Origin of the sequence: Roseibium sediminis (assembly GCF_008711325.1) — a bacterium.
In the GTDB taxonomy this organism is placed as follows: domain Bacteria; phylum Pseudomonadota; class Alphaproteobacteria; order Rhizobiales; family Stappiaceae; genus Roseibium; species Roseibium sediminis.
On the sequence record NZ_VXDB01000006.1, the window covers coordinates 171,641 to 225,705 of the forward strand.

Below are 54,065 nucleotides of genomic sequence, written 5' to 3' on the forward strand. Positions count from 1 at the left end.
TGAAGCAGACTTCGCCGACCGCTTCGCCTGTTGCGCCAAGGCCGTAACCTTCGATGATACGGCCATCGGCCAGCACAAGAAGGGCGGTCGCCGGTTGCGTGGACCATGCGTCTGCAGTCGTCATGTCTTGTATCCAGGTGTTGTTGGTGCCATCATGCGCTGCAGATAAGGGCAACTTAAACGGAAGAAAGCCGCGCCGAGCTGTCTGCATTAAGCGCGGGACTCTATGGGAAGTATGCAAAATCGTCAACACGGTTCCCTTTAAAAAAATGCTTTCAATTTCAATGACTTGTCTGTAGTGAGCTTTCGGCGCGTTTTTTGCGCGCCCAACTTGGTGCTCCGAATTCGATCGGGCAGGAAATGAGTATGCGCGAAAAAATCACTGCGGCCCTCAAGGCTGCACAGGATGATGAAGACAAACGCCGGATGGCCACGCTGCGCTTGGTGCAGATGGCGATCAAGGACCGGGATGCTGCTGCTCGCGAGAACGGGCGGGACGGTGTTTCCGAAGACGATGTTCTTGAGATCCTGCAGAAAATGGTTCGCCAGCGTGACCAGTCTGCTGCCGAGTTCGAAGAGGCGGGCCAGCTGGACCGTGCAGAACAGGAGCGGTTGGAGCGCAGCATCATCAGCGAGTTCCTGCCGACGCAGATCGATGATGCCGAGATGCGCGCGATTTGCGAGGCCACGCTGCGGGACATCGACGCTCATGGTCTTCGGGATATCGGGCGCTGCATGTCTACGCTCAAGGAAAGATACCCGGGGCAGATGGATTTCGTTCAGGCGTCCTGTCTGGTGAAGGACCTTCTGAAGTCTTCCGCACCTGAGGCTCGGGCCGCAGCAAAGTCCTGACACGAGGCCGATTTCCACAGCCTTTGGGGTTCTGCAAAGAGCCTTGCCCCGGCCCACTTAGCGGCTCGGGAGGGGTGTGTTATTGATGGAAGATCGCAGGGACCGTCTGCTGCCTGCTGAATCCAAACCCTTATGTGGACGCTCTCCACAAGGTTCATGCCGTAATGCGTTTTGATAACCGCCTTCTCGATGAAATCCGTGCCCGGCTCAGTCTGTCCGATATTGTCGGTCGCCGGGTGACGTGGGATCGGCGCAAGACGCAGCCGGGTAAGGGCGATTATTGGGCCTGCTGCCCGTTCCATCAGGAAAAAAGCCCGAGTTTTCACGTCGATGATCGCCGCAACCGCTACAAGTGTTTCGGGTGCGGAGCGTCAGGGGATCATTTTCGATTTCTCACCGATACGGAAGGCCTGAGTTTTCCCGAGGCAGTCGAGCGGCTTGCTAATCAGGCAGGGGTTGCCCTACCTGCTCCCGATCCTCAGGCAGCGCGCCGGGAAAAGAAACGGGCCGGTCTTGCCGAGGTGTGCGAGATGGCGGCCCGGTTCTTCCAGATGGAGTTCTCGGCTCCGCGCGGCGAACAGGCTCGCTCCTATGCGCTTCGGCGTGGCTTTGCTCCCGCGACGCTTGCCGAGTTTCGCTTCGGATATGCTCCTGACAGCCGGGATGCGCTGAAGCGGTACCTTGCGACCCAGGATGTTCCGGAAGAGGTGATGGTAGAAGCCGGCCTCCTCATCAAGCCGGACAATGGCCGCCCGTCCTATGATCGTTTCCGCGGCCGGTTGATGATCCCCATTCAGGACGAGAGGGGGAGGGTTGTTGCCTTTGGCGGGCGAACGCTTGATCCCGATGGCCAGCCGAAATACCTGAACTCCCCCGAGACGCCGCTCTTTCACAAGGGTGTCATGCTCTTCAATGCCCACAGGGCCCGTGAACCGGCCTTTCAGGCTGGGCGTGCGGTTGTGGTGGAAGGGTATCTTGATGCCATAGCCCTGGCTCAGGCAGGGATCACTCACGTGGTTGCAACGCTCGGAACTGCGTTTACGGAAGAACAGGTGCTGCGTCTGTGGAAGTTTGCCGCAGAGCCGGTTGTCTGTTTTGACGGCGATTCTGCGGGCATATCGGCGGCGCACCGGGCGATCGATCGCATCTTCCCGGTTCTCAAGAGCGGTTATTCCTTCCAGTTCTGCTTCCTGCCCGATGGCATGGATCCCGATGACCTCATTCAAAAACAGGGTGTTGCCGGGTTCGAGACACAGGTCGCACAGGCCCAGTCGCTCTTCGATGTGGTCTGGGATCGGGAGGTGTCCGTCGCGCAACTGGATACGCCGGAACGCAAGGCAGCACTGGAAAAGCGGTTCGATGATCTGATCGAGACGATCCGTGATCCAAGGGTCAAGCGGCGTTACCAGCTGGATCTGAAATTTCGGCTGTCGAACCTTTTCTTTGAACAAGCCCGTCAGGGGCGGTCTGGTGGCACCAAGGGTGGTGGCGGACGTTTTGACAAGCCTGCAGCGACCGGACGGGCTCCCTCTCCTGATACACCGCTCTACGGCACGGAACGGCTGGTTTGCGGCCTTGGCGTCAAGTATCCGCAATTTCTGGACCGGCATCTGGAGCGGGTTTCTGCGCTGGAGTTCTCCGAACCGCTCCACCAACGCTTCAACGATGCCATCTGTGCTCTTGTCAGCGATCTTGAACATACGCCGGTCTCCGGCCTTGTGGCGGGACTGGACGAGCCGCTGCGGCAATTGATGAGCGAAGTCGTGGGACTGGGGCAGGTGTCCGATGACGCCCCTGCGTCGCGCCATGGAGCATTCTCTGCCCTTGCCCAGAGGTTTCCGCTTTTAAAGACCCATCCGCCGGAAGATTTCGTTGAGGCCGCTTATCTGCACTTCCTTGATGTTCTTGAGCTCAAGAAGCTGGAGCGCGAACTTGAGCGCGAAATGGAAGCGGCAGAAACGGAACTGGACGAAGCCTCCTGGCAGCGCATGCAAGCGGTGACACAGGATCTGTCGCGGCGGCGGGAGGAATGCGCCCGCGAGGAAGCGGAATTGGCAGAGCGTGCCAAGAAAATCCGCGCAGCTCCGGTTGGCGCGGCACCTGCGCCGGCATCGCCGCAATCGCCCGAGATGCGGACCGGGTGAGGGTTTGTGGCCCCGATTCCTGATAAAAATTAACAAATCTGGTTGACCCGGTGCGAATCACACTTGCGAATCCCAAACGTCGAGCTAAATAGACACTTGCAGCACAAACGCGCCGCGACGACATGATGATCGGCGGCAACAGTCTTTCTGGCTGCTAGAATCCGGATGCAAGCGGGCGAGCGCTAAGATGCGCGGGCGCGATTGGGACACGTGTGCAGGAATTCGCCATGGAATTGGCGAAAGCGATGGCACGGTTAATTTGGACTTAAGGGACACAGCTTAAAACCCGAATCAGGAATCAATTTCCGATGCATGGCGACGCGGGCAACCGTTGTGCGCCGAAGCGGGTCGGGTGGAAGCAATTTGGGGCGCGCCACGGCTGCACATGGGCAGTCGTGATTTTGGAGCACAATATGGTAGCTAAGGCGACACAAGCAGACGACAATCAGGACAATGCCACGGACGGTCCGGACGGCCCTCTTCTTGATCTGTCGGATGCCGCCGTCAAAAAGATGATCAAGGCCGCGAAAAAGCGCGGCTATGTGACCTATGACGAGCTGAACGAGGTTCTGCCTTCCGAACAGGTGTCTTCAGAGCAGATCGAAGATATCATGTCCATGCTGTCGGACATGGGCATCAATGTTATCGAGGCCGACGAGGCTGACGAGGCAAGCCCGGACGAAGTGGACGGCGGAGAACTTGCAACCACCGGCTCCACGGCTGTTGCGAAGACCACCGCAAAGGAACCGACCGACCGGACTGATGACCCGGTCCGCATGTACCTGCGCGAAATGGGCTCTGTCGAGCTTCTGTCCCGCGAAGGCGAAATCGCGATTGCGAAGCGGATCGAGGCTGGCCGGGAAGCGATGATCGCGGGCCTTTGCGAAAGTCCGCTGACCTTTCAGGCCATCATCATCTGGCGCGACGAACTCAATGAGGGCAAGGTCCTTCTGCGCGATATTATCGATCTGGAAGCGACCTATGCCGGGCCCGATGCCAAGGCTGGGCCGACCGGTGCAAACGATGATGATCCGGATGCAGACGAGAACGTGTCTGCCCGCCCGTCCGATTCCTCCTCTGAAGAAGAGCAGGAAGGCGAAGAGGGCGACGGTGACGGCGAGGACGACGATGAGTTTGAGTCCAACGTCTCCCTGTCCGCAATGGAAGCGGAACTGAAGCCGCAGGTTCTCGAAACCTTTGACAACATCGCCGAGAACTACAAGAAGCTTCGCCGCCTGCAGGACCAGCATGTTGAAAACAAGCTGGCCAACAAGACCCTGTCTCCGAGCCAGGAGCGCCGGTACAAGAAGCTCAAGGAAGACATCGTTGTCGACGTCAAGAGCCTGTCGCTGAACCAGAACCGTATCGATGCCCTGGTTGCCCAGCTCTATGACATCAACAAGCGCCTGATGGGCTATGAAGGTCGTCTTCTGCGTCTGGCCGACAGCTACAATGTCGACCGTACCGACTTCCTCAAGCAGTATCAGGGCGCGGAACTCGACCCGAACTGGCTGCGCAAGGTTGCAAACCTGTCGTCTCGCGGCTGGAAGAACTTTATCGCCAAGGAAAAGGAAACCGTCCGCGAGCTGCGTCAGGAAATCCAGACGCTGGCTACCGAAACGGGCCTTGAGATCACCGAATTCCGCCGCATCGTTGCCATGGTGCAAAAGGGTGAGCGCGAAGCGCGTATCGCCAAGAAGGAAATGGTCGAGGCAAACCTGCGCCTCGTGATCTCGATTGCGAAGAAATACACCAACCGCGGCCTGCAGTTCCTCGACCTCATTCAGGAAGGCAACATCGGCCTGATGAAGGCGGTGGACAAGTTCGAATACCGCCGTGGTTACAAGTTCTCCACCTACGCGACTTGGTGGATCCGGCAGGCGATCACCCGTTCGATCGCCGACCAGGCCCGCACGATCCGTATTCCGGTGCACATGATCGAGACGATCAACAAGATCGTTCGCACGTCGCGCCAGATGTTGCACGAGATCGGCCGTGAGCCGACCCCGGAAGAGCTGGCTGAAAAGCTGCAGATGCCGCTGGAAAAAGTCCGCAAGGTTCTCAAGATCGCCAAGGAGCCGATCTCGCTCGAAACCCCGATTGGCGACGAGGAAGATTCGCACCTCGGCGACTTCATCGAGGACAAGAACGCGGTTCTGCCGATCGATGCAGCCATCCAGTCGAACCTGCGCGAGACCACCACACGGGTTCTTGCCTCGCTGACACCACGTGAAGAACGTGTTCTGCGTATGCGCTTCGGCATTGGCATGAACACTGACCACACGCTGGAAGAAGTTGGTCAGCAGTTCAGCGTTACCCGCGAGCGTATCCGCCAGATCGAGGCCAAGGCGCTGCGCAAGCTGAAACACCCGAGCCGCTCCCGCAAGCTGCGCTCGTTCCTCGACAGCTAAGAGCTGCTGAGCAGTCCAAAAAGAAAACCCGGCCATTGTGCCGGGTTTTTGTTTTGGCTGCCATTTGGCCGTAATTTTCGGTATGGATGGCCCGATGGAACGGGAACAGCCCAAGGACGAGCGTGGATTTATAGGCGGCGGGTTGGTTGTCTCGCTGCTGCTGCACGTCTTTGTTGCCGTCGTCCTGATTGAGGGCGTGAGCCTCAACTTTCCGGAACCGGAGGTGAAGGCGATTGAGGTCGCGATCCTTCAGGAACCTGTAGAGGAAGAGCTTCAAAAGGCGGAAGAAAGCCTTCCGGAGGAAAAGCCTGTGGTCGAACCTCCAGAGCCAGAGCCAGAGCCAGAGCCAGAGCCAGAGCCAGAGCCAGAGCCAGAAGCTTCCACGCCACCTGAACCCGAGGCGGCACAAGAAGAGCCCGCCCCGCAGGAGCCTGCTGCCCAGCCGTTGGCAGTTCATACGCCTGTGACAGAGTTTGCCGAGGAAGACACCGGCCCGACTTCCGAGGAAAAGGAGCAGGAGGCCGAACAACCGGCAGAGAGTGAGGCCGATGCTCCGGAGGTTGCCGAGGAGGTTGCCGAGGTTCAACCTGCAGAGGAGATGCCGGCGGACGAGCCGGTAACTGAACCGGAAAGCGAAGAGATCGCTGAAGTTGTCGATCAGACAGGCCTGCCGGACGAAAAATTGCCGGAAGATGGTGAGGTCGCCTCGGATGAGACGATTGAAGCCCCATCGGAAACGGAGCTGACGCAAGAGCAGGAAACCGACACGGGCGTTGTTGGTCCGATTGTGACCAACGCCTTGCCTCCGAAAAAGCCCACGGCGCGCCGCGGCGTGTCTGCAACCGCACAGGCAGGACCTGCGCGAGCGCTTCAACAGGCGCGGCAACTCTATTCGGGTGATTTGCGAGACGACCCGCGCACGCGGCTTGCCATGAACCGCATGACCAAGGGCGAGCGTTTGGTGCTGCTTTGCCGATCGGAGCTTCAAGAACAACTGGCGGCGGCCAATCCGCCGCGTCCACCTGACATCCTTCCCTCGCCCCGACCCCGGGACGCCACGACGCTCGAGATTGCTCAGGTTGCCTTTCGCTCGCGAGGTCTTTGGTACGATGTCGCCTTCAAATGCTCGACCAATGCGCTTGTGACCCGGGTCACGTCATTCAGCCTGAAGGTTGGAGACCCCGTGCCCCGATCCGAATGGGTGGCACGGGGCTTTCCGAGTTTCTGAGCTTGTTTCACAGCGTAGACAACGCCATCGGTCAACCTGGGTTTTGAACAAATTGTCGCATCTTTTGAATGCTTGACTATTGTCAACCAATTATCCGGTGACGTGTTTAGCTTTCATCGGGCGATGACTCAGATGACTTCACTCCAAAGAGGCAGCGGGCCCAAGGAGAACTCCTCCCGCCTCGGTTTTCCGTTGCCTCTATTTTTTCTTCAGCCCGTTCTTGCGCGAATTGTTTCCCAAGTCGCAAGGGATGAACCGTCCTTGTTTAACCGCCTCGGGGCACACAAGAAAAGCTGTTTCGTCATCGACCCGGTGAACATGCCTTTTGTCCTTGAATTGAAACCCGACCCGGACAACTTGTCATTTCGGGCGCTTTCGCGGCGGGACGTTGCTGCGTGCGATGCGAAGATTTCCGGAAAATTCATGGACCTTCTTCAGCTGATTGACTGCGATCAGGACGGGGATGCGATGTTCTTTTCCAGAGGACTGGAAATCGCCGGAGATACCGAGGCAGTTGTCAGCTTGCGGAATGCGCTGGATGACGTTGACGGTTCACTGGCGGAGAAGGTTGCCAACATGTTTGGTCCTGCCGGACGTCTTGCACTTTCCGGTCTGCGGCGATTGGGCGGCTACTCGCATGCCCCAATAGGATGAGATCTATATGAGACCTGAACTTGTGTGCCCTGCAGGAACTCCAGCTGCCTTGCGCGCGGCGGTTGATGCTGGCGCTGATGCCATTTACTGCGGTTTTCAAAATGCGACCAATGCTCGGAACTTTCCGGGATTGAATTTCACGGTCGAGGAGATGGAGCAATCTGTTTTCTATGCGCACGAACGGGGCACAAAGGTACTTCTGGCGATAAACACGTTCCCGCCAGCTGGAAAATTTGATCTTTGGAAAGAGGCGGTTGACGCCGGAGGGCGAATTGGTGTCGATGCGTTCATTGTAGCTGATATCGGCGTTGCCACTTATGCGGCAAAGACGTTTCCGGATATTCGACTTCACCTTTCGGTTCAGGCCGCCGCATCGAGTTCTGATGCGATCCGCTATTACTGCAAAGAGTTTGGCGTCAAGAGAGTAGTGCTTCCGCGCATCCTTACGATCCCCGAAATCAAGGTTCTTGCCGGAGAAATTCCTTGTGAAATTGAAACTTTTGTTTTTGGCAATCATGGATTGATGGTGGAAGGGCGTTGCAGCCTGACCAACTACGTCACAGGGCTGTCGACCAATATGGACGGCGTCTGTTCGCCCGCTTCTGAGGTGAAGTACGAGAGGGACGCAACGGGGAACCTCTCAAGCAAATTGGGCGAGTTCACTATTGATTGTTTCTCATGCAATGACAAAGCGGGATATCCCACCATCTGCAAGGGGCGATACCTGACAGATTGCCGGGATGGTGCTTATTACGCTTTCGAAGAACCGATCAGTCTGAATCTTGCGCAAATGCTTCCCGACATGATCGAAGCCGGAATTCATGCTTTCAAGATCGAGGGGCGGCAGCGGTCCCGCGCTTATGTGAAGTCGGTTGTGACTGCCTTCCGCAAGGTTGTTGATGCAGTTTTGGAAGGTGGAGTGCCCGACACTGCCGATCTGGTTTCGCTTACAGAAGGACAGAAGCAGACCGAAGGCGCGTTCAAGACTAAGAAATGGCGGTAGAAGATGACTTGTAATCTGACTTTGGGCCCCATTCTTTTTCATTGGCCTGCAGAGAATAAACTGGATTTCTATTCGCGTATTGCTGATGAAGCGCCTATCGATACCGTCTATTTAGGCGAGGTAATCTGTTCCAAACGAGCTCCCTTTTTTGAACAACACTACTCGGCTGTTGTGGAACGGTTGGAGCGAGGTGGAAAGAAGGTCGTTTTCTCTTCGTTGTGCGAGGTGGTCCTGAAAAGAGAACGCAAGGCTATCGAGGAGTTTTGTAGTTTCGGTAGCCATGAAATCGAAATCAACAACAGCTCTGCGCTCTTGCACATTGATGGTCGCCCGCATCGGATTGGACCGATGATGAATATCTATAACGAAGAGACCATGGCGCACCTCGCCTCCAGGGGTGCAAGCCATTTCGTGTTACCTGTGGAGTTGCCTCGTGCATCGACGGAGATACTCGTTGCCAGAGGCAGGGAACTTGGTACTGGAATTGAGATACAGGTTTTCGGAAGGGCATCGCTTGCCGTTTCTGCTCGTTGTTATCACGCAAGGGCTCACGGACGGACAAAGGATAATTGCCAGTTTGTTTGTGAAGAAGATCTGGATGGCATGCCGCTCAGGACACTAGAGGGAAAACCATTCCTCGCAATAAATGGCATCCAGACTCTGTCCCAGACCTACCTGAACTACATAACTGAATTTCAGGAGCTGATAACGGCAGGTATAACGGATTTCAGGTTGTCTCCTCATACTTGCGATATGGTTTTGGTGGCCGAGAACTTTAAAGCAGTCCTTGATGGTCGAAAGGACCCTGCTGAAGCTGATGCCGCGCTCACTCTAATGATGGGCGATAGTGCATTTTCAAACGGTTTCTGGTACGGGCGGCCAGGTCATCTCCGTGTTTAACCACGTATGATCTGCGTCGTTGGCACGCTATCCTTCTGATTTGACGGATGTAGTTCAACACTGTGTGAGATAATGTCTGGTCTATCAGGAAGACTTTTCTCCTTCGACAAGCCGGCGTCGAAAGACAAACATGGCTGCAAGAGGCAGAAGCAAGAGGACCGCGAACAGGTAGAAGATCATTGCGCCGGCCGCTTCAATTGCCTGCTTTGTGATCAACTGGCCGTTGGCTGGATCAATCAGGCCGATCGCGATGGCGGCCAGCCCGACCAATCCGCCACCAATTGCGACACCAGCGGAACTGATGGACGGGAGGATCGCGGAAACCAGATCCTGATCCCGCTGTTCAGCAGAATACATGAGGGCGCGATTGAGGATCTGGTTGCTGAGGCCGTAGCCCGCTCCGGACAGGACACCTGACGCGATAAAGAGCTGCAGCGAATGCGTCTCGACGCTGATGCCGGTCAGGAACATTCCAAGAGTGACCAGAACCGGGCCGATTACGAGATAGGCGAGTTCCGTCGAGCGGTTCTTGGCTTTTGCAGACATCCAGGCGAAGATGGTCCAGGAAAAGGCGAGGCTCGCCGCAACATAGCTGGCCTGTGTCACTGAGAGATCCCAATAGACCTGCCCGAAAGTGGTGACAAACATGCCGCGAACTGCTGCCGTCGTGGACATGACAAAGATGATGATGGTGCCAAGGCCGATCAGTGTTTGCGGACGGAAGGCGTCGGCGGGGAAAAGACGCTGGGACGCGGAACTGTCGCTTCTCAACAACCAGACGGCCGCCGCGAGACCCGACAAAAGCACAAACGATATACCGAGCACACTTCGCATTTCGCCGAGTGCGGTTAAAAGCAGAATGGTCAGGATGAGAAGTGCCATTCGCTTGTAGAGCGATGACTTGCCCGCTCCATCCGTCTCCGCTTGAGGCTTGCGACCAGCAGGGATCGACAGCAGGATCAAGGCAAAGAGCAAGGCTGTCAGCGGAATGTTGATCAGGAATGCTGCTCGCCATGTCCACAGTTCGCTTAGGAAGCCTGCGGAAATCGGCCCGATCCCGGCGGCGAGGGCCCATATGCCGGCGAGCATGGCGAAGACTTTCGGCGCAACGTTCTGGGGAAACAGATCCGGGATGAGGGCGTAACAGAGCGCGATGATCATACCTTCGCCAAAACCCTGGAGGGCCCGGCCAAGGATGAGGCCTTCGAATACGGGGCTTAACCCTGCAACGATGGAGCCGGTCGCCAGGATCGCCGTCGCCACCAGAAACGGCATTCGAGAGCCGTGGCGTTGCTTGATGGCTCCTGTAAGGCAGCCTGCCAGGATTGCCATCATCTCGAAGGATGAAAACACCCAGAAAGCGCGGTCCTGCCCGCCAAGTTCCCTGAGGATGTCAGGCAAAACGGCTGTCGTTACAAAGCCATTGATGGCATGGGATCCCACACCAAGCGCCAGAGCGAGAAGACCCGCTGTCGGTGTTCCCTGAAAGAGCGAATTCTCCTGTCCAACCAAAGAGGTGGGTGAGGGAGGCGCGGAAGCGGACATGGCGAATACCTTATAAAGAAATAATTGACTTTCTTTATGATGCGTCTAATTTGAAAAGTAAAACATTATTTTATTTATGCGCGTTTTCTGTGGACCCACGCTTCTTGGTTGAGCGCAGATCGGTCGGCGGTGTATCGTCTGCCAAGATTATCGGGGTGTGGAGACGCAAATGCGTTCGTTTTTATCTGGTTCAATTTTATCAGTTTGTCTGGTCGCGGCTGGTCAGGGTCTTTCCGGCGCTGCTTATGCAGAGGATGGTGCAGCGGGCAAGTGGACTTTTCTGGTCGCTCCCTACCTTCTTGCACCGACAATTTCCGGTGATGCGAAGATCGGGCGCCTGCCGACGACAACTCTGAATGTTTCTCCGGGCACGATCTTTGAAAACCTGCATCTGGGTGCCATGGGGCATTTCGAGGCACTTTATGACGACCGGTTCGGCATTGCGGTTGACGTTGCCTATATGAACCTTGGTTCGGGCAGGACCTTTCCCGCCGTTGGCGGATCCGTGAAAGCCAATGTCAAACAGACCGTCAGTGAGGTGTTTGCCGGATATCGGGTCTGGAAGCAGGACAAGAACTGGGTCGAAGCCTATGTCGGTGGACGCTGGTGGATCAACGAACTGGGAGTTCGGGCCGCTCTGCCTGCAAATGCCTTTTCCCATACGATCACTGAGAGCTGGGTTGATCCGGTCATCGGTGTCCGGGGGCAGGCATTCCTGTCGGACGACTGGTCGCTCTATGGCAGCGCCAATATCGGCGGGTTTGGCGTCGCGTCCGACTTTACCTGGGGCCTGCAGGCCGGGGTTGGCTATCATTTCAGCGAAAGCGTCTCCGCACAGCTGCAATACAAGGCGACAGCCGTGGATTACGACAACGGCAAATCCGGTGCAGATGCCTTTTCCTACAACACGATCACACATGGACCGATGGCGGGTCTGGTCTTCCGGTTTTAGGAAAGAAAAAACCAACCAATGTGTTGATTGCGAAAGAGCTGTGAACCTTGTTGCAATGTGCTGGGTGTGGCGTCAGTCTTCACCCGGCTGGTTTTGACATGAGGAGGAAACATGACGACTGATCCGCGAGCCCTATTGGAAGCCTACTACACTGCCTTCAATGCCGGAGAGACCGGCAAGATGGTCGGGCTTGTTACCGACGATGTCGTGCATGATGTCAATCAGGGGGAGCGCAGGACTGGCAAGGAGGATTTCTGGGCCTTCAATCTGCTCATGAGCAAGTCCTACAAGGAACGCCTGAGCGATATCTACCTGATGATTTCGCGCGATGGCACACGCGGCGCTGCCGAGTTTATCGTACATGGAACCTATCTTGAGACCGCTGAAGGCCTTCCGAAGGCCACTGGCCAGACCTACACGCTTCCTGCCGGTACATTTTTCGAGTTTCGGGACGGCAAGATTTCCCGCATCACCACCTACTACAATTTGAATGACTGGATTGCGCAGGTCTCTGCCTAGTCAGGCACGGGCCAGATCTGGTTTCCTTAAAATTTCATGCAAATTAAATGCACTTTTTGGTTGTGCATTCTGAGGGGCGCAGGAGATGATCCTGTTGCCCCTTTTGCATGTGGTTGAAGACGCTCCTGCTTTTCGGGTTAACGTCTTGTTAATACGAAAAGATTGCTGACAATTGATGCAATCTTCAGGTTGTTGCGGCGATCGGCGTGAACCCTCACGATATTCGGCATACGGGTCGCCTGAAACCGGATGCGACCGGAACTCCTGAAAATCTGTCTGCATGTGAGGATGCTTTAATGCCCCAGACGCGAATGCGAGCTCTCGTCAACACGTTCTTCGCGGCCTTCAACGCAGGTGACACTTCGAAGCTGTCCCAGTTGGTCACCGAAGATATTGTCATTGAAGTCAATCAGGACGGACCAAGGTCTGGTCGCGAGGCTTTTCTGGCGGTCGCCTCTCTTCTGCGCCTGACCTATAACGAGCGCGTATGCAGCCTGAGAGTGCTTGTTGCGGAAGACGGGCAGCGCGCTGCCGCGGAATACACGGTTTCCAGCCAACTGGGCATGCCGCCTTTCGGAACGGACCGGCAGGTTCTGGATGGGGCTACATATCAACTTCGCGCCGGGAGCTTCTTTGAGTTCAGGGGCGAGAGGATTTGCCGTATCACGACCTACTACAATCAGCCCGATCGCGTTTTGGAAGAGACTGACGTGCGCTCGGCTGCGTAAGACTGCGTAGGTCTCTGATATGGCAGTGAACAGGCCTTGCCATCTACGCAGCGCCAAAGCATGTTTGCGCACCTGAATAGGGGGAGCCGCCAGCACCTATCATCATGTGCGGCAGCATGCCCAATCTGCTTTGATCCGCCAAACAGACAGATGGCCCCATAGGCCGGTTTGGCGCCGGTGAGGTCGGAAATATGAGTGTTATTGTCGTTGGAGCCGGTGTATCCGGCTTCTCCACTGCATGGGCCCTGACGAAGCGTGGTGTGAGTGTCACACTTCTGGAACAAGGGCCAATTCCAAATCCGCTTTCAGCATCCGGCGATCAGCACCGGATCATTCGCCGGGCCTATGGCGGGCAGGGCGGATATCAGCGCCGGATTGGCGATGCCTATGCTGCCTGGGATGAAATATGGGCGGATCTCGGCCAAAAGCACCTCGTCGATACCGGCTTCCTCCTTCTCTCCCAGATCCCGGGGGATGAGGGAGAGACGTATCTGACCGGTCTCAAGGAAGGTGGATATCCGGTTGACGAAATGACGCCTGCCGAAACCGCTGCCCGCTTCCCATTTGTTGACCCGGCCACGATCCGCTATGGCGCATTCAGTGCCGAGGGCGGCGTTCTTCTTTGCCAGAAGATTGCAGGCGGTATTCGTGACTGGCTGGTGAACGCGGGTGCACATGTTCGCGAGAATGCGAAAGTGACCTCAATTGATGCTGCAGGCGGATCGGTCACTCTGGAAAGCGGCGAAACCCTGAGTGCTGATCATGTTGTTGTGGCCGCGGGTGCCTGGGCGCCGGATCTTCTGCCGGGCCTCACTCGGGAACTCACCACCTACCGGACAGCTGTGGTTTATCTGGAGCCGCCTGCGGATTTGAAATCCGCGTGGGAAAACGGCCCCACCATATTGGATGTTGGCGGAACGGTGGATGGCTATGTGCTGCCGCCGGTTCCCGGAACCGGGCTGAAATTCGGTGCGGGGGTCCACAAGTACAAGAGCGGACCAAATGACGGGCGCGTGGCCAAAGATGGCGAAGGCGAGGTGATCCGAAATCTCTTCTCGCCACCTTTTGCCCGCATCGAGGAGTACAAGGTCACCGATGTAGTGACCTGTGCCTACACCTTCACCAGCGACGAGCATTTCTTCATGAAAACCGAGGACCGTTTGTCCGTGGTTTCTGCCTGTTCCGGGCATGGTTACAAGTTCGGCGCAGTCGTTGGGCAAAAAGTCGCCGAAGGGGTTATCTCCGGCGACTTTGATACAGCGCGTGTCTGGCTGGAAGCCCGGGACTGATCCCGGACCATAATAAACCTGCTCAGGCGGATGCCTTGCTGCTCAGCATCCGCTTGAGGACGTTGTCCTTCTGCACGAAGTGGTGCCAAAGCGCTCCGGTAACGTGCAGGGCAACGAGCACGACGATGACCTTCTCTATCAGGTGATGTGGACCTCCCGCTTCCTTCACGCCAAAGAACCACATCGCAATGCCGCTCATAGGGGTGATGAAGAGAACGGCATACAGCAGGACGTGAACGGCCTTTGCCGCAAGATCCTGCAGTTTTGGGGCAGGAACCGGGGCAGGAGCACCCTGAATGAGCCTGAGGGCGATGCGCAGGACAGCAAGCGCAAGTACAGTGATGCCAAGCCAGATATGAGCGTTCCCTAGGATAGTGTCGAGCGTACCGGGACTCTGGCCGTCACGCAGTGCGTCGCCATACTCCTCGATGCCATCGGCAAAGGTGATCTGGAAAAGAATGATAACAGCGACTGCCCAATGAAGGACTATCTGTGCTTTGCTGTAGGTTTCCGGAGTTTGGCGTCCCATGAGTAACCTTCGAAATATTGGTGCCGTAGAAGTATGCTCCCGCGCAATGGAGGGCAGGTCTGTGGCCTCGAAGGTACATCCGGATCGTGACAAATGCCCATATACAAATTTGTAAGAAAATGTACAGGAAGCCGCGAGCTTCCTGTACGTATCATCAGGCGCGCGAGCGGCCTTCTTCCACTGCATCCAGAATGAACCTCGGCAGCGCAAAGGCAGCCGCGTGGACATCCGACGTATAATAGCGGGTCTGGAAGTCCGCCTTTTCGAAGCGTTCTTTCAACACGTCGACAGGCACTTTGCGCAAGTCGGCATTGTCTGATGCCCAGCCAAGGGCCATGTGTCCGCCGAAATAGGTCGGGATGGCCGCGACATAAGCCGCGCTGTCCTTGTAGATGCGGGAGAACCGCTCCAGGCTTGTCACCAGTTCCCCGCGTTGCAGGAACGGCACGCCATTTTGCGTTACCAGAACCCCTCCCGGTGTCAGGCAGCGGTGAACATTGCGGTAGAACTCCTCGGAGAACAGCACAGCCCCCGGCCCGTGCGGGTCGGTGCTGTCGACGATGACGACATCGAACCGGCGGTCGGTTTCCGCCATGAACTTCATGCCGTCTGCAATGATCAGCTCAAACCGATTGTCCTCCAGAACCCCGGCGTTGAAATCGGCAAAGTGTTCCTTGGAAAATTCGACGACCGAGCCGTCAATTTCGACCTGAGCCAGCGTTTCAACTGTCTTGTGTTTCAGGACTTCTTCGGCAAGACCGCAGTCTCCGCCGCCGACAATTAGCACGTTGCGAGCCGCTCCATGAGCGAACAGCGGTACATGCGACATCATCTCGTGGTAGATGAATTCGTCGGCAGTCGTCACTTGCGTCACGCCGTCCAGCATCAGGACCTTTCCGAAAACCGGATTAGTAAAGAGCACCAGATCCTGGTGCTCCGTCTTTTCCTGATAGAGAATCTGGTCGCAGCGATAGCTGACCTGAACTCCGGGATAGAGAACTTCGTTGAAGGTTAGCCCATCATTCATTCGACTTCTCGACCACGCAGCAGTTCGGAGACTTCGGATCGGCCCGGCTTGAACGCTTCGTTCAGAACGTCGACGCATTTTTCAGGCTTGGCATCGCCGCACATGAAGACATCGAATGCAGCATAGCCAACTTCCGGCCACGTATGGACCGAGATATGGCTTTCTGCCAGAACGGCAACACCACTGACGCCGGTCGGTTCGAACGGGTGCAGATGGATGTGCAAAAGCGTGGCGCCTGCCTCGTCGATGCAGCGCCGCAGGGTCTGTTCCATGAACAAGAGATCATCCAGACGCTCGGCGTCATAAAGATCAATGATCAGGTGCGCACCAGCGCAGCGAACCCCTTCACGTTCAATGAAGTGGTCCAGTCGGTCGTCAGCATGAGGTGCCTTCGACGCGGCGGATGTATGGTCTTCCTTCTGGGTGGTGCTTCTTGGCTCGGCAACACGAATGGTGTCTTCTTCAACACGAGCCTCCAAGTCCATCCCCAGTTGGAAGAGGGCGGTTTTTGGCATTACGCTCTCCCCAACCAGCAGATGAAACCCGGACAAATTCCGGAGCGCCTGCTATACCTACAAATTGCTAGATTCACAACAGGCGCGAGAAATAGTTTAAGTTAGCCAACAAATTAAATTCGGTATGGGAGTTTTTTGTGAGCGTAAAAATAAAGGTTTTAACGGGTTCCGAATTGGTGGAAAACCTGCCGAAACTGGCGCGCTTGCGGATTTCAGTGTTCAGGGACTGGCCCTACCTTTACGAAGGGTCCCTTGATTATGAAGAAAAGTATTTGGCACGTTATGCAAAAACAGAAGGCGCAGTAATAATCGGTGCATTTGACGGTGCAGAACTAGTTGGCGCTGCGACCGGAGAGCCTCTCGACAAGGAAGTGATCCAGTTTCGCAAGCCTTTCGAGGACCGCGGCTTTTCACCGACAGACATCTTCTATCTGGCGGAATCCGTTTTGGAACCGGAATTTCGTGGTCAGGGCGTTGGTCACCAGTTTTTTGAAGAGCGGGAAGCCCATGCCCGGCGTCTGGGATATTCGCTCGCAGCGTTTTGCGCCGTTATTCGCCCGGCGGACCATCCTGCTCGCCCGGTTGATTATCGCTCGCTCGATCCCTTCTGGAGCAAGCGCGGTTACCGGTCGATTGATGGCCTGATCGTTCATTTCCCCTGGCAGGATCTGGGGTCGGACGAGGAAACCGAGAAACCGATGCAGGTCTGGATGCGTTCGCTTTAGACCATGCCACATGCGTCCGGAGGCATGATGCACCCGGACGCAGGACGTTCACGGCTCGTCGCGGTTATTCGGAAACGAGTTCCCAGCGGATGTTGACCGAAGCCTCGATGGTGTTTTCGCCCACTTCCACGGGGACCGCATCGGCTGCCATGCGGGCTTCCATCATCATCATGCCGCGTGGCTGGGGACGGTAGCCGCCGTTTTCGGAGATATCGAGAACGTTGCCCAGCTTCGCTCCAGCGGCTTCGGCCAGAAGCTCTGCACGGGCTCTGGCGTCGGCAACAGCCTTCTTGCGCGCTTCGTTCAATTTTTCTTCCGGGTCGCTGATCTGGAAGGAAATGCCACCAATCTGGTTGGCACCGCTCTCAACGACCGTGTTGAGGAGTTCCCCGAGCTTTGCAAGGTCGCGCACATTGATCGTGACACCGTTGCGCACGTCATAGCCGATGATCTTGGGGGCCTTGTTCTGACCCTGCTTGGAGTTGTCATAACGCGGGTAGATCGAAAATCCGGAGGTCTGGATGTCCTTGGCCTCGATCCCGGCAGACTTGATCTCGTCGATGACGGCTTTCATCGCCTTGGAATTGGCGGCAAGGGCCTCGGGCGCTGTCGAGCCGGGGGAGACGACTTGCGTGGTGATCACGGCCATGTCCGGTGCGACGCTGACCTGCGCCTGCCCCGTGATGGTGATGCTGGGAATAAAGTCGTCGCCGGCGCGGGCGAGAGACGGCGAGAGGGCCGCAAGGGTAAGTCCGACTGCAGTGACAAACGGGAGGGCCCGGCGCTTCAAGCCTGCAACTGGATTTGGGGAAACGGATTGGTACTTTGCAATGGTCATAGATTTCACCTGAATTGTGAACCGGAGCGGTTCATGATGACTGGCAAGGTCTACCCTGAATACGGCAAGGCAATGACAGGCCGGTTCAGGCGCCGTTCATGTCCTTGACAGCTGTGGAAGATGTTGAATCATCAACGATATTCCCGTCTGCAGACAAAAGGACTGCAATTGGCCGCGAGGCGGGGAAACGAGCGCAGATGATCATTGTGACCACAGTAAGGGGCACGCAAAGCACCATTCCCACGACGCCCCAGATCGCGCCCCAAAGCGCCAGCGACAACATGATGACGATGCCCGAGATGTTGAGGCTGGAGCCCATCAATCTGGGTTCAATCAGGTTGCCGATGGAAAACTGGATGATGCCCAGTCCGACGGAAATCACGAAAAACGGTGTCAGCGTATCAAAATAGACAAGCGCAAGCAGGCTGGGGAAGATCACGCCGATCATCGAGCCGATTGTCGGAATGTAGTTCAACACGAAGGCAATGAACCCGAATAGCGCTGCATAGGGCAGTCCCATGACGATCAGGACCGCGCTGGTCAGTGCGCCTGTCGCGATGCTGACAGCGGTCTTGATGCCGAAATAGTGGCGAATGCGGTTGTTGATTTCCGCGCGAACCCGGAAGGCCGCTTCAGCCTTCTCGCTGTTTGAAAACAGCCGCGCAAACTTGGTGTCGAATGTGGACTGCTCAAGGATCAGGAACAGCGTGTAGATGAACACAAGTGAGGCGGAACCGGCGATCTGGGTGATGAAGCCTGCACCGGCAGTGACCATCCGCTGTACGCCTCCCTCTGGCATGAGGTCGCGAAACTCGATCGGGTCGTTCAGTTTCAAAAGGGTTGCGACCTGATTGAAGAGGCTCTCAAGGCGCGCCTGATAAATGGTTCCGTCGCGCGCAAGGTCTGCAAGATTGGCAGCGACCATGTCGAAGACCACGGTTCCTGCAGAGAATATCAGGACAAGCGAAAGACCAAGGGACAGCCAGCCGGGAAGAACGGGGCGTCCGTCCCTTGAGGGCGCGCGGGCGAGAAAGGCCGACAGGGCGTTGATCAGGTACCAGACGACAAGGGCGATCACGAACGGCAGCAGGAGCGAGCGCCCGACGACCAGCAGCCAACCGACCAGGCAAACGAGAATGAGGCTGAGGGTTACCGGCAGAAGGGAGGAGCGCATGAAAAAGGCCTTGATCACAAACAGCTGTCCTATCGGTAACCGGTCTTGGCACCGGGTTCCAGTCTCTGGCCGATTACTTGCGCGGAATTCTCCGCGTGGCACACCTGAGATGTGGACGAGAAGCACGCAGGATCGGCTGAAGCGTTCTGCGGAACGCAAACCGTCTTGCCCCGCCGTTTTTCCGTCTGTATACGGTGGCTATCGCAGCCGCCGTTTCATGTTTCGAATCGACGCTGGCTGCCGTGGGCCTGTAGCTCAATTGGTTAGAGCCGTCCGCTCATAACGGATTGGTTGGGGGTTCGAGTCCCTCCGGGCCCACCATTCTTTTTTTCGAACTTAAATCCCTTCTTAAATTCAATGGCTTGTGGGGCAGGGTGTCCCACGTTTAGGGTGCCGGGAACGCCGTGGGACACTTTACCAATCCATGTTGCTCAGCGAGTTCATGGCATCCGCGGCCAAACGCCAACGCTCAACGCCCTTTGTGTAGACCTCAGATGTCTTTGCTTGGGTGTGTCCGTGGATAGACATAATTTGATATTGGCTTGCCCCTTCTTGGGCCAACAAATTGCCGGTGGCCTTCCTAATCCCGTGACTTGATAGGTGGTGAAGTCCGGCATTGTCGCACCATTTTCTGAATCGGTTTCGCAAACCCTCAGGAGATTGAAAGGGCTTGCCGTACTCAGTCAGCAGGTAGGTAGGGCCTTGGATTTTCATGGAACGAGTTGCGGTCAAAAGAGGTGGCAACATTGGGATTTCGACATAGGCTGATCCCTTCTTCGTCGGTTGCCAGCCAAGCCCCTTTATTCCGTTTCTTTCAAACTCATTGCTTCGTCCAAGAAGAATTGCATCACTGATCCGGCAGGCCGTGAACATGAATAGGGTAAGGCACAGATGCGCCATTGTTCCCGGTTCATGATGCTCACGGTATTTTTTAAGATCAGCAACGGTCCACGGCTTTGCGCCACCTTTCCCCTTGTTGATCTTTCCGACTCCGATTGCCGGATTGACCTGCGCATGGTTCCGCTCAATTGCCCAGGCGTATAATGAGCGAACCGCCTTTATGAAGTTGTCGGCGGAACCCGGCGTGTCGGCCATGTCGTCACGAATTTGTAACAACTGGTCTTGGGGCATTGCCAAGGAATATTCTTCATAGGGCTTGAGCAATTTGAACTTGGACCGGCGTTGAACAAGTGTGGCTTGTGAATAAAGTCCTTTGCCAACCTGATCCTCTAGCCACTCCGTATAGGAGGAAATCAACCAACCAAGTGAACCTTTGATCTTGGTGTCGATCGGCTTTGCCTCCGGGGGAATTTCAATTCCTCTTCGTGCGGCCTTGTAATGCTCGGAAAAGTCCTTGTGGTCCGGGCCAATGTGAAGCGTGACGCGCCTTGTTGGTTTTCCCTCGACGCGGACACGAAAGCGGTAGTTCCCCGAAGGGAGCTTTTCTTTGATTAGCCCTGGGTAATTGACTTTCAATTCTTGGTCCCCGGCCACTGTTTGGGGCCTAATCCTGTGTTTGTTTCCGGTCCACTGTCAATTCTGGTGAATACCAAGCGCACTTCGCTCGGGCTCATGATGCATTCGCGCACGGTCAGGCCTTCGCCTTTGGCGGCCTTTATGGCGCGGCGCATATCCGCTTCGGTAACTGCTGCGCGTTTTGCCATCAACTTGCCTCCCTGATTTCATCTTCTGATACCGGAACACGGAAGTTCTCGGCGTTGCGTTCGTCCGTGGGGTGAAGCTCTGGTACAGGATGGGGGCGGGCCGTGTAGCCCTTTGCACCTGCCTTGACCAACAAGGCGATGGCATTGGCGCGGCGCTGGCCGGTCATGAAAGCCACATCGTCAAAGATGATTTCAAAAGCCTTGATGATCTCCTGCAGGCCGATTTTGAAGCCGTTTCCGAGGCGGTACAAAACCCGGTAATCCTCGACACATTCCCTCAAGCTTTGTTCCTCGATCGGCGTCAGGATGTTGCCTTCAATCGCGTTCTGCAGGGCTGAGATTTTGTGATAGGGGCGCATTCGCTATCTGACCTTCTGTGCCTCAGAAATGATCTTCCTGCCCACCTCGATGTTCCCTGAATTAGCGTAGAGCTGTGTTGCCACTTCCAGCGGGTCGATGCCGACGCCTTGCCAAAAGGCTTGCTCGTTTCCGCCATGCTGCAGCCGGTGTTCTTCTGGTGTCATGGGAACTGTCCAGGCATCATCGGGCTTGCGGCCCATTGGTGTGCGGCGCTTGCGGTGCTTCGGATCGCCATAGCGGACATGGCAGGCTTCACAGCCATAGGCACCAGACACAAGGCTTGGCAGTTTGCGGATATAGGCAAGGTGCGCTTCGTCTGTGATGCGGGCCTGTTTTTTTGAGCTCGGATCTACAGAAAACGCCGTGTCTTGGTGTGGGTTCAAAAAGCGGTAGGTCATCAGGCCGCTCTCCTGCTTTCCGCAAGCTTTGCCGCTGCCTCATAGTCCCAACGTTGCAGGCGAAACCCTCCCTTGGTGTCGTTCTCGTAAAGCATCCAGTCTGCCCATGCCTTGAGAGGGGCAGGCTTGAAACACACGGTCTCGCCGCGCTTGATGACGACCAACGTTTCCGGGTCATGCCCGACTTCCTGCAGCTTGCGAGCCAATGGCCGGATACTGCTCCCCTTGGTCTTGGTGATGCTGTGTTCGCCACATGTTGCGGTCTGCTGTGCGCCGTTGCCGGTCAAGGTGATGGTCAGGGTCATGCCGCTTGCTCCATTCCCTCAATCAATCCCTTGGTGCAAAGGGTCTCGTAGAGAACGCGGCAAGCGTCTGCCCTAGCGTGCGGGTCTGCCGGATCAATCCCGCTCTCTGGTGCAATTGCTGTGAGCGCTTCTTGCATCGTTGGCGGAACATAAGCGCCGTTCTCGTCCTGCTTGCCGATGATGATGCTGCAATGATCAACAAGGCTGGTGAGCGTGAGCAGCGGGCGAATGTGTTCTGCAGGATTGCCGCCATGACGCAGCAACGCGGAACGAATAACGTTCAAGTCAAAGTCCAGATCCCAAGCGACCACGCGGGAAGACAAGCTTAGGGCGTTGGTCAGCCATGCCAGCGCGATCCGTTCCGGTAATCCGCGGCTGTTTGCAATCCGGCTGGTGATGCCGTGAGACTTTTCCGCCGTTGCCGAAACGCTGCTTTCTTCCTGGCGGATATAGCTCCGGTACTCCGCAAAGGTTCCGTTTGCATCCCATTGAACAATTCCAAGGGCGACCGGGCGGGGGTGCTGCGGGTCATCCATCGACAACCCGCGATTTACACCCGTTGCCGCCACATTGAGGGCAAGGGTGATCATGCCGCACCTCCAAGCTCTTGAATGCGGTTCTGGCGCAAGGTCTTCGCTTCGCCCTTCAATTCCTTGGAGAGGGCGTTGATTGCCGCGCTGTAAGCGGTGTTGAGATTGTTGACCTCTTCAACCGTCTGGCACTTCACCAGCGCGGCCTTGTAAGCGGCCAGCGGGTCGGCATGCTCCTGCAGATGTTGTTCTGCCAGTGTGCCTTCAATCTGCTGGCTTTCATCCCATTGCCTTTGCGCCTCTTCCTGCTGCAAAGGGGTGTCACCAGAAGGCGCGGCGTCAAAACCTGACCCTTCATGCCCCTGTTCCGCTTCTGGCTGTTCTGCCGTTGCCTGTGCGGTGGTGGTGTGAACGTGGTCGAGGTCGAAACCTTCGGCCTGTTCCGGCGCGATTGTCTGCTCGGCGCGTTTGGCGGCCATGCGATCGGCAAGGGGAACGGCTTGCGGCGTGATATCCGTCATGCGCTCGTATTCGTCGGGCTCCATGATGCCGGAAAAGCCAAAGGCATAACGGGCGCACTGGATAGCCGACTTGTGCCGTAGCATACGTGCCGGCCATTTCTTCCAAGGCTCGGTGGGCCGGAAACATTCGGCCATGTACTCGGTGACGGAAATCGGGCGGTTGCGGTCCTTGCGATAAATCCGGCACGTAACAGAGGACAGTTTGCCGTCTCCGTCGAACTGGTCTTCGAACTCCATCCCGTCAAATTCGGGGTGGGAGTTGATCAGCTTCATCCAGCCATCAATGGATACGATCGGCGTAATGCCACCACGATCAGGAAACGCATAGATTTCCTTTGTCAGGGGGTTCAGATCGTATTCCTTGGCGACCATCAGGAACGCGGCAAACTGCTCGTTAGAGCAATCCCCCTTGATCACGGAAGCCTTGATTGCGCCTATGAAAGCAGCGGGTTCCATGTCGTACCGGGCGGCCATGGAGTTGACCAAAGACGGCCTTTGAATTGTTGCTACCTGGTTCATTCGGTCCCCCTGATTGCTTTGTTTAGTGCGATGCGAAGTTCACGAAGCTGACCAACTCCCATAGGGGCATTCTCTGTGTTGTCGCCCATGGCCGCCGCATATCCTCGATGCCAGCAAAGAAGGTCTGACAAGGCCCAACTCAATTCATCAGCTTCGGACTTCAACAAGCGGAGTTCGACTACAGGGTCGCCTACCTCTGCAAAGTCTGGATCGGTAAGGGGCCTGCTCATGCAGCTTGCTCCAATTGGGGTGTTTTCAGATCGGCCTCGATCACTTCCCGCGCATAGTCGTTGATGCGCACGGGGCGGCCTTCATAGGGTCTTGCCCCCGGCCAGATGCCGGACTTCCTGCAGGTGTGGATGGTGTCGAGGCCGTGACGGATCAGGGCTTCACCAAGGTCAAGGTCATCTTCTGAAAGCTCGATAACCTGAGTGTCTGGCGTGTCGCCGGTGCAAACGTAGACATTGGCGAAGGTCTCGAAGGGCAATCCAAGTTCACGGCAGGCCATGCGGACGCCCGCGCCCTGGATGAAATACCCGTTGTCCTTCAACTGCCTTTGGATGAAGCGTTCATCCATGGAAGAGGTCGTTTTCAGGTCTGCCCAAAAGCCATCTAGGGCCTCATTGTCAGGGCGTGACTTGAACCACAGGCCGGTTGCCGCGTCCTTGATAAACAGGGAACGTTCAACGGAACCATTCAGGATGCCTTGCTGAACAAGCGGGTGCCCTGCTGCATCCTCGGCAATGCGGCGGATCTTCTCGATTTGATCATTGGTGACAATGACCTTGCCGCCTTGATCCTGCACCCAAGCCTTGCAGTAGTTCGCGTTGTTGTTCCACGATTTCACTTCACCGCTCTTTGCATCCGGGTATGTTTCCGGTTGAACTGCGAAGCCATCCGAAAACACCTCGTCGCCCAAAAGAAGGGCATGCACAGCCTTGCCGAGGTTTAACGCCGTGGTGGTCTTCGGCTCGATCCGGTTCGGGTTTTGCGCCCACTGATGCCAAAATGCCTTTGGGCTTCCACCAAGGGACGGGAACAGGTTTTTCAAGGATGACTTTGACACGCTCGGGGCGTCCAGTAGGTCAAGCTTGTTGTGGTAGAGCTCAAGCGGGATGCCGGTATAGACACCCGGTTCCGTGATGGTTCCACCGTCCCATTGAATAGCTTGGGTCATGGGTTCAATTCCTACTTTGCCTGTTGCGCGTCTCCACACGGGAGAAGCGGAAAAGACGGCCAGCGAACCGGCCAAGTTGAGGGAGGTAACGGGTGCCCGGTGGAGCGGAGGAGAAACCCCACCGGGCTTGCGCGGCTTGGGAGGAGGAAAGCCGCTTAACTCAGTGCTTGAAGGCGTTCACAACAATGGTGACGAAGAGGCCAACAAGCGCGGACGCAACGGCGCGGAAACCAAATTGAAGAACGGCGCCTTCTGCCCTGTCTTCCGGGTAATCCTTGCGCTCGGGCACATACGGGTAGCGCATGGTCATTGGGCCGGTCCTATTTCAAAATCCACAAGGCCATGGAGACGGGCCAACTTCATTGCTTCCCGCTCTCCACTGACGGGCCAAAAAGTGCCCGTCTTGATGCAGGTGAGGAAAAGCGGGGCGGTCATGCAGCCACCTCTTCATTGTGCAGATGGGTCAGGATTTCATCGCGGCGCTGCTCAACGGCGGCCATGATCTCGGCATGGAACAAATCGGTTGCCGGAACCTCGCGCCAGTAGATGCGGGAAGCCTTGCCGTCTTCAACGCGGATCTGCAGGCGGTCACTGCGGAGAACGTCACGTTCCCCAAACTTGTTATCGGCGGAAACGGTCGCGATGTAGAGATAAACGCCGTTCAGGTCGAAGTCTTCGCGGCCCGTCAGAGTGGCATCAACACCAAGATCAAGCTCTCCGATGTGGTGAGAAGCGCATTCAAGTTCCAAGGTAAATTCAAACATTGCCGTTCCTCCAAAACGCTGGCGAAAGATCTGGTCAAACCGTCTTCGTTTCGCTCTCGATGATTGAAAAATACCGATGTGGTATATTTTAGTCAAGACCAAAATGGTATTGACGTCAAAAAAAATACCGATATGGTTTGCAGTGCTCGCCTGTTGGTGAGCGCTGACAGGGCTGCGTATCCCGAAAGGGACCGCCTGCCGGTCTTCTGGTAGCTTCGGGTTCTAGCCCGCCTTCTGGGGGATTTGGTTCGTAGGGTGCAGTGGTGGCCGTTCCTGTCGGTGAGCCGAAGGCCTGGGACTGCTAGAGAGTTCTCTCGTGCTCACTCACGGGGGAGGGGCATGCAACGGCAAAGGGTATCCGATCCCCTGCATGTGATGGCTACCTGAGCCAATAAAAACGGATCATGACCCGCTCGGGCAATGCCTCGTCATATGGGGTAGCGGTGATGCGTATTGGAAACCTCGTGAAAGTCCCTCTTGGGAGAGAGCCAATAGCAGTATCCTTTGGGTTCTTGTGGCCCTTAAGGGGATACTGCGTTTGTTTCCTGATCTTGAACCCTTTGGGAGAGTATTAAATGACTTATCTGGTTCTTTTGATAATGAGATCAAATATACTTCTGCACTGATGGTGCAAATCTTGTTTTGCGTGGATAGAATGTATCTCAATATCTAATGTTGTTTTGGGGCGTATGCGAGAAAGTATATTGTTTGCTCTGCTTAGTCGGTTGAATTCATATTCATCAATATCTAGGTTTATTAGTCTATCCAGATTATTTATCTCAGTTTGAAAGTAATCATCAATAGCGGAGTTGTTGAGTTGGGCTGCGGACAGTGAAATCAAGCGAAGCCGATCCAGTGTTATTGTGCGAAAATAGTTTAAGTTTCCGTTGTAAGAAGAGGGGTCGTGTTCAATATTGATCCTATTGAAGTTATCGTTGTGCTGGATGACATTATCACGAATGCACCAAAATAAATTATTTCTCTCTATGTCAGTAAGTGGTTTAAACGAGAAATCAATTGCTAGTTCGATAGGTAAATCCCGATTATTTAATCTTCCCGTTGCCATCAGATCAGCAACATTCTTTAAACACTTAACATATTCTGTATAAACTGGACTGCCATCGAAGCATGTTGGTGGTGCGGGTTCTGTGGATTGATCGTATTGATGTGCATACTTACGGATAGTGAAAATGGCTATCTTTTCTGCTGCGAATACGTCCTCAAGTTCTTCTGTGCACACTACGCGGTTAAATCCACGTTTCTTGCAGATCTCTAGGCTTCTTTGAATCGCTCCTTCTCGAAGGCGAACATAAGCCTCGGCTACTTCGTTTTGGGTGGGGCCGATTGCTGAGGAAATAGTAGGAATGAAAATCAAAAAGATTGCCGCAAGTACTTGTCTCATAACATATTAATCACGCATATCACTTTTGCTATTACCCGAACTTCGGTGGTGTCGTTATCGTGATCGTTGTAGATCACGGGTTCCTGAAACCGAGGATCTGTTGATTCTGGTCGGAGTTCAATGGAGCCGTTCTTGCGTACCGCGCGCTTCGCCGTTCGCTCGATCGTCAGGCCGCCATCGCGGGAGCGCTCGACAATAACGATATCGTTGTTTTTCAGATCAATACCGGCCTGCATGTAGTCGACGCAAAGAACCAAGTCACCATCCTGGGCGATCTTGTTCATGCTCTCGCCCTTGATCCGCAAAAGATATTGATAGGGAAGAGGAAAGCGCTTGTCCCCGCCGACAATCATCGATTGTTCCGGCTCCGCACCTTCGAAAAGATCGGCCTCAAGCCAATGGCCCGCGGCAACTTCGCCTTGAATGAGTAACGGTTGGGGGCTGCTTAGGCTCGAAAATACATTGATCTCGGTGTCACCTGCAGCGTTGGTCTTGTGCCCTTGGTTGTCTGTGCCTGACTGATCATCTGGAAAAAGCAAATGAGCAGGTTCAATGCCAAGGTGGGGGGCAAGGCGTTTGGCCCAATCAGGCGTAAGCTGGCGTTCGCCGGTTTCCAGGCGACGAATTTGCGGTTGGGAAGTCCCAATCAGATCCGCAAGGCCTGCTTGTGTCAGGCCTTTTGCCAAGCGTTTTTCCTTTAAGATGCTCATACCACATTGGTAATACGCTCTCAGATCGATATCCAAATCCAATATGGTATTTTTATCTTGCATAATTATACCTATTTGGTATTTTCTTGATATGAAACTCTCTGACTATCTGGCGACCGAAGGACAGTCGCACGCGCAGTTTGGTGAACGCGTTGGCGTTTCTCAGGCTGCCATCAACCGATATGCCAACGGCGAGCGCATCCCTCGGGCGGAAATCATGGCCAAGATCGAAGAGGTGACCGGTGGTCAGGTCACCGCGGTAGATCACTACGCAGCTAAGTCAGAAGCCGCTGCAACCAAGGCCACTTCACATTCCCAAGCCGCCTAGAACGGCAAGGCATCGTCACGGGCCTCAACGGTCCGGGGCTCGGGGCCGGTTGGTTTCAAATCCTGGCTCCAAACCAATTTGATCCGGCGCTTTCTCAAACGCTCTCCAAGGCTATCAGCGCGCCGGGTGCCACAGGCCACCAGCTTGAGAACGTGGGTTTCGGTTTGGGGTGTCTGTCTGTTGCTCATGAATTTGAAATGAGCGTTGCGTTTTCGCGTTTCACGGTTGAACCACTGGAAAGCTTGCAACCATGTCAATGAATTACCTGCCGCGTGATGAATATGACCGGCTTTCGATTGCCTCCAAGGATCTGGTGAAGAAGGTTGGCGGCGAGGCGAGGGCGCTTGAAATCACCGGCTACAAGCAGGCCACGCAGATCAGCCGTTGCACCACGATTGACGGTCTGGACCGTCGCTTTTTCCCGATCAAGGCGGTTGCCGAACTTGAGGCCGATGTTGTCGAGAGTGGGGCCATTCCTCCGGTCACTGCGGTTTTGGCTGCAATGGCCGGTTTTGATCTGGTGCGCCGGGAACGGTGCAAAGGCGATGTGTGTGCGCTTTCCTCGCTTGGTTTGATGATGAAGGCGGTTGGAGAGGCAACGGCCTCTGTGACCGACGCCTATGCGGATGGAAAGCTGACCGCAAAGGAAAAGGCCGATAGCCTCGCTCGCCTGCTGGCTTTGGCCGATCAGGTTTCCCGCACGATTGCGATCTTGCGCGGTGAACAAGTCTCCCCTGAAAACGAAGAGGATATCTGACCCATGGAACCGGGACACAACACCCGCGCCAATGACGCGGTTTTGGCATTTCGTCTGACCTCCCTGCAGAAGGCGCAAGAGGACAAGGCCAGTCAGGACGGTAAATACAGTTCGGCCATTGCCAAGCTTTCCGCCAAGGGCTTCAACACCGACGCGGCAAAGGAAGCCCTGAAAATCCATAAGGCAGGCAATGCGGCTGAAAAGGTCGCCTACCTGCAGGATCTTGCCAACTTCCTCCGCATTCTCGGAACGCCGCTTGAAAGCGATCAACCGGACCTCTTTGCAAAGCAGTCGAACAAGATGACGCCGGAAGAACGCGCCCGCGAGGATGGTTTTGGCGCGGGTATCCTCGGCCTTGGTCAGGACAAGAACCCGCACAGCGTTGAAACGGCCAATGGTCAGGCATGGCTCAAGGCTTGGCATGATGGCTGTCAGGAACGCCAGAAGGTCGCCCAGGCGGAAGCCGTCGAAGCTGAGACCGAAGAGGCGGAAACCTCCCAAGACAATGAAGAGCAAATCGATATCGAGGATGCGGCCTGACGCTGCGCCTTGATGCCGGGTCAGTGCGGCGGCTGATCCGGCTTCACCCTTCCAGAACAACAAGCGGGGTCAGTCATGCGTGGCAAGCCGGGTAAGTTGATCGATCTTACAGGAAAGAGATTTGAACGCCTCACGGTGATCGATCGAGACATTAGCAGGAACAAAGGATCTTCCTTTTGGAACTGCATCTGTGATTGCGGTGAAAAACGCTCTGTTTCATCCCAAAAACTGCGTAGTGGACATACGAAGTCGTGCGGATGCTTGAAAGATGAGAAAGCAAAGATACGGCTGACTGTGCATGGGCTGACCGTATCTAACAAGCGCCGCGACGAACTGAATATCTACTGCAAGATGAAGAAGCGTTGCTATGACGTTTCCGACCCTGCTTACGATAGGTACGGCGGGCGCGGGATTGCCGTTTGTTCTCGCTGGTTAAACGGGGAACGCGGAGAGACCGGATTTGCCTGCTTTATGGCCGATATGGGGCCGCGCCCCTCCCGTTCCTACAGCATTGATCGAAAAGACAATGGAGGCCCATATTGTCCAGAAAACTGCCATTGGGCTACCGCTGAACAGCAAGCACGGAATACACGGACCTATCGCCGCGTTTCATACGGTGGTCGGACTATGGGTATTCACGATGCCTGCAGGGTAGCGGGTATCCCCTACGCCAATGTTCGCTCCCGCCTCAGTAAGGGATGGACTGTCGAGAGGGCTCTTTCGCAGCCTCTTGGCGTGAGGAGGGGAGCATGAGGGTAGCTGGCTTGGACATCGCAACGCGTTCCGGGTGGTGCATAGCCACGGGAAGCACCTACCAAACCGGCCTGTTTGATGCCTCCAAGGTGGGCAAGCGCAAGGTCTCTTGTGACGCCGAGCGCAACCATAATTTTCGGCAATGGCTTCGAACCCTGCTGATCACGAATGAGGTTCAGCATGTGGCGATAGAACGCCGCGCCGTCTCGAACATGAAGAAGAAGGTCAGGGACGAACTGACCGGGAACATGGTTGAGCGTGTGGTGACCAATGACGCCACGGCGGCAACACTGGCCTACCTCAATAACTGCGCTCAGGAAGTATGCTTTGCGCTGAATATCCGGTTTGAAATCGTGGCGGTCCAGTCGTGGCGTAAGGACTTCCTTGGAGGGCAAAAGCCGGGGCCGGGGGAAGACTGGAAGGACGTAGCAAAGCGCGTCTGCCAGATGATGCAGATCGAGGCGCGTTCAAAGGATGCGGCGGAAGCTGCAGGCATTGCCTTCTGGCTTCAAACCCAACTGAAATTGCAGCGGGCCCATAGCGGCGCCGGTCCTCTGTTTGGAGAGGCGGCATGACGTATATGCTCGGATTGATCCCCCTTGTGCTGGCCCTTGTCCTGATCGTCGCCGTGGTGATTGTCGATCGTCGGCAGGAAAAGAAGAAGACCAAGCACACCGGCCATTGGGGGGGCGTATGAACGACCTCAATCAAGCTTGGGCCGATTTCAAGGCACGGGCGAATGAAGTTTCGCTTCTGGATGCTGCAAAGGGCTGCGGTGCAACGCTGAAACGAGCCGGGGGCGGGGAATATGTCGGGCCTTGCCCTTGCTGCGGTGGACGGGACCGCTTTGCGGTAAACGAGACAAAGAACAAATGGGTTTGTCGCGGTGCAGGTGGTGGCGGTGATCCGATCGGCCTTGTCATGCACTGCATGGGCCTTGATTACACAGGGGCCTGTGAACACCTCACGGGGGACGAACCACCAACCGGCAAGCGCGAATATTCCGAAGAAGACAAGAAGCGGTTTGCCCAACGCAAGGCACAAGCCGAACAGCGCGACCGGGAACGGCAGGAAGAAGAGGCAAGGGACGAACAGGCCCGCCTTGATATTGCAAAAGAGCTTTGGGGCGAAGCTCGCCAGATCACCGGAACGCTGGCCGAACGGTATCTGTTTTCACGGGTGAAGGGGCTGGAAGCAAAGGGGACGTTGCCCGATGTGCTCAGATTTCACCCGAACGCCTTCCTTGCCAAAGGACAATATCACCCGGCTTTACTCGCTCGTGTCGACAACGACAACGGCGAACAAGTCGGAACCTGGCGGATCTTCCTCGACGCACAAGGAAACGCCCTCAAGGACGCGGACGGCTCAAAGATCAAGCGCGGATTGGGGCCTTGTGGGGGCGGCGCTGTTCGTCTGTTTGCTCCTGAAACTGACGGTCATATTGCTGTCTGCGAAGGTATAGAAACAGCCTTTGGGGTCCGCATGCTCTCGGGTCTCCCGGTCTGGTCCTGCAGAACGGCAAACGGGCTCTCTTCTTTCCATCCCCCCTTTGAAATTCAACGGGTCTCGATCTTCCCCGATGGGGACCGGTTCAATTGGCAACCGGACAAGGGCAGGTGGCTGGATCCGACCGGGATGCGCGAAGCCCTGAAACTGGCCGAACGGCTCAAGGCAGAAGGGATTGAAGTCCTCCTTCAACCCGCACCAGCCCCCGGAAAAGACTTCCTCGACCTCTGGAACAGTTACTTCGAACGCATGGAGTTGGTGGCGTGAATAATAGTGCCTTACCTTCAGTTTGGTGTGAGTTCTTCATTGCAGTGTTTGAGTTCTTTCAGAACAATATTTGCAAGAATTTTTGTTTCAGAAAGTTTATCTACGTATCTGGAGCTTTGTTGCTCTATGGTTTCACAAAGGGTATCGAATGCCGTAGGAAAGTCGGCGGCGGGACCTATGCTTCGGTCTACAAAATCTTCCAGCAATTGTTGCGTCACAGAAACCGCCGATCTAAAGCTAGCTTCTGCTTTTGTGTCGTTAAGGATGTGGTTCAAAGATGCAAGGGGAATTCTCCGAATGGTTTCTTTGCAGGCTTCAAAATCAGAAGGTTGGATTTCTGCGAAGGCTTTGCGGATGTTCTGCAAGGTGTTCAGCGCGCCTATTACAGCAGTGAGCCGATCCGCTTCGTTGATCAGATTGTTCTGCATACGCAGCAGCTCAGTTTGCCTAATGTGCAACTGCTGCAATCTAATTTGCCTTTGAATGGCTGTGAATGCAGTCCAAGCTCCAACAAGCGCAGCAAGGCCACCGAACCATCCACTCAGCGCACCAATCCAACGGGTCAGGCACTGATTGACCGATTCTCCGGTGCCAAGAACACCGGTCATCGTGCAGCCATTGTCGACCAGCATCCAAAAAACAATCAACGAAACAAAACCGCTGACGACAAATGCCAGCCAAATAGAATTCTTTTTCATGCGCGGATTTCTACCACTCCTTTCGTTCATAGGGGAGTCCTTGCATGACCTTCCGATTTCCCAATATCCCCGACCGCGAAGCCGAACTTTTGGGCCTTGTCCTGAACAACCCGGTTTCCATTCATCAGGTTGTCGACCGTGTGCCGGAAACGGCCTTTCACAATGACCTGACGCGGACCATCTGGCGTGAAATGCTGGCGCTAACCCGATCGGGAACCAAGATTTCAATCCCGATGCTGCGGGAGAAGGTAAAGGCCGATCCTGCACGGTTTGGAATACCGGACCTTGCAACGTTCCTGATGACTTGCTGCGACCGGGTAGACGGTGATGTGAGCCTTGACGATCTGGCCGAGGTTATGGCGGATCATGCCGCGCTTGATAGCGTGCAAAGCATCCTCAAGGACGCGCAAGAGAAGATCGCCAAGGGGCAGAGTACCGGCGCTGATCTGGCGCTCTCCTTGAAAGCCTCCTTGGACAGGATTTTGACGTTTTCGGTCCGCTCCGAGAATGTGACTTTGGCAGAGGCGGCGCTCGCATACGCAAATGAAGCGTCCAATGCGTTCCAAACCGGGGCTCAAATCGGGATGGATTGGGGGCTCAAGCCGATCGACCGGATTGCGGGAACCTTCATTGACGGTGATTTCATTGTCTTGGGTGGGCCTTCCTATCACGGCAAGTCTGTACTGGCCCATCAGATCATCATGCACATAGCCAGCCGTCGCCCGGTTCTGCAGATCCAGCCGGAAATGAAGCCGGAAATGATCGCAGGTCGGGAACTGGTAACGAGAACCGGCGTTTCCTCAAAGGCGGTGCGCGCCGGAGAGGTGACGCAGGCGGATATTGAAAAGATCCTGCTGGCGGCCAAGAGGCTTGAAGGCTTGCCTTATGAGGTCTGCCATACCGGTGACATGCGGGTGTCAAAGATCCGCTCCCGCATTGAAAGCTTCAAGCATCGATATGGTGATTGCGGCTTGGTGGTGGTCGACACGATCAAGCACGTTGACCCCGAGGATAAATCCTGCCGCGGCCTGATCGACCGTGTGCAGGCATCGGCGCACAAGCTCTACAGGATCACCAAGGATCTCAATGTCACGATGATGGTCCTCGCCCAGGTCAAAGAGGAATTCTACAAGCGGTCTGACGTGATGTTCCACACCAATGACCTCTTTGGTGGCGGTGAACTCGGGCAATTGGCCGACATAGTTCTGCTCATGCAGCAACCGGCCCAAAAGATGGAAAGTCTCTCCGGCCGGGATGACCGGGAACAGGCGAAACTCGACAAGATCATCAACGACTGGAAGGGGCTCGCCCAAATCAAATGCACCAAGGCGCGCAATGGCCGCATGGGAGAAAAGAAACTGCGGTTCAATCCCGATCGCGTCCGCTTCGAAGACCCCGAGGACGAACAGGAGGTCATGCTGTGAAAGAGCTGCAAGAACAGATCGAGGAAGCGCGGCGCATGGTGAAGATCAACCAGTCCAAGGCGGCCAAGAGTGGGGCAACGATCGAGGACGAATTGAACTACGAGAAATCCCGCAACTGGCTCCTGTCCCTTGAACTGCGGGTCTGGAAAGGCATCGCCACGCTGCAAAGGAAACTTGGAAAAGGGCAACAGCCGGCACAAGCAGCAAAGCCCAAGCCAATGACCCCAAAGGAACGTGCAGAAGCGGCCTTTGCACAATTGCAGAAGGAGGGCGCGTGATGGATTGCCCGAGATGTAGTGCTGCAACTTCTGTGAAGGACAGCAGGCCATCGGCCAACCTGATCCGCCGTCGCCGGGTGTGTGGTTCCTGTGGCCACCGGTTCACGACTTACGAGGGCGCGGAAGCTGACAGACTGTCGACACGAACAGCACGGCAGACGCGGGAGAAAATAGGCGCTCTCAGCAAAACATTGTCTGCGATCCAAGACGAATTGCGCATCCTGCAAAACAGCGTGAAAGGATTGGGTGAATGACTTCGGGCGGCCACGTTGACAGGATCGCCGGGGAATTCGGCGTTCACTTCATCGACCACACCAAGCGAGTGAAAGGGCGCCACCAGTCAAAGGCACGGCGCACCTGTCAAACGCTTCTCAAGAATTACGGGCCCGAGCATCTACGTCTGGTGTTCGGCCTGATCAACACAACAAGGAACCGGGGCAATTGGGTGTCTCAGGTTTTCACGGCGGTTTCCTGGCTGATCCTGAACAGGCCGGAGCTGGTGGAGCGGTCGGATTTCCTGACCCTCTTTGATCAACTCGACCTCGATGCGCTTCTTGCCAGTGCAAAGCGGGCGAACAGGGACGCGCCAACGGTCACGATGACGGTTCTGCTCTCCTACAAAATGGACGAGCTGACGGAAGCAACACGAAAGGAGAAAGCAGCGTGAGGATATTGATTGCGGTTTGCATGCTCGGGCTTGGAATAGCCTTTGCCGGTGCACAGGAGATCACAGGAACGGTTTCCCGCGTGATTGACGGCGACACCCTTCAAATCAATGAGCTGCGCGTCAGGCTGTGCGGCATTGATGCGCCCGAGGATCACAATCCGGGGGCTGCAGAAGCACTTGAGTACCTTGAGCAACTGGCAAGGGGCAAAGAGGCAAGGTGTGTGGTGGTGGGCGGTGGAACGCCCTGTGATACCCGATCGCCGGTTATCAGTTCAAAGCGTGTGGTCGCCCAATGCTTTGTTGGTGAGCTGGATCTGGCCGCGGATCTTGTCGCCAAGGGCCACGCCTGCGATTGGCCGAAGTTCTCCGGCTATCACTATGCAGACAAGACCATGTGCACGGCGAAGTGAAAACCGTGTCTTAAGTGATTACATATCTTCCGTTGATGATCTGGCTGGCTGAAAAAAGGCATTTGATATGGACGTTGTTTTGAATTGGTTTTCAGCAAACCCGAGCGACGGGATAACCGCGCTTGTCTCAATTTTTGCCCTCGTGATTTCCGCTTGGGCTCTACTGGTTGCCAAGTCAGCCAACAGGTTCAACGAGAATAGCCTTTTATCAGAGCGTAGAATTGCCGTTCGGAGCTGCTGTAACGAAGCAGAGATCATATTGCTAGGGTTCAACTCACAGGCGGAACGGGCCCAAAGAGCATGGTGGCAAAGCGCCGTTGAAACTGGTGGTGCACTGTCATTTTCCCCAACCGGTAAACACAACGAGTTGGAGGATCTAAAACAGAGGGCAAATGTACTCGCTGCCCGGGTCTTAGAAATTAAGTCTCGGCTTGATTGCGAAGATTTCCAATCCCTTGAGGCGTCAAAGAGCGAGATCGAGCGGGCGTTAAGTCAGGTCAAACAGCTATCTCAAAGCCTCTCTCTGCCAAAATAGGAGACACTAACTTGCTTCCTGATACACCCGAAGAAATCCTTGCCCGCCTTATCGAAGCCGTTGAAGTGGTCGCTGCCACAGGAAAGGGCGACGGTCCCCGCAATGTCCTCTCCACTTGGCCCGATCCTGAAATGGTGAGGAATGTAAGACGGCGGCGGCAATACTCCCCTCTGGAAATATCACGGGCCGAAGAGGCAATGACCTGGTGGCCTCTGGTCGAAGATGTGGAAGCGCGCCGAGCCTTGCAATTTGAGGTCATGTGTCAGGCCGGGGCGGGTAAATTCAGTCAGGTTTGCGAAAAATATGGCTGGAAACGCACAACGGTTATCAGTCGCAATCGCGTTGTTCTGAAAAAGCTATCCGAAAAACTGTGTCTAGGCAGTGGGTTAAGACAATCGGGCATGGTTGCGGACTTCGACAAAACCGGCTTAAAACAAGCCTCATAAGGTTACCTTGAAGAAATGCGCCAAAAAAAACGGCGCTGCCTTCAAGAGACATGCGCCGGGAATTGCCAAGAACATGCGGCAAGGTTGATGGTCCAACACCCGGCAAGATATCTGATTTGGAGGGCTCGCGCAAAGCGGGCCTTTTTCACGTCATGCCGGTGGGCTGTTCCGCACGCCTCGCAAGCTAAATGGTAGAGTCTAACCCAGTCAAAAAGGATCGGGTATTTAACGAACTTAAGCTGAAAAATTCAAAGGCGTTTTAGTCGTCCGTCCATAATAGCAGTCGTCGCTATAGATGCGGCCTCTGGTGACGCGATCCATTCCATATTTTCCTTTGTGATATGTTGTTCGATGGATGCAAGAACCTCAGCTTTTTTCGAATATAGGCTGCGGTTAAGTTGAACAATGGTGTCTTTGTCCGAGAACGCTTGGTGAGGTATTATTGTTTCTAGGAAGCCCTGCCTACGAAGCCCGTAAAATGGACCGTACGCACCCAATGACTGTAACCGTCCTTTCGGTTGGTGGCAGACATGAAAAAGAACAATCAACTTTGCTTGGTCGAGAACTGGAATGAGAGATAGCAGCTCTTTAGCCCGCTTGCGGTTGTAGTAGGGCTCTTTTACCAAGGCCCAAAAGCGCACAAGCAGTGTCCACACCGCTTTAACAAATCCAACTAGAATAAAGCCGACACCAAAGACCATAAAAAAGATGGTTTGACCTGAGAGCTCAACAGCGGAAGGCCCTGCTAGAGTAATTGGTATCCCACTTCTTAGATTGTGCGCGATGTCGATCGCAAAAAATCCAGCTCCGGCTATCAATGATGTGAGTCCAAAAACGCCCGGCCTAGGTGGCGCTTTCTCCCAAAGTGTCGAAAGAAATGTTAACGCTGTTGTTGGTTCTGCCATGGAACTCTCAAAAATGAATTTGTAGGCGCTAGTCAAAAGGACTCGTCTTTTAGCTCAAATATTGCCCGCCTTACAGCACGTTTGGCGGGTTTTTCTATGGAGTTCATGAAATGCCTTCTGAGCAATCACAGGAAGCCGTGACTTTGATCGTCAAGGCCTATGAAGTGTCAGGACTGCCGCAACAGGCGTTCGGCTCTCTGCTCAAGGCCATTGCGCGGGATTTCGAGGCTGGCCGTGTTCATGAACCTGAAAGGGCGAACTGATGCCAGATCCTCAAGGCATCCTTGCCGGTGCGATGCGAACGCTGCAGCCGTACAAGGATGCGCCGAGAGAGGGGGAGTGGCTGGTTTGTGAAAACGGCCATGTGATCGCCCAATATATCCAGAAGGAAGCAACAGGCCTCAAGGATTGGGGCCGCTTTCTGGGCGGTTGCACTATCGACCACAAGAACGGAAGGCGCCGGATCACCTGCGGAATATGCGGGGGTGTCAGTCTGAACCAGTCAATTCACGGGTTTGTCTGCCGTGTGGTGCCTGACAAGGCGGTCAAGATGGCCGTGCAGGCTGTAGGGGCTTGAAGATCATGGACAAGGTTGTCTCTCTGAACGGTGGGCCGATCTCTCAACCCGGCGAACCTAACGCCCAATGCGTCGAGGCTCTGGAAAAGGCTCTCGAAATGGCGAGGGCAGGGGCAATAGATGGGGTGGCTATTGTGGGCCTCTACCCAGACAACTGCAGCGACTACCGGTTAGGCGGGCGCGTGGGTGGCTACACCATGCTTGGGGCGGCTCAAATGGTGGTGCAGGAATTGGCACTTGCCAATCTGGATGGGGAGTAAAAGGCATGCCAGCACCGAAGGGCAACAACTACGCTGCAAAGTGGCCGACCCCAAAAGAGCGGCAAGCAGCCTGCAAGGCGTTCTGTGACCATATCTCGCACGGGTTCTCCATCGAGAGTTTCCCTGACGCTTCCCGCAAGACAATCCGCTACTACGCCGAGCAATATCCCGAAGATTTTCCGCCCGAAAAGCTGGAAGAGGCCGCAAGACGTGGGCTGTTGTTCTGGGAAAAACTCGGGCAGCAAGGCGCACAAGGCAAGATTGACGGTTTCAACTCCGCCTCGTGGATCTTCAACATGAAGAACCGGGCAGGGTGGCGCGATCGCACCGACATCGATGCAAGGGGCATCTTCGGCACCCCGGACGATGCGCAAAAAATGGAGAAGCTGAAACCTCGCAGCACAGAGCAAATCGCCCTCGGTGTGATGGCAATCCTGACAGGTGAGAAAGCGGGCGACGATGGCAACGGCTCTGGAAGCTCTGATTGACAAGATCAACAGCATGGATGCCGCAAGCCGGGTTGCCTTGCAAAAGCAACTGGACGAAGCCGGGGTTCTCGACCAGTTCGAACATTGGGCGCCGCAACCCGGGCCGCAAACGGACGGATATTTCTGCGAAGCGGATCTGACCTACTACGGCGGGGCTGCAGGTGGGGGGAAAACCGACCTGATTGCGGGCCTGTCCCTCTTTGCACATCACAAGGTGGCGATATTTCGCGACAGTCTGAAAAGCTGCAAGGGCCTGATAGAGCGCATGAACGCCATCATGCGATCGGCAGGGATGGGGAAGATTGCAGGCAACCCGCCTCGTTGGGTGGCTCCTGATGAACGAATGATCGAGTTCGGACATTTGGGAGTGCCGGGGGCCGAAGAGGATTGGCAGGGGCGCGACCACGACCTGAAAGCCTTTGATGAAGCTGCGCAGATGGATCCGCGCAAGATTATCTTCGTGATGGGCTGGCTGCGATCGACAAGGGCAGGGCAACGATGCCGCGCCTTGCTGGCTTCTAACCCGCCGCTCAACGGTCAGGGTGATTTTCTGGTGGAATGGTTCGGCCCATGGCTCGACCCGCTGCACACGCTTTATGGATCGGTGAAACCGGGTGAATTGCTCTGGGCGGTCTTCATCGATGACGGTGACGCAATCCGATCGGTGTGGGTGGATGGGCCTGAACCTGTGGAGATTGACGGGGAAGTCAGGACGCCAAAAAGCCGGACATTCATCCCGGCAAAGCGGCAGGACAACAAGTTCCTGGGTGAAGACTACGACGCACAGCTTGACCAGATGCCGGAACCGTTGCGCACGGCGCTCAAGACCGGCGACTTCATGGCTGCTCGGCAGGACCACGAATGGCAGGTGATCCCGTCTGAATGGGTGGAGCTTGCCTTCCAGCGCTACGAGGCTGGCGTTGATGCAGGCAAGCCCATGGACGTGATAGCGGTCGACGTGGCGCAAGGGGGCAAGGACAAGACGTGCCTTGTCCCGCTGCAGGGTGTGCGCTTTGAAGAGGTGATCAGCCGCAAGGGTGTCGATACCAAGGACGGCGCGGACGTTGGGTCTCTGGTGATCAAGGAACGGCGCGACAATGCGCTGATCGTGGTCGACTGCACGGGCGGTTGGGGCGGCGACACAGTGGGCTTCTTGAGCCGTGAAAACGATATCCGGGTTGAGAAATGCGTTTTCTCTTCCCACTCCGGGGCCTCGGCAAAGGAAAGCAAGATCCCGTTCTACAATCTCAGGGCGGAAATGTATTGGCGCTTCCGTGAGGCGCTGCACCCCAAGTCTGGCCTCGGGCTCGCCATCAAGCGATCGGCAACCGTCAAGGCGCAATTGACCGCGCACAGATGGAAGCTGCAGGGCGGCAAGATCCTGATTGAAAGCAAAGAGGACATAAAGGCGCGTACCGGCTCTTCACCAGATGAAGCGGACGGTCACGTCATGGCTCTGCAATGGAAAGACAAGGCGGCATTCAAACGGGTCATGAGGGACCAAAGGGCAACGCAGGCACTGCCTGCCGTCGACCCGCTGGACGATTGGTAATCAAGGATCTGAACGTCCGTGATGCGTCCTACATCGCGGCAAACATGCGCCCCCAGGACTTTTCGGAAATCGGGTGTCTTTGGAAGCAATACGACAACCGGGCCCTCGGCATTGTCTGTGTCGATAATGCGGTTGCCGGAATGGCGTGGTCGGTGTGGTGTGATGGGCAACCGGTGGCGGCCTACGGGTTTTCCCACGCTGCGGCCTTTGACCCGGATCACTGGCAGGCGTGGGCCTTTGGAACAACCAAGTTCAAGCGCTGCGTTCCGATCATCACGCGGCATATCGAAAGCATCAAAGACATAATCGAGGCTGAGTGTCGCCGTCTGCAGGTGATCACCAGCCTTGATCATGACGTTTCGCACCGATGGCTTGAGGGCCTTGGTGCCGAGTTTGAGGGCGTCTTGCGCTCTTACGGTCGCAATGGCGAGGACTTCGCCGTCTATTCATGGGTGAGGAAATGATTTGGGGCGCGTTGGGTTGCTTTCTGCTTGGGTTCTTCTTCGGCCTTGAACTGATGCGCTATGGCGTCCTGCTTTGCGCGAGAGGCTATGGAAATGGCGAACAAATGGGCCCAGGTATCGAGCGCTTGGCCGCCTTGTTTCGTGGCGAAGACGTTGAATAGGAAAATTTGAAATGCTTAACGTCCATCTTCCCGGCGTCTACATCTACGGCGCTCTGACAGTCGTCATGCTGTTTCTTGCAAACCTGCTTTCCCTGAACACAGGCGGGGCGCTGGCGGCGATTGTCTGCTCTGGCGCTGCCTACTTCGCAAGTGTGGGTGGTTGCCTCTCCATGGATCGCCTTTGCAACATTCTGTGGTGCGTCTCGGTGTTCGCCGGGGTGCTGTCTCTTGCCGCTCTCATTGTGTGAGGTCTGATCATGTGCATGCCAAGCAAACCGAAAGCGCAGCCGGTGAAGGAAGTCCCTCCGCCTCCGCGTGATCCTGAGCCGCAACGTCAGGCGCAAAATCTGGCGGAAAATGAACGTCGCCGCCGTGCTGCAGCCTATGGGCGCCGTGCAACCACGCTGACCGCTCCTTTGGGCGTCAATAACTTTGGCTCCAAGTCACAGGGCGTGACACTTCTCGGACAAGCAGGCTGATCAATGGGTGTCGTAGACGATCTGAAAACGGAGTTCTCGGCGGCTCAATCTCTCCGGCAGGGCTACGAAAGCGACTGGCGGGATTATGTCGCCTTCACCGCTCCCGACATGGAGAAGGGCTTTGAGGGCACACTTGGAAAGGCTCACTCCGGTGTCATGGCCCTGCAAAGCTCTGCAGCACGTCAGCGTTCCCGCCATATCCATGACGGCACTGCGGTTTGGCTTCTCGATCGTCTCACGTCCGGCGTTGAAAGTCTGACCACCCCGAAGGGCTTTCCTTGGCACGGCATTACCTCAGATGATCCGTTTGCCCCCGATCCGACACAGGAAGAAGAGGAATATTTTGACACTCTGCGGGACCATCTGTTCCGTATCAGGTATTCCGACAAGTCCGGGTTTGCGCTTTCCAACCGGTCAAAGCTGAAATCGACGGTCAAGCTTGGCACGGGCGTGATGTACCTGGCAGAGAACGACACGTCCTTTGCCGATATCAAGACGCCAATCTTCTATCGCTATATCCCGCTTCATGAGGTCTATCTGATCGTAGACGCACAGGGGAATGATTGCGGGTTCTTCCGTGAACGCACCCTGCAGGCGTGGCAGATCGTCAAGGAGTACGGGGAGAAGAAGGTATCTTCCAAGGTTCGCGAAGATGCGGGCGACCCCAAGCGCAAGACGCGCACCCACACGATCGTTCAGGCCTGCATGCTTCGAGAAGGCGGATATGCCGGGGCAGTCGACGCCAAGAAGTCGCTCTATGAGGCGATCCACTTCGAGACAGAGACAAAGCACATCTGCAAGCAGGGTGGTTTCTTCGACTATCCCCTGAGCATAAGCCGATGGGACAGGGATGGTCTTTCGCCCTATGGCTCTCCACCACAAGCCAAGCTGATGGGCGATATCAAGTCGCTTCAAAAGCTGGCCAAGGACGGACTGACCGCCTCCGGTATCGCTGTGCGTCCGGCACTGGCCGTGTATAGTGTTGAACGGCCCATTGATTTCAATCCGGGTCGAGTAAATCCGGGGATGATTGATGAACAGGGGCGGCGGCTCTATGCGCCAATGCACGACGCGGTAAACCCTGGCGCAAGTTCGCAGATGATCGAGGCCATTCGCGAGCAACTGCGGATCGGTCTCTATGGTGATTTGTGGCAAACACTGCTGGAAGGCAACGGCCGGACGGCAACGGAAGCCAATATTCGCCGTCAGGAAATGGCTGACATGATCGGGCCGTTCACCACCAACATTCAGGCCGGGCATGGTCCGATGTTTGACCGTGAAATCGGCATTCTCGGTAAGCGCGGGGCATTTGAGGAAGGATCTCCACTGGCCCCGCCACAAAGCCTTTCCGGGGAAATCACGGTTGCCTCTACCGCTCCGATCGACCAGATGCGCGAGGCCGGGAACTTCGAGGCGCTTATGGGCTTCGAACAATACCTTGGCGCAAAGGCGCAAACCGATCCGACCGTTCTGGATTGGGTCGATGGCGACGAAAGCGCGGATATGGCTCGCCGCTCGCTCGGGCTTCCGGCAAAACTCCTGCGCAAGCCGGAAGAGGTCGAGAAGCTTCGCGCACAGCGGGCCGAACAGCAGCAGCAACAAGAGCAAATGGCTATGGGTGAAAGCATGGCCCGAATGGCAAAGGACGGCGCTCCTATGGCCCAACTCCTAGCAGAACAGGCAGGCGGTGATGTGGCAGGGGGTTAAGCGTCTCATTCGAGGGCGACACAATCAGGCGAGGGAATTGGAGCGGTCTTACAGGGCCGTTTTTTTATGCCCGGAAGGTCAGGCCGTACTCGCTGATCTGGCCGCCGAAAGCGGCATGTACCTCGCGGCTCCCTATGAGCTGAACGAGAGGCAAAGCGGGTATGTCGACGGGCGCAAGGCGCTGTTTGCCCGCATTCTCTCGATGCTGACCGTCACACCTGAAGAACATCTTGCGCTGCAGGAAGCTGCAAGGCGCGAAACACTCCAACTTAAAGAGGATGAAGACCAATGAACCTGGGCGGAAACGGAGAACAGGGCGGCAACGGCGCACAGGACGGGCAGGGAACGCCAAACGGCAACGGCGGCAATGGTGACGCCTTCCTGTCCACCTTGAGCGAAAACAACCGCTCCTTTGCACAGGAGCAGGGGTTTCAAAATCCTGACGCCGTGTTCGATGGCTATCGGTCGCTGCAAGAGCAACTGAACGGCGCGGTCAAGCTGCCGGGTGCCGATGCAACGCCGGATCAGCACAGTGAATTCTACAAGCAGGTTTCCGGCAACTGGACACCGCAGGATGGCTACCAGTTCAAGATGCCGGACGGCCTGCCTGAGAACTTTGCCTATGACCAGGAGTTTGCCACAGAGGCAGGCGGCTGGTTCAAGGAAGCCGGTCTACACCCGATTGCGGCACAAGCGCTGCATGACAAGTGGGTCGGCAAGATGGCGGAACTGCAGGGGCAATCTCTGGAAGCCGCCGAACAAGCAGCTCAACAGCAGGCGGAAGCGGTCGAAAGTGCGCACCGGGAGCTTGTGAAGGAGTATGGCGACCCGAACAGCGACGGTTACAAGAACCTTGTCGCCAAAGCTGACCGGGCAAACAAGGCGCTGAACGACAAGGGGCTCGACCTGTCGGCATGGTTTGCTGAAAAAGGCATTCTGACCGATCCGGACGACCAAGGCGCGCAGCAAGTAGCGGACCCGATTGCGGTGAAGCTGCTGGCCTTCATTCACGACAACGCCTTTTCCGAAGACAGCCTAAACGGGCTAGCCGGGGCAGGCGGTGGGAACCCCTTCGACAAAACGAACCCTGATCTTGCCAAGCAGAACGAGCTTATTCGGACCAACCCGGACAAAGCAAAGCGTCTGATTGAGCAAGCAGGCCGTGACCCGAAAACCTTCTATCTTTCCTAAGAGGCTGAACAATGGCTGATACCCGCATTGCGGATCTGATCGACCCGCGCACGTTTACCCCTTACATCGCGGAAAACCGTCATGAAAAGCTTGCGATGCTGTATGAAAGCGGCATCCTCGCCGCTCCCACGGAGGAAATCTCTTCCCGCTTCAATGCCGGTGGTCGCAAGATCGAGGTGCCGTTTTGGGAAGATCTGGACCGCACCGAACCGATTGGCCCGGATGACTCTGACACCGACATCGAGGCGAGCAAGGTCACTGCTGATGACATGACCGCCTACAAGAGCAAGATGGGCAAATACTGGAAGTCCAAGTCCGTTGCCGGGTGGGTGGCAAATGGCAAGGGCAGTTCCCCGATGGAACGGATCGCTGAGCGGGCCGGTGCCTATTGGTCCTTCAACAAGGAACAACGCATCATCAAGACCGCCCAGGGCGTGATTGCGGACAGTGTGGCGAACCATGGTGGCGATATGCTCTATGCCGGGGCCTATGCTGATATTGCCGCACCCACAGCGGCTAACCGGATTTCCCCGCAGGTCGTCAACCGGTCACGTCTTACCGCAGAGGACGCGCTTGAAGACATGACCGCGATCGGGATGCACACCCACGTCTACGCCACACTGATGGACGCGGAAAAGATCGAATGGATCAAGCCGTCTGATGCGCCGTTTCGCGTGCCGACCTACATAGGCATGCAAGTGATCTGGTCGAAGTACTTCCCGGTTGCTGCCGGGACAAATTCGCCCAAGTACACCTGCTTCCTCTTCGGGCGCGGCGCGTTCATGCACATTGACGAAGTGCCCACGGCACCGACGCAATACGGCAACGAAGGGACGGAAATTGTCCGTGACGCGATTACCGGTCGCGGCGGCGGTGCGGATGGTCTCATGACCCGCCGTTTCGAGCTGCTTCATCCCAACGGTATGTCATGGACGCGGGCCTCAATGGCAAACGCCAACTATGCCTCCTGGGCGGAGCTGCAGGACGGCGCGAGCTGGACCCGGAAGTATGACCGCGAGAACATCAAGCTTGCGGCGTTTGATGTGAACGTCTGATCCCGGTCGGGGTTGGAATGAATTGAAGAAGGCGGGGGAAACCTCGCCTTTTTTGTTTCCCAATCGGAGTGCTTCAGAATGAACCCGAAAGAGCTACACGCGGCGCATATGAAGCGCTTGCACGATACAGCCAAGAAAGACCTTGGCAGGTTCCAGCGCGAGAAGACGGCGGCTGAGAAGGAGCGGGAAGCCGTTTCCGATGCCCACTCGAAAGCCTGGAACAAGTCCTTCAATGAAAAGCTCAAGGCTGCTGCAAAGCAGACAGAGCCCGAGCGTCCAGATCTTCCGCCGAATTGGCGCGATGAACACTGGAAGACGCTGCAGAAATGGGCTGACGATTTCGCAGGTGTTGAAGCCTCGAACAAGGTCGAAGCCATTGCTGCCCTTGAAGAGTGGGAAACCGCTCAACTGCGCGAAATGATCTGAGGTGAACCATGGCGGGCACGGTCAATACAGAAGTCGATATGGCGAATGAGGCGCTGGCCCATCTGAAAGAGCCAGCAATCAGCGCCTTTGACAAGTCAAGCACTGCTGCCCGCTGGTTCTCTCAGCACTATCACAAGCGCCGGGACATGATGCTTGCAAAGCATGAATGGGACTTTGCGCTTGATCTGGTCCGACTTGGTGAGGACGGTGCAAAGCCTGCCTTTCGATGGGCGCGGCAATTCAGGCTTCCTCATGACTGCTTGCGGGTTCCCCTGCAGACAGAGGGCGGGCGCCGGGATGGGGCTCCGATCCCGCTTGAAGTGATGGGCGGCAAGATCCTGACTGACGCGCCTGCTCCGTTTCATTTGCGCTATGTGCGCCGGATCGATCGGGAAAGCGAGTTCTCGCCGCTCTTTGTCGAGGCTTTTAGCTACTACCTTGCGGCTGGTGCGGCTCATGTGATCGCGGGCAAGAACAGTCTGGTTCAAACCATGACACAGGAAGCCGAACGGGTCTTGAGCGAGGCACGGGCAACTGACGCCATGCAAAGCACCCCGCAACTTGAAATCATGCCGGAAGTGATCGCCGTCCGATGACCTATGTCAGACAAGCCACATTCAGCCGCGGGGAACTTGACCCCGAATTGCTGCACAGGTCGGACCTGGAATTGTTTCTGTCCGGCCTTGCCGAGTGCGAAAACTTCATCACCCTGAAACGTGGTGGCCTTCGTCGTCGTGGCGGAACCCGGTTTCATGGCGAGGTGAAGACCAGCGCAACGGGTGCGTGGCTGATCCCGTTCGAGTTCGGCAACGGCCAAAACTATATGCTTGAATTCGGGGAAGGTTATTTCCGTATTCATACCCGATTTGGCCGGGTTGGTTCTGTGGAAGTCGCAACGCCGTATCCATTGGCGGTTCTTCCGTTCCTGAAATTCGTGCAGTCGACGGATACGCTTTTCATCACTGGCGGCGGTGTTCGTCAGCATGCACTCAAGCGTTTGGCCGAAGATCAATGGACCATAGAACCCTTGAAGTTCAAGGATGGGCCTTTTCTTCCGGTCAATATCAGCCAGACAAGCTTGCAGGCTCACGGAACAGGAAACCCGGTCCCGCCAATGTCCAGCAACACCGCGCCGTCTGGTGTGGTTCGGTCTTCAAATGGTGCCGCCGATGCCTATGCAGCGTTCAACCGCGCTCCCGGGCGGGTGGTCATCAGCTCAACCGGCGACGGGTGGATCTCCTATGAGTTTCCGGGAGCTGTCACGGTCGATGCCTATATGCTGCAGGCGCCGAACGACAACAGCACGAACGACGATATGCCGGCGCAATGGGCGTTTGAGGGCTCCAATGACAACGTCAATTGGACAATCCTCGATACACAGGACGCACAATACACCTGGAATTCCTCGGAATGGCGGCGGTTCTCGTTTCCGAATGAGACAGCCTTCCGGTTCTATCGCTTCCGGTTCACCGAAGGCGGCGGGCGGAACTCGGACAACACTGCAATCGGGCAAATTGTCCTTCACCAACTGGCAAGTCAGCAGGCACCGGTTGCCCTTACCGCGACCAGCACAGCGGGCATCAATGGCGGCGCGGGGTTTGTTGCTTCCGATGTTGGCCGTCATGTGCGGATCAAGGGAAGTGATGGCGATTGGCGTTGGTTGGAAATTGTCGGGTTTGTCCATGGGGCTCATGTAACGGTGCAAGTCCACGGGCAAAGCCTTCTGGACACCTACCCAACAAGCATTTGGCGGCTTGGTGCATGGTCAGCAACAACCGGCTATCCCTCCGCCGTGGGGTGGCACAAGAACAGATTGGCCTTTGCCGGTACACAGGAAGAGCCACAAACCGTTTGGGAAAGTCAGGCCGATGATTACACCCGGCTTGGAGTTTCCTCGCCGCTGGTGGCATCCGATGCAATTACGGTTGGTATCTTGTCCGGTCAGGTCAACCAAGTGCAATGGCTGGCAGATGACAACGATCTGCTTGTAGGAACGTCGAAGGCCGTTCGCTCCGTTGGGAAGGCAATCGAAAGCGACCCCTACGGGCCGGATAATGTCGACCAGAAGCCAGACACAAACTTTGGCTCCAACCATATCCAGCCAATCAAGATTGGTTCCGTGATGCTCTACTTCGGGCAATACGGGACGGATCTGCGGGAACTGGTCTACAGCTACGAGGCAAACGGACGGTTGAGCCAGTCCATAAGCGAAGTGCAATCGCATCTGTTTTCACCGGGCATCCTGGGAGCCTGCTACCAGCAATATCCAGATAGCATCGTGTGGCCGTGGGATACGAACGGGCAGGCGATCGGCTTCACCTATGAGCGGGAACAGCAGGTGTTCGGCATGCACCGCCATGATTTCGGCGGCGTGGTTGAATGCATGCAGACCATCCCGGGCGAAGGCTTCGATGAAGTCTGGATGATTGTGAAGCGCTCAATCAACGGTCAGGTGAAGCGTTATATCGAAATCATGCAAAGGCCGTTCCTCAGAGAGGACATTGCGGACGCTTGGCACTTGGATAGCGCTCTACGCTATGAGGGCGTTCCTGTGACCACTGTGACCGGTCTTGGGCACCTTGAGGGGAAAGAGGTGGTCCTGTTCGCGGATGGCTCGGACTATCGGGCTACCGTTACAGGCGGCGCGGTCTCGCTACCTGACGAACGCAAGGCTTCGAAGATCCTGGTCGGCCTTGATGTTGTCGCCCGAGCAAAAACGCTGCCGCCTCCGACCAATGCCCAGGACGGGGCGTCCATGGGCCGGAAGATGAAGGTCGACAACGTGAAGGTTGCGGTGTTCGAAGCCGGTGTTTTGGATATTGGCGTTGACGGCGGTCACATTGACAGCCGCATCCACTACCGGACGGGCGACCCTTACGACAATCCGGCTCCGCTCCGTTCTGAGGTGATCGACGCCAACATTGAAATGTCTTGGGATAGCGGGGGCCAGATCGTCCTTGAAGCGACGGGCGGAAAGCCCTGCACGATCCTTGCCTTGAATTACAACCTGTCACAGGAGCCTTGAGCAATGTGCCATCCAGCGGTAATTGCCGGAGTGACGGCTGTCGCCTCGCTCGCGGGCGGGTTCATTCAGGGTCAAGGGGCTCAAGATGCGGCGAATGCGGAAGCTGCAGCCGAAGAACGGCGGGCCGCCATGGCTGAGCGTCAACAGGCGATCAATCAAACACAGGCATCTTTTGAACGTCGCCGGACGCTCGACCAGTATCAGAAGGTCATCGGAAACAACGTGGCCGCTGGCTCTGAGCGCGGCTTGTCCGATACCGGGTCGCTGGTTGACGTGATGGACGATAACGCCTTTGAGGTTTCACAAGACCTTGAGGCGATCCGCTTCCGGGCCGAAGGCGAGCAAGACAACCTGGCGTTCGAGGCAAGCGAGGCACGGCAACGGGCCGTCTCCAAGCGCAAGGCAGGCAAGACCGCGAAATTCGGGGCGATCCTCGGCGGGGTGACAGGGGCGGTAACAACCCTTGGTCAATCCTTCTACCGTCGCCCTTTGAGAACGTAACCAGCATTCGAGGCAATCCATGGCAAACTTGGCCCGCTACTCAGGTACGCGGAACCTTCCGGGCGTTCGTCAGGCACAAGTCATTGCCGACACGTCCCAAGGTGAGGCGATGGCTTCCCTTGGTGCTCAGGTGCAACGGTCGGCGGGGGCGCTAGGTCAGGTTGCAGCACTGGCGCAACAGCGACAGAACGAGATTGACGACTTCGAGCGCAAAAGAGGCCTGCTTGATTTCACGTCGAACGTGTCTCAACGCGAGTTCGAGGCAAGCAATAACCTTGCTCCGGGCGCTTCCGGTTACACGGAAAACATGCTTGCGCAATTCGACAAGGACGCGAGCGACTTCGTATCGAAACTGCCAGAAAGCCAAAGGGCACAAGCCGAACTTGATGTGAAGGGATTGCGGGGCCAGTTCTTCGGACGGTTCTCGCAAACCGAATACAACGAGCGCCAGCGGTATTTTCAGCAGGGCATTGCCGAAGGGCAGGACACACTTGCAAAGACGATCCGCAGCAACCCGAACGCCTATGAAGAGGCAAGGGAGCATGGCCGTGCCCTAATCTCGGAAAGTGGCCTGTCGAAGATCCAGAAGGAAGCCGCGCTAAAGCAGTGGGACCGCATGGCGTCCCTTGCGTGGGTGGACACCCTTCCGGCAACTGAGCGGCAACAGCTCTTTGCCGGTTCCAATGTTGATGCGGCTTCCCTGATCCGGTCAAAGGAAGGGTTTAGGAACAACGCCTATTGGGACGTGAACCACTACCGGACGGGCTACGGTTCCGACACGGTGACAAAGGCAGACGGTACAATCGTCAAGGTCACCAAGGATACCGTTGTCACCCGAGAAGATGCCGAACGCGATTTGAACCGCCGCATTGGTGAGTTTCAGGCCGTTGCCGTGAAGCAGATAGGAGCGAATGCATGGCAGGCTTTGCCGCCTCGGGCGCAAGCCGCATTGACCTCGATCACCTACAACTACGGGGAACTCCCGACGCGGCTTCATGCGGCTGTCAAATCGGGGGACATGGAAGCCCTCGCAATCGCGATTGAAGGTCTGAAAGGGGATAACAGCGGGGTCAACAGTAATCGGCGGCAGGAGGAAGCGGACATTGTGCGGGGCGCTCGTCGCATTCCGAACGCTCCCCCGGAAGTGCAGGCCCGTATTGATGCGCTCTCCTACGATGATCAGGTGAAACTCTCCGATCAGGCGCAACGGGACATGATCACGATAGCATCGGATCGGAAGGACGCCTTTGCGCTCGATATCGCCAATGATCCTTTGACCGTCGATCGTCAACAGATCCTCACTGATCCGATGTTGGACAACGGGCAAAAGGCCACGCTCATCAACTCATTGGATAGCGCTCTCAAGGAAACGGAGAAGCTTCGATCTGCTGTTACCTGGGCGCAGACGGAAGGTAAGAGCAACCCGCTTGACCCGGATGCAAGGAAGGACGCGCAACGGGTCTGGAATTCGCTGGTGGAAGGTCATGAAAACCCGGATCAGCTTGCAGTCGACATTGTGGAGCGCAAAGGCGTAGTGCCGAAGCCCTATGTCGACATGATCCGCAATAACCTGCGTAGCTCGAACCCGGCCACTGCTGGCGCCGCCTTTGCAAGCGCAATGAGGCTCTATGAGATTGACCCATTGGCGGTACGTGGTGCCGAGAACGGGCAGGCCTTGGAAGATGCCGCGTTGAAGTGGCGGGTCTACCGGGAAAGCCTCGGCTTATCCGAGGAAGACGCGGGCGCGCGTTTGGCTGCACAAAACAGCCCGGAATATGCAGCGGCGAGGAAACAAGCTCAAAGTGATCCAGAGCTAGGCAAGGCGATCAAGGGGGCAACTGCGGAATTTATCGAAAGCGAATTGAGTGGTTGGTTTTCCGGTGTCGCGCTTGGCGGCGAGCCAATCCAAACAAGCCGCGGTGTAGCTGAATACCGGGAAATTTTGGAGGAAGCTTGGATTGAGACAGGAGGCGACAAAGGCGCAGCTACCGCGCTTGCAAATGAGCGGTTCCTAAAGACATGGGGCACTTCCGAGTTCAACCGCTTCGGCGCCGATGTTTTGGTGAAATACCCGCTTGAACAGGTCGTGCCTGCCGTTGGCGGCTCACATGAGTACGTTCATGAGCAAATACAGGAAGACTTCGCGGCTGAAGGTATCGAATTTGATGACTATCATTTGTCTGCATTGATAGGCCCAAGTGGTGAAAACCTGACACTTGAGGATATTCGAGCAGGTAGACCGGTGCGCTATTCTCTGTCCTATACCAAGGACGGGCGGAGCGAGGTTGCACAATTCCCGTTCTATGCTGACCCCGAGGCAGCTAACGCCAAACGATTGCAGGCCTTGCAAGAAGAGCACGCGCTTTCATCCAAGGCACAGGAAAAAGAAAACACCTTGGCAGAAAGCAGGCGGAACTATCGTGACGCCCTTACCGCGCTGTCTGTCCAGAACACACCGGAAAATCAGAAGAGACTTGAAGACGCCAAGGCGAAGATTGCGCCTGCGGAGGCCCAAGCGGCGGAGGCAAAGAAGGCGGTTGACGCCGTTAAGCGCCCCAAAAATGCAACGCCGGTTACTGGTCGCCCGAGCAAGACACAAACGGTGTACGAACAGAACGAAAAGGCGGTCAGCGAATTCGAGGCTCTGGAAATGGCGCAAGCTGCACTGGAGCGCGGCGACAACAAAGAAGCATTGCGTGCGGTTCGCGGCTTCCCGTCTCTCTATCGGGACATTGAGGCCTACATAAGGGGGCAGAAGTAATGCCGTTTGACCGATCAGAAAAAGTTGATCCGGGGCCGCTTGCCCGCGATATGTGGGACCTCAGTCCGCCGTCCGACGCAAAGCCAGAAAAAGGCTTCTTTGACGCGCTCGGCCCTTCCTTCCGAACCAATAACGAGGTGGGCGCCGCTCTGGTGTCAGAAACGTTGTGGGCGGGCCGCGACGTTCTCACAACGGTTGACCCGGATTATCAGCCGGATTGGAAAGACATTGAAAGAACCTATCCGGGGTTTGAAGGTCGCTTCTTGGAAGTGTTCAACTCAGAGCATGAAAAGGTAGTTCGCGCTGATCTGGACCGCGAACTAGAAGATCAGGCGGTGATAGAGGCTGCAGGTTGGGGTGGGACGTTTTCTGATGTTCTAGCAGGAACCGTCAGCCCTACTACCTTTCTCCCGGGCGGCGCATTCGTGAAGGCTGGCCGTATTGGATACAGCGCCGCAAAGACGGCTGTTTCTGTTGGCTTGTCTGCTGGCGCTGGCGCTGCGGTTCAAGAAGCGGGGCTGCTGGTAGCCAAACAATCGCAAGACCCGGTGGAAAGCGGCATGGTCATTGGTGGGTCGGTGATCGTCGGCGCCATCCTCGGGGCTGCAGGTGCGCAGGTGTTTTCTGCCAGCCAGTTTCGAAAATTCAGCCGTGCGTTGGAAGAGGATCTTGTAGATGCAACGCCGCACCCTTCGGAAATCAGCCAGGAGATTGTAAGGCGGATGCAATCGGCCGGCGCTTCCGCCGTCGATGAAATCAACCTTGATGATCTGGAAATAGGCGGCCCTCGTGCCGTCAAGGCGATTGCCAATGCTACGGCGGCTGTGAAGCTTAATCCGGGCCTTGAGCTGCTGACTTCCAAGTCCATGAAATCCCGGCAAGTGTTCCTTCGTCTGGCTGAAAACCATGTTGGCACGGCGGCTGAATTGGAAGGGCGGTCCCTTGGCGCTGCGGTTGAAACCAACATGAAGCAGTGGACCCGAGGCGCATTGTCGAGATACCTGGCAACGCAGAAGCTCGCGTTCAAGGAAGCGAAGAAAGCCGGTTTTTCAGGGCGGCAAACCCAATTCAATGAGTTGGTGGCTAAGGCCGCCCGTCGAGGTGACGTTGACCCGAACGGCGATCCGTTTGTGGAGAAGGTCGCAAAGGCTTGGCGTGATGAAATCGCAAACCCGCTCAAGGATGAAGGGGTGGCGGTGCAATTGCTGCCGGAAGGTGTGAAGGTCACAACGGCTCCTTCCTATCTCTACCGGATCTATAACCACAAGAAGATCCTCGCTGGTGAGGGGAAGTTCCGCGATATCTTGCGCCGGCACATCAAGGGCGAGGTTGAAAAGGCGGTAGGCCGTCAGGAGGAAATCGAGATTGCCCGCAAGATCAACCGGGCAACCGATCTTGACGAACAGCTTTCCCGCTCACGTGACCGGTTGACCTCGATCGAAAACCGGCTTGGCAAAAGGCAGGAAGCACGTGGCCGCAAGCTTGGTGATATCCGGCGCCGGGAAGGGGAGCGTTTCGACCTGCTCAAGGGGCGCGTCCCCAAAGAGGTGATTGCCGCTGCAAAGGAAGCGCGTGACGATGATGTAATGGTGCGGGCGGTAGCAGAGAGCCACAAGGCCCCGCCGAAGCTCTCCAAGCGCCCTGTGATCAATCTCTTGAAGGACAAGGGGGGCGTCAGGATTGGTTCCCACCTTGATCAGGAATTGCGGGCAATCGGGGTGACGCCGCAAACTGCTCCGGGCCTGTTCAAGAATGGCAAGGGTCTGTCTGACGCTGACAACCTCGTCGCCCGTGAAGAGCCGCTTCTGTCTGGAATGCGGGTTGATCAGAACGGCTATGCAGATCGGGATGACATTCTGTCGGCAATTGCTGACGAAATGGCCGGTTCCCCGATCCGCCTTGACGACGAATTGGCTATCGAAAGCGCTCGGGATGCGTTGGAACGCAACGTCTCCGAATGGCTCGACAAGATCGGTCTGCCACCGAATGCAACGGCGAAGGAAGTGCGCGACCATCTGGAAAAGGCTTTGCGCAATGAAGGCAAGCTTTCCGATCTTGACCAGTCTGTCGGCAAGATGTGGGGCGACCTGGACGAGTTCGACAAGCTGTCCGATGAAATCAGCAACGAGCGCCTCATTGCGGATGCGGAGGTCAGGAAGTTCACCGATGAACTGACGGAGTTGGAAAACTCGATCAACGAGGTGCGCCAGTTCGCCAACAATTCGGACCGGGTGAAGATCCTTGTCGACTATGCCGACACCAGAAAAGCCTACGCCAAGGGGCGCTATGAGCAATCCAAACTCGCAAACCGCATTGACGCTATCGAACGACTGGAAGCCGAAGGCCGGTTGACGCCAGAACTTGATGCAGAACTGCGCGCCCTTCGTGCCGACAAGGCAAAGGTAGACGAGCGGGTTATCAAGGCGGGGCATAAGGCCGACAAGTTGAAGCCGATGTTGCCCAAGGATCGGGCGGAAGAACTCGACTTCTCCGACGATCTGGACCTTGAAAGCTATGTCGA

At 56.1% G+C, this 54,065-nt stretch carries 65 protein-coding genes and 1 tRNA gene (2 of these 66 running past the window's edge); 45 read left to right on the forward strand and 21 right to left on the reverse strand.

The genetic code is table 11. The features are described 5' to 3' along the window. On the reverse strand, positions 1-124 hold the start of the coding sequence (carA, locus tag F0155_RS08005) for a glutamine-hydrolyzing carbamoyl-phosphate synthase small subunit (RefSeq protein ID WP_150523974.1). It extends 1,064 nt beyond the left edge of the window; the window shows 124 of its 1,188 coding nt (coding positions 1-124); it begins with the start codon at positions 122-124; the stop codon falls past the left edge of the window. Between the two features lie 242 nt (positions 125-366). Between carA and F0155_RS08010 the strand changes: the two genes are divergently transcribed. From F0155_RS08010 to ubiV, 7 genes are all read left to right on the forward strand, one after another. Further along, positions 367-852, forward strand: a complete 486-nt coding sequence (locus tag F0155_RS08010; protein WP_150523975.1) for a GatB/YqeY domain-containing protein — start codon at positions 367-369, stop codon at positions 850-852. Positions 853-1,016: 164 nt separating this feature from the next. Next, a complete protein-coding gene (gene dnaG, locus F0155_RS08015; RefSeq protein WP_150523976.1) occupies positions 1,017-2,996 on the forward strand; it encodes a DNA primase in 1,980 nt (659 codons plus the stop codon). Positions 2,997-3,409: 413 nt separating this feature from the next. Continuing rightward, entirely contained in the window at positions 3,410-5,407 is a 1,998-nt protein-coding gene (gene rpoD, locus F0155_RS08020) for an RNA polymerase sigma factor RpoD (RefSeq protein WP_150523977.1), read from the forward strand. 94 nt (positions 5,408-5,501) lie between these two features. Continuing rightward, positions 5,502-6,635, forward strand: coding sequence for a DUF930 domain-containing protein (locus F0155_RS08030; protein ID WP_161599775.1), 1,134 nt, complete (start codon positions 5,502-5,504; stop codon positions 6,633-6,635). A 132-nt stretch (positions 6,636-6,767) separates the two neighbouring features. Next, positions 6,768-7,289: a ubiquinone anaerobic biosynthesis accessory factor UbiT gene (gene ubiT, locus F0155_RS08035; protein ID WP_150523979.1), complete on the forward strand. Its 522-nt coding sequence runs from the start codon at positions 6,768-6,770 to the stop codon at positions 7,287-7,289. Positions 7,290-7,296: 7 nt separating this feature from the next. After that, positions 7,297-8,292, forward strand: a complete 996-nt coding sequence (gene ubiU / locus F0155_RS08040; RefSeq protein ID WP_150523980.1) for a ubiquinone anaerobic biosynthesis protein UbiU — start codon at positions 7,297-7,299, stop codon at positions 8,290-8,292. 3 nt (positions 8,293-8,295) lie between these two features. Continuing rightward, the gene (gene ubiV, locus F0155_RS08045) at positions 8,296-9,192 is read left to right on the forward strand and encodes a ubiquinone anaerobic biosynthesis protein UbiV (protein ID WP_150523981.1); all 897 of its coding nucleotides are present in this window, start codon (positions 8,296-8,298) and stop codon (positions 9,190-9,192) included. 84 nt (positions 9,193-9,276) lie between these two features. Here ubiV and F0155_RS08050 read toward each other — a convergent pair whose 3' ends face one another. Further along, positions 9,277-10,737, reverse strand: coding sequence for an MFS transporter (locus F0155_RS08050; RefSeq protein WP_150523982.1), 1,461 nt, complete (start codon positions 10,735-10,737; stop codon positions 9,277-9,279). A gap of 169 nt (positions 10,738-10,906) precedes the next feature. On the opposite strand from F0155_RS08050, the gene F0155_RS08055 reads away from it, so the two are divergent. The 4 genes from F0155_RS08055 (at position 10,907) to F0155_RS08070 (ending at position 14,225) form a co-directional block, all read left to right on the forward strand. Next, the gene (locus F0155_RS08055) at positions 10,907-11,689 is read left to right on the forward strand and encodes a hypothetical protein (protein ID WP_150523983.1); all 783 of its coding nucleotides are present in this window, start codon (positions 10,907-10,909) and stop codon (positions 11,687-11,689) included. 111 nt (positions 11,690-11,800) lie between these two features. Next, on the forward strand, positions 11,801-12,208 hold the full coding sequence (locus F0155_RS08060; RefSeq protein WP_150523984.1) for a ketosteroid isomerase-related protein: 408 nt from the start codon (positions 11,801-11,803) through the stop codon (positions 12,206-12,208). Positions 12,209-12,504: 296 nt separating this feature from the next. Then, positions 12,505-12,936: a nuclear transport factor 2 family protein gene (locus F0155_RS08065; protein WP_150523985.1), complete on the forward strand. Its 432-nt coding sequence runs from the start codon at positions 12,505-12,507 to the stop codon at positions 12,934-12,936. 191 nt (positions 12,937-13,127) lie between these two features. Then, positions 13,128-14,225 carry an NAD(P)/FAD-dependent oxidoreductase gene (locus F0155_RS08070; RefSeq protein ID WP_150523986.1) on the forward strand — a complete coding sequence of 366 codons (1,098 nt, stop codon included), beginning with the start codon at positions 13,128-13,130 and terminating at the stop codon, positions 14,223-14,225. 22 nt (positions 14,226-14,247) lie between these two features. On the opposite strand, the gene F0155_RS08075 is transcribed toward F0155_RS08070, so the two are convergent. The 3 genes from F0155_RS08075 to speD all read right to left on the reverse strand — a co-directional run bounded on the left by F0155_RS08075 (position 14,248) and on the right by speD (position 16,296). Then, positions 14,248-14,754 carry a cytochrome b gene (locus F0155_RS08075; protein ID WP_161599776.1) on the reverse strand — a complete coding sequence of 169 codons (507 nt, stop codon included), beginning with the start codon at positions 14,752-14,754 and terminating at the stop codon, positions 14,248-14,250. Between the two features lie 154 nt (positions 14,755-14,908). After that, complete coding sequence (speE, locus tag F0155_RS08080; RefSeq protein WP_150523988.1) at positions 14,909-15,781, reverse strand: polyamine aminopropyltransferase; 873 nt, start codon at positions 15,779-15,781, stop codon at positions 14,909-14,911. Continuing rightward, positions 15,778-16,296 (reverse strand): adenosylmethionine decarboxylase, encoded by a 519-nt coding sequence (gene speD / locus F0155_RS08085; protein ID WP_150523989.1) that lies wholly within the window; start codon positions 16,294-16,296, stop codon positions 15,778-15,780. Before speD ends, speE begins: the two co-directional genes overlap by 4 nt. A 137-nt stretch (positions 16,297-16,433) precedes the next feature. Here speD and F0155_RS08090 point away from each other — a divergent pair, with 137 nt between their 5' ends. Beyond that, positions 16,434-17,021: a GNAT family N-acetyltransferase gene (locus F0155_RS08090; RefSeq protein ID WP_150523990.1), complete on the forward strand. Its 588-nt coding sequence runs from the start codon at positions 16,434-16,436 to the stop codon at positions 17,019-17,021. Between the two features lie 64 nt (positions 17,022-17,085). On the opposite strand, the gene F0155_RS08095 is transcribed toward F0155_RS08090, so the two are convergent. Together F0155_RS08095 and F0155_RS08100 are read right to left on the reverse strand one after the other, a co-directional pair. After that, positions 17,086-17,859: an SIMPL domain-containing protein gene (locus F0155_RS08095; protein WP_208999185.1), complete on the reverse strand. Its 774-nt coding sequence runs from the start codon at positions 17,857-17,859 to the stop codon at positions 17,086-17,088. Between the two features lie 85 nt (positions 17,860-17,944). Continuing rightward, complete coding sequence (locus tag F0155_RS08100) at positions 17,945-19,051, reverse strand: AI-2E family transporter (RefSeq protein WP_208999186.1); 1,107 nt, start codon at positions 19,049-19,051, stop codon at positions 17,945-17,947. A 226-nt stretch (positions 19,052-19,277) separates the two neighbouring features. Here F0155_RS08100 and F0155_RS08105 point away from each other — a divergent pair. Then, positions 19,278-19,354, forward strand: a tRNA-Ile gene (locus F0155_RS08105). A gap of 93 nt (positions 19,355-19,447) precedes the next feature. On the opposite strand, the gene F0155_RS08110 is transcribed toward F0155_RS08105, so the two are convergent. The 12 genes from F0155_RS08110 to F0155_RS08160 form a co-directional block, all read right to left on the reverse strand. After that, complete coding sequence (locus tag F0155_RS08110; RefSeq protein ID WP_150523992.1) at positions 19,448-20,509, reverse strand: tyrosine-type recombinase/integrase; 1,062 nt, start codon at positions 20,507-20,509, stop codon at positions 19,448-19,450. Further along, positions 20,506-20,697: a hypothetical protein gene (locus F0155_RS08115; RefSeq protein WP_150523993.1), complete on the reverse strand. Its 192-nt coding sequence runs from the start codon at positions 20,695-20,697 to the stop codon at positions 20,506-20,508. The genes F0155_RS08110 and F0155_RS08115 overlap by 4 nt, the downstream gene beginning before the upstream one ends. Further along, complete coding sequence (locus F0155_RS08120) at positions 20,697-21,056, reverse strand: hypothetical protein (RefSeq protein ID WP_150523994.1); 360 nt, start codon at positions 21,054-21,056, stop codon at positions 20,697-20,699. The genes F0155_RS08115 and F0155_RS08120 overlap by 1 nt, the downstream gene beginning before the upstream one ends. A 3-nt stretch (positions 21,057-21,059) precedes the next feature. Then, on the reverse strand, positions 21,060-21,455 hold the full coding sequence (locus tag F0155_RS08125; protein ID WP_150523995.1) for a DUF968 domain-containing protein: 396 nt from the start codon (positions 21,453-21,455) through the stop codon (positions 21,060-21,062). Continuing rightward, positions 21,455-21,760 (reverse strand): hypothetical protein, encoded by a 306-nt coding sequence (locus F0155_RS08130; RefSeq protein WP_150523996.1) that lies wholly within the window; start codon positions 21,758-21,760, stop codon positions 21,455-21,457. The genes F0155_RS08125 and F0155_RS08130 overlap by 1 nt, the downstream gene beginning before the upstream one ends. After that, positions 21,757-22,350, reverse strand: a complete 594-nt coding sequence (locus F0155_RS08135) for a 3'-5' exonuclease family protein (RefSeq protein WP_150523997.1) — start codon at positions 22,348-22,350, stop codon at positions 21,757-21,759. Before F0155_RS08135 ends, F0155_RS08130 begins: the two co-directional genes overlap by 4 nt. Continuing rightward, entirely contained in the window at positions 22,347-23,330 is a 984-nt protein-coding gene (locus F0155_RS08140; protein WP_204934410.1) for a recombinase RecT, read from the reverse strand. Before F0155_RS08140 ends, F0155_RS08135 begins: the two co-directional genes overlap by 4 nt. A gap of 226 nt (positions 23,331-23,556) precedes the next feature. Then, a complete protein-coding gene (locus F0155_RS08145; protein WP_150523998.1) occupies positions 23,557-24,507 on the reverse strand; it encodes a PD-(D/E)XK nuclease-like domain-containing protein in 951 nt (316 codons plus the stop codon). A gap of 160 nt (positions 24,508-24,667) precedes the next feature. Continuing rightward, complete coding sequence (locus tag F0155_RS23385; protein ID WP_161599777.1) at positions 24,668-24,817, reverse strand: hypothetical protein; 150 nt, start codon at positions 24,815-24,817, stop codon at positions 24,668-24,670. Positions 24,818-24,938: 121 nt separating this feature from the next. Beyond that, positions 24,939-25,271 (reverse strand): hypothetical protein, encoded by a 333-nt coding sequence (locus F0155_RS08150; protein ID WP_150523999.1) that lies wholly within the window; start codon positions 25,269-25,271, stop codon positions 24,939-24,941. A gap of 580 nt (positions 25,272-25,851) precedes the next feature. Further along, complete coding sequence (locus tag F0155_RS08155; protein WP_150524000.1) at positions 25,852-26,673, reverse strand: hypothetical protein; 822 nt, start codon at positions 26,671-26,673, stop codon at positions 25,852-25,854. Continuing rightward, positions 26,670-27,446, reverse strand: coding sequence for a helix-turn-helix domain-containing protein (locus F0155_RS08160; protein WP_150524001.1), 777 nt, complete (start codon positions 27,444-27,446; stop codon positions 26,670-26,672). Before F0155_RS08160 ends, F0155_RS08155 begins: the two co-directional genes overlap by 4 nt. A 28-nt stretch (positions 27,447-27,474) precedes the next feature. On the opposite strand from F0155_RS08160, the gene F0155_RS08165 reads away from it, so the two are divergent. The 6 genes from F0155_RS08165 (at position 27,475) to F0155_RS08185 (ending at position 31,534) form a co-directional block, all read left to right on the forward strand. After that, a complete protein-coding gene (locus F0155_RS08165) occupies positions 27,475-27,711 on the forward strand; it encodes a helix-turn-helix domain-containing protein (RefSeq protein WP_150524002.1) in 237 nt (78 codons plus the stop codon). A 250-nt stretch (positions 27,712-27,961) separates the two neighbouring features. After that, entirely contained in the window at positions 27,962-28,468 is a 507-nt protein-coding gene (locus F0155_RS08170) for a hypothetical protein (protein WP_150524003.1), read from the forward strand. A gap of 3 nt (positions 28,469-28,471) precedes the next feature. Further along, positions 28,472-29,008 (forward strand): hypothetical protein, encoded by a 537-nt coding sequence (locus tag F0155_RS08175; RefSeq protein ID WP_150524004.1) that lies wholly within the window; start codon positions 28,472-28,474, stop codon positions 29,006-29,008. Positions 29,009-29,757: 749 nt separating this feature from the next. Beyond that, complete coding sequence (locus F0155_RS08180) at positions 29,758-30,336, forward strand: hypothetical protein (RefSeq protein ID WP_150524005.1); 579 nt, start codon at positions 29,758-29,760, stop codon at positions 30,334-30,336. Beyond that, the gene (locus F0155_RS24035) at positions 30,333-30,458 is read left to right on the forward strand and encodes a hypothetical protein (protein WP_280176997.1); all 126 of its coding nucleotides are present in this window, start codon (positions 30,333-30,335) and stop codon (positions 30,456-30,458) included. Before F0155_RS08180 ends, F0155_RS24035 begins: the two co-directional genes overlap by 4 nt. Next, entirely contained in the window at positions 30,455-31,534 is a 1,080-nt protein-coding gene (locus F0155_RS08185; RefSeq protein WP_150524006.1) for a DUF7146 domain-containing protein, read from the forward strand. Before F0155_RS24035 ends, F0155_RS08185 begins: the two co-directional genes overlap by 4 nt. 17 nt (positions 31,535-31,551) lie before the next feature. Here F0155_RS08185 and F0155_RS08190 read toward each other — a convergent pair whose 3' ends face one another. Next, positions 31,552-32,232: a hypothetical protein gene (locus tag F0155_RS08190; protein WP_150524007.1), complete on the reverse strand. Its 681-nt coding sequence runs from the start codon at positions 32,230-32,232 to the stop codon at positions 31,552-31,554. Between the two features lie 44 nt (positions 32,233-32,276). Between F0155_RS08190 and F0155_RS08195 the strand changes: the two genes are divergently transcribed. The 7 genes from F0155_RS08195 (at position 32,277) to F0155_RS08220 (ending at position 35,992) form a co-directional block, all read left to right on the forward strand. Next, entirely contained in the window at positions 32,277-33,656 is a 1,380-nt protein-coding gene (locus F0155_RS08195) for a DnaB-like helicase C-terminal domain-containing protein (RefSeq protein ID WP_150524008.1), read from the forward strand. Continuing rightward, entirely contained in the window at positions 33,653-33,934 is a 282-nt protein-coding gene (locus F0155_RS08200) for a hypothetical protein (protein WP_150524009.1), read from the forward strand. Before F0155_RS08195 ends, F0155_RS08200 begins: the two co-directional genes overlap by 4 nt. Continuing rightward, positions 33,934-34,188, forward strand: coding sequence for an NrdR family transcriptional regulator (locus F0155_RS24110; RefSeq protein ID WP_425299915.1), 255 nt, complete (start codon positions 33,934-33,936; stop codon positions 34,186-34,188). Before F0155_RS08200 ends, F0155_RS24110 begins: the two co-directional genes overlap by 1 nt. After that, complete coding sequence (locus F0155_RS08205; RefSeq protein ID WP_150524010.1) at positions 34,185-34,601, forward strand: hypothetical protein; 417 nt, start codon at positions 34,185-34,187, stop codon at positions 34,599-34,601. Before F0155_RS24110 ends, F0155_RS08205 begins: the two co-directional genes overlap by 4 nt. Beyond that, a complete protein-coding gene (locus F0155_RS08210) occupies positions 34,598-35,011 on the forward strand; it encodes a thermonuclease family protein (RefSeq protein WP_150524011.1) in 414 nt (137 codons plus the stop codon). Before F0155_RS08205 ends, F0155_RS08210 begins: the two co-directional genes overlap by 4 nt. 67 nt (positions 35,012-35,078) lie before the next feature. Then, positions 35,079-35,546 carry a hypothetical protein gene (locus F0155_RS08215; protein WP_150524012.1) on the forward strand — a complete coding sequence of 156 codons (468 nt, stop codon included), beginning with the start codon at positions 35,079-35,081 and terminating at the stop codon, positions 35,544-35,546. 197 nt (positions 35,547-35,743) lie between these two features. Further along, entirely contained in the window at positions 35,744-35,992 is a 249-nt protein-coding gene (locus F0155_RS08220) for a hypothetical protein (RefSeq protein ID WP_150524013.1), read from the forward strand. A gap of 248 nt (positions 35,993-36,240) precedes the next feature. Here the strand turns inward: F0155_RS08220 and F0155_RS08225 are convergent, their stop codons facing one another. Continuing rightward, positions 36,241-36,897, reverse strand: a complete 657-nt coding sequence (locus tag F0155_RS08225; RefSeq protein ID WP_150524014.1) for a hypothetical protein — start codon at positions 36,895-36,897, stop codon at positions 36,241-36,243. 110 nt (positions 36,898-37,007) lie between these two features. On the opposite strand from F0155_RS08225, the gene F0155_RS23390 reads away from it, so the two are divergent. From F0155_RS23390 to F0155_RS08310, 19 genes are all read left to right on the forward strand, one after another. Continuing rightward, positions 37,008-37,160, forward strand: coding sequence for a hypothetical protein (locus tag F0155_RS23390; RefSeq protein ID WP_161599778.1), 153 nt, complete (start codon positions 37,008-37,010; stop codon positions 37,158-37,160). Then, positions 37,160-37,474, forward strand: a complete 315-nt coding sequence (locus tag F0155_RS08230; protein ID WP_150524015.1) for a hypothetical protein — start codon at positions 37,160-37,162, stop codon at positions 37,472-37,474. The genes F0155_RS23390 and F0155_RS08230 overlap by 1 nt, the downstream gene beginning before the upstream one ends. A gap of 5 nt (positions 37,475-37,479) precedes the next feature. Further along, entirely contained in the window at positions 37,480-37,734 is a 255-nt protein-coding gene (locus F0155_RS08235) for a 4-hydroxythreonine-4-phosphate dehydrogenase PdxA (protein ID WP_150524016.1), read from the forward strand. 5 nt (positions 37,735-37,739) lie between these two features. Beyond that, positions 37,740-38,222: a hypothetical protein gene (locus F0155_RS08240; protein ID WP_150524017.1), complete on the forward strand. Its 483-nt coding sequence runs from the start codon at positions 37,740-37,742 to the stop codon at positions 38,220-38,222. Continuing rightward, complete coding sequence (locus tag F0155_RS08245) at positions 38,194-39,774, forward strand: terminase (RefSeq protein WP_150524018.1); 1,581 nt, start codon at positions 38,194-38,196, stop codon at positions 39,772-39,774. Before F0155_RS08240 ends, F0155_RS08245 begins: the two co-directional genes overlap by 29 nt. Continuing rightward, positions 39,768-40,238, forward strand: coding sequence for a hypothetical protein (locus F0155_RS08250; RefSeq protein WP_150524019.1), 471 nt, complete (start codon positions 39,768-39,770; stop codon positions 40,236-40,238). The genes F0155_RS08245 and F0155_RS08250 overlap by 7 nt, the downstream gene beginning before the upstream one ends. Positions 40,239-40,249: 11 nt before the next feature. Continuing rightward, the gene (locus F0155_RS23395) at positions 40,250-40,399 is read left to right on the forward strand and encodes a hypothetical protein (protein ID WP_161599779.1); all 150 of its coding nucleotides are present in this window, start codon (positions 40,250-40,252) and stop codon (positions 40,397-40,399) included. Positions 40,400-40,410: 11 nt separating this feature from the next. Further along, positions 40,411-40,647 (forward strand): hypothetical protein, encoded by a 237-nt coding sequence (locus F0155_RS08255; RefSeq protein ID WP_150524020.1) that lies wholly within the window; start codon positions 40,411-40,413, stop codon positions 40,645-40,647. Between the two features lie 9 nt (positions 40,648-40,656). Then, positions 40,657-40,878 (forward strand): hypothetical protein, encoded by a 222-nt coding sequence (locus F0155_RS08260; protein WP_150524021.1) that lies wholly within the window; start codon positions 40,657-40,659, stop codon positions 40,876-40,878. A gap of 3 nt (positions 40,879-40,881) precedes the next feature. Beyond that, positions 40,882-42,585, forward strand: a complete 1,704-nt coding sequence (locus F0155_RS08265) for a portal protein (RefSeq protein ID WP_150524022.1) — start codon at positions 40,882-40,884, stop codon at positions 42,583-42,585. Next, entirely contained in the window at positions 42,569-42,877 is a 309-nt protein-coding gene (locus F0155_RS08270) for a Bbp19 family protein (RefSeq protein ID WP_150524023.1), read from the forward strand. The genes F0155_RS08265 and F0155_RS08270 overlap by 17 nt, the downstream gene beginning before the upstream one ends. Further along, positions 42,874-43,776, forward strand: a complete 903-nt coding sequence (locus F0155_RS08275; RefSeq protein ID WP_150524024.1) for a hypothetical protein — start codon at positions 42,874-42,876, stop codon at positions 43,774-43,776. The genes F0155_RS08270 and F0155_RS08275 overlap by 4 nt, the downstream gene beginning before the upstream one ends. Before the next feature lie 11 nt (positions 43,777-43,787). After that, on the forward strand, positions 43,788-44,831 hold the full coding sequence (locus F0155_RS08280) for a hypothetical protein (protein WP_150524025.1): 1,044 nt from the start codon (positions 43,788-43,790) through the stop codon (positions 44,829-44,831). Between the two features lie 78 nt (positions 44,832-44,909). Continuing rightward, the gene (locus F0155_RS08285; RefSeq protein WP_150524026.1) at positions 44,910-45,257 is read left to right on the forward strand and encodes a hypothetical protein; all 348 of its coding nucleotides are present in this window, start codon (positions 44,910-44,912) and stop codon (positions 45,255-45,257) included. An 8-nt stretch (positions 45,258-45,265) separates the two neighbouring features. Beyond that, positions 45,266-45,853 (forward strand): phage connector family protein, encoded by a 588-nt coding sequence (locus F0155_RS08290; RefSeq protein WP_150524027.1) that lies wholly within the window; start codon positions 45,266-45,268, stop codon positions 45,851-45,853. After that, a complete protein-coding gene (locus tag F0155_RS08295) occupies positions 45,850-48,282 on the forward strand; it encodes a discoidin domain-containing protein (RefSeq protein WP_150524028.1) in 2,433 nt (810 codons plus the stop codon). The genes F0155_RS08290 and F0155_RS08295 overlap by 4 nt, the downstream gene beginning before the upstream one ends. 3 nt (positions 48,283-48,285) lie before the next feature. Beyond that, positions 48,286-48,783 carry a virion core protein, T7 gp14 family gene (locus F0155_RS08300; RefSeq protein WP_150524029.1) on the forward strand — a complete coding sequence of 166 codons (498 nt, stop codon included), beginning with the start codon at positions 48,286-48,288 and terminating at the stop codon, positions 48,781-48,783. A 19-nt stretch (positions 48,784-48,802) separates the two neighbouring features. Then, the gene (locus F0155_RS08305) at positions 48,803-51,544 is read left to right on the forward strand and encodes a lysozyme (protein WP_150524030.1); all 2,742 of its coding nucleotides are present in this window, start codon (positions 48,803-48,805) and stop codon (positions 51,542-51,544) included. After that, positions 51,544-54,065 carry the 5' portion of a hypothetical protein gene (locus F0155_RS08310; protein WP_150524031.1) on the forward strand. The gene runs 1,672 nt beyond the window's last position, so only the first 2,522 of its 4,194 coding nucleotides appear in the window; the start codon lies at positions 51,544-51,546; its stop codon lies beyond the right edge, outside the window. The genes F0155_RS08305 and F0155_RS08310 overlap by 1 nt, the downstream gene beginning before the upstream one ends.

What these genes read in the sequence shown, in the direction of transcription:
- F0155_RS08265 (WP_150524022.1), top strand. Translation starts at nt 40,882, where the DNA reads ATGGGTGTCGTAGACGATCTGAAAACGGAGTTCTCGGCGGCTCAATCT.
- F0155_RS08150 (WP_150523999.1), bottom strand. Translation starts at nt 25,271, where the DNA reads ATGTTTGAATTTACCTTGGAACTTGAATGCGCTTCTCACCACATCGGA.
- F0155_RS08280 (WP_150524025.1), top strand. Translation starts at nt 43,788, where the DNA reads ATGGCTGATACCCGCATTGCGGATCTGATCGACCCGCGCACGTTTACC.
- F0155_RS08230 (WP_150524015.1), top strand. Translation starts at nt 37,160, where the DNA reads ATGCCAGATCCTCAAGGCATCCTTGCCGGTGCGATGCGAACGCTGCAG.
- F0155_RS08160 (WP_150524001.1), bottom strand. Translation starts at nt 27,446, where the DNA reads ATGCAAGATAAAAATACCATATTGGATTTGGATATCGATCTGAGAGCG.
- F0155_RS08130 (WP_150523996.1), bottom strand. Translation starts at nt 21,760, where the DNA reads ATGACCCTGACCATCACCTTGACCGGCAACGGCGCACAGCAGACCGCA.
- F0155_RS08055 (WP_150523983.1), top strand. Translation starts at nt 10,907, where the DNA reads ATGCGTTCGTTTTTATCTGGTTCAATTTTATCAGTTTGTCTGGTCGCG.
- speD (WP_150523989.1), bottom strand. Translation starts at nt 16,296, where the DNA reads ATGCCAAAAACCGCCCTCTTCCAACTGGGGATGGACTTGGAGGCTCGT.
- F0155_RS08240 (WP_150524017.1), top strand. Translation starts at nt 37,740, where the DNA reads ATGCCAGCACCGAAGGGCAACAACTACGCTGCAAAGTGGCCGACCCCA.
- F0155_RS08120 (WP_150523994.1), bottom strand. Translation starts at nt 21,056, where the DNA reads ATGCGCCCCTATCACAAAATCTCAGCCCTGCAGAACGCGATTGAAGGC.
- F0155_RS08170 (WP_150524003.1), top strand. Translation starts at nt 27,962, where the DNA reads ATGTCAATGAATTACCTGCCGCGTGATGAATATGACCGGCTTTCGATT.
- F0155_RS08285 (WP_150524026.1), top strand. Translation starts at nt 44,910, where the DNA reads ATGAACCCGAAAGAGCTACACGCGGCGCATATGAAGCGCTTGCACGAT.
- F0155_RS08180 (WP_150524005.1), top strand. Translation starts at nt 29,758, where the DNA reads ATGAGGGTAGCTGGCTTGGACATCGCAACGCGTTCCGGGTGGTGCATA.
- F0155_RS08275 (WP_150524024.1), top strand. Translation starts at nt 42,874, where the DNA reads ATGAACCTGGGCGGAAACGGAGAACAGGGCGGCAACGGCGCACAGGAC.
- F0155_RS08225 (WP_150524014.1), bottom strand. Translation starts at nt 36,897, where the DNA reads ATGGCAGAACCAACAACAGCGTTAACATTTCTTTCGACACTTTGGGAG.
- ubiV (WP_150523981.1), top strand. Translation starts at nt 8,296, where the DNA reads ATGACTTGTAATCTGACTTTGGGCCCCATTCTTTTTCATTGGCCTGCA.
- F0155_RS08125 (WP_150523995.1), bottom strand. Translation starts at nt 21,455, where the DNA reads ATGACCTACCGCTTTTTGAACCCACACCAAGACACGGCGTTTTCTGTA.
- F0155_RS08215 (WP_150524012.1), top strand. Translation starts at nt 35,079, where the DNA reads ATGGACGTTGTTTTGAATTGGTTTTCAGCAAACCCGAGCGACGGGATA.
- F0155_RS08145 (WP_150523998.1), bottom strand. Translation starts at nt 24,507, where the DNA reads ATGACCCAAGCTATTCAATGGGACGGTGGAACCATCACGGAACCGGGT.
- F0155_RS08030 (WP_161599775.1), top strand. Translation starts at nt 5,502, where the DNA reads ATGGAACGGGAACAGCCCAAGGACGAGCGTGGATTTATAGGCGGCGGG.
- F0155_RS24035 (WP_280176997.1), top strand. Translation starts at nt 30,333, where the DNA reads ATGACGTATATGCTCGGATTGATCCCCCTTGTGCTGGCCCTTGTCCTG.
- F0155_RS08300 (WP_150524029.1), top strand. Translation starts at nt 48,286, where the DNA reads ATGTGCCATCCAGCGGTAATTGCCGGAGTGACGGCTGTCGCCTCGCTC.
- F0155_RS08115 (WP_150523993.1), bottom strand. Translation starts at nt 20,697, where the DNA reads ATGGCAAAACGCGCAGCAGTTACCGAAGCGGATATGCGCCGCGCCATA.
- F0155_RS08245 (WP_150524018.1), top strand. Translation starts at nt 38,194, where the DNA reads ATGGCAACGGCTCTGGAAGCTCTGATTGACAAGATCAACAGCATGGAT.
- F0155_RS08295 (WP_150524028.1), top strand. Translation starts at nt 45,850, where the DNA reads ATGACCTATGTCAGACAAGCCACATTCAGCCGCGGGGAACTTGACCCC.
- F0155_RS08205 (WP_150524010.1), top strand. Translation starts at nt 34,185, where the DNA reads ATGACTTCGGGCGGCCACGTTGACAGGATCGCCGGGGAATTCGGCGTT.
- F0155_RS08010 (WP_150523975.1), top strand. Translation starts at nt 367, where the DNA reads ATGCGCGAAAAAATCACTGCGGCCCTCAAGGCTGCACAGGATGATGAA.
- F0155_RS08305 (WP_150524030.1), top strand. Translation starts at nt 48,803, where the DNA reads ATGGCAAACTTGGCCCGCTACTCAGGTACGCGGAACCTTCCGGGCGTT.
- F0155_RS08050 (WP_150523982.1), bottom strand. Translation starts at nt 10,737, where the DNA reads ATGTCCGCTTCCGCGCCTCCCTCACCCACCTCTTTGGTTGGACAGGAG.
- F0155_RS08165 (WP_150524002.1), top strand. Translation starts at nt 27,475, where the DNA reads ATGAAACTCTCTGACTATCTGGCGACCGAAGGACAGTCGCACGCGCAG.
- F0155_RS08095 (WP_208999185.1), bottom strand. Translation starts at nt 17,859, where the DNA reads ATGACCATTGCAAAGTACCAATCCGTTTCCCCAAATCCAGTTGCAGGC.
- F0155_RS23390 (WP_161599778.1), top strand. Translation starts at nt 37,008, where the DNA reads ATGCCTTCTGAGCAATCACAGGAAGCCGTGACTTTGATCGTCAAGGCC.
- F0155_RS08190 (WP_150524007.1), bottom strand. Translation starts at nt 32,232, where the DNA reads ATGAAAAAGAATTCTATTTGGCTGGCATTTGTCGTCAGCGGTTTTGTT.
- F0155_RS08220 (WP_150524013.1), top strand. Translation starts at nt 35,744, where the DNA reads ATGACCTGGTGGCCTCTGGTCGAAGATGTGGAAGCGCGCCGAGCCTTG.
- F0155_RS24110 (WP_425299915.1), top strand. Translation starts at nt 33,934, where the DNA reads ATGGATTGCCCGAGATGTAGTGCTGCAACTTCTGTGAAGGACAGCAGG.
- F0155_RS08155 (WP_150524000.1), bottom strand. Translation starts at nt 26,673, where the DNA reads ATGAGACAAGTACTTGCGGCAATCTTTTTGATTTTCATTCCTACTATT.
- F0155_RS08065 (WP_150523985.1), top strand. Translation starts at nt 12,505, where the DNA reads ATGCCCCAGACGCGAATGCGAGCTCTCGTCAACACGTTCTTCGCGGCC.
- speE (WP_150523988.1), bottom strand. Translation starts at nt 15,781, where the DNA reads ATGAATGATGGGCTAACCTTCAACGAAGTTCTCTATCCCGGAGTTCAG.
- rpoD (WP_150523977.1), top strand. Translation starts at nt 3,410, where the DNA reads ATGGTAGCTAAGGCGACACAAGCAGACGACAATCAGGACAATGCCACG.
- F0155_RS08235 (WP_150524016.1), top strand. Translation starts at nt 37,480, where the DNA reads ATGGACAAGGTTGTCTCTCTGAACGGTGGGCCGATCTCTCAACCCGGC.
- F0155_RS08255 (WP_150524020.1), top strand. Translation starts at nt 40,411, where the DNA reads ATGCTTAACGTCCATCTTCCCGGCGTCTACATCTACGGCGCTCTGACA.
- F0155_RS08195 (WP_150524008.1), top strand. Translation starts at nt 32,277, where the DNA reads ATGACCTTCCGATTTCCCAATATCCCCGACCGCGAAGCCGAACTTTTG.
- F0155_RS08075 (WP_161599776.1), bottom strand. Translation starts at nt 14,754, where the DNA reads ATGGGACGCCAAACTCCGGAAACCTACAGCAAAGCACAGATAGTCCTT.
- F0155_RS08175 (WP_150524004.1), top strand. Translation starts at nt 28,472, where the DNA reads ATGGAACCGGGACACAACACCCGCGCCAATGACGCGGTTTTGGCATTT.
- F0155_RS08290 (WP_150524027.1), top strand. Translation starts at nt 45,266, where the DNA reads ATGGCGGGCACGGTCAATACAGAAGTCGATATGGCGAATGAGGCGCTG.
- F0155_RS08185 (WP_150524006.1), top strand. Translation starts at nt 30,455, where the DNA reads ATGAACGACCTCAATCAAGCTTGGGCCGATTTCAAGGCACGGGCGAAT.
- F0155_RS08135 (WP_150523997.1), bottom strand. Translation starts at nt 22,350, where the DNA reads ATGATCACCCTTGCCCTCAATGTGGCGGCAACGGGTGTAAATCGCGGG.
- F0155_RS08140 (WP_204934410.1), bottom strand. Translation starts at nt 23,330, where the DNA reads ATGAACCAGGTAGCAACAATTCAAAGGCCGTCTTTGGTCAACTCCATG.
- F0155_RS08060 (WP_150523984.1), top strand. Translation starts at nt 11,801, where the DNA reads ATGACGACTGATCCGCGAGCCCTATTGGAAGCCTACTACACTGCCTTC.
- F0155_RS08070 (WP_150523986.1), top strand. Translation starts at nt 13,128, where the DNA reads ATGAGTGTTATTGTCGTTGGAGCCGGTGTATCCGGCTTCTCCACTGCA.
- ubiT (WP_150523979.1), top strand. Translation starts at nt 6,768, where the DNA reads ATGACTTCACTCCAAAGAGGCAGCGGGCCCAAGGAGAACTCCTCCCGC.
- ubiU (WP_150523980.1), top strand. Translation starts at nt 7,297, where the DNA reads ATGAGACCTGAACTTGTGTGCCCTGCAGGAACTCCAGCTGCCTTGCGC.
- F0155_RS23385 (WP_161599777.1), bottom strand. Translation starts at nt 24,817, where the DNA reads ATGACCATGCGCTACCCGTATGTGCCCGAGCGCAAGGATTACCCGGAA.
- F0155_RS08270 (WP_150524023.1), top strand. Translation starts at nt 42,569, where the DNA reads ATGTGGCAGGGGGTTAAGCGTCTCATTCGAGGGCGACACAATCAGGCG.
- F0155_RS08260 (WP_150524021.1), top strand. Translation starts at nt 40,657, where the DNA reads ATGTGCATGCCAAGCAAACCGAAAGCGCAGCCGGTGAAGGAAGTCCCT.
- dnaG (WP_150523976.1), top strand. Translation starts at nt 1,017, where the DNA reads ATGCGTTTTGATAACCGCCTTCTCGATGAAATCCGTGCCCGGCTCAGT.